The 57671-nt window shown below is 62.5% G+C and carries 46 protein-coding genes and 4 tRNA genes (2 of these 50 only partly in view); 37 read left to right on the top strand and 13 right to left on the bottom strand.

What is annotated here, in order from left to right; translation table 11 throughout:
• A protein-coding gene (locus BMZ70_RS04640; protein ID WP_092270542.1) for an ATP-dependent helicase crosses the window boundary here: on the bottom strand, positions 1-1988 show its 5' portion. Its footprint begins 187 nt before the window's first position; the window shows 1988 of its 2175 coding nt (coding positions 1-1988); it begins with the start codon at positions 1986-1988; the stop codon falls past the left edge of the window.
• Positions 1989-1991: 3 nt separating this feature from the next.
• On the bottom strand, positions 1992-3122 hold the full coding sequence (locus tag BMZ70_RS04645; RefSeq protein WP_092270545.1) for a LacI family DNA-binding transcriptional regulator: 1131 nt from the start codon (positions 3120-3122) through the stop codon (positions 1992-1994).
• Positions 3123-3322: 200 nt separating this feature from the next.
• On the opposite strand from BMZ70_RS04645, the gene BMZ70_RS04650 reads away from it, so the two are divergent.
• The 3 genes from BMZ70_RS04650 to BMZ70_RS04660 all read left to right on the top strand — a co-directional run bounded on the left by BMZ70_RS04650 (position 3323) and on the right by BMZ70_RS04660 (position 6518).
• Positions 3323-4573 (top strand): Hsp70 family protein, encoded by a 1251-nt coding sequence (locus BMZ70_RS04650; RefSeq protein WP_092270548.1) that lies wholly within the window; start codon positions 3323-3325, stop codon positions 4571-4573.
• Positions 4574-4576: 3 nt separating this feature from the next.
• Complete coding sequence (locus BMZ70_RS04655) at positions 4577-5197, top strand: 3'-5' exonuclease (protein WP_092270551.1); 621 nt, start codon at positions 4577-4579, stop codon at positions 5195-5197.
• A 103-nt stretch (positions 5198-5300) separates the two neighbouring features.
• A complete protein-coding gene (locus tag BMZ70_RS04660; RefSeq protein WP_092270554.1) occupies positions 5301-6518 on the top strand; it encodes a tetratricopeptide repeat protein in 1218 nt (405 codons plus the stop codon).
• On the opposite strand, the gene BMZ70_RS04665 is transcribed toward BMZ70_RS04660, so the two are convergent.
• Positions 6519-8264: a GGDEF domain-containing protein gene (locus BMZ70_RS04665; RefSeq protein WP_092277562.1), complete on the bottom strand. Its 1746-nt coding sequence runs from the start codon at positions 8262-8264 to the stop codon at positions 6519-6521.
• A gap of 179 nt (positions 8265-8443) precedes the next feature.
• Here BMZ70_RS04665 and BMZ70_RS04670 point away from each other — a divergent pair, with 179 nt between their 5' ends.
• The 8 genes from BMZ70_RS04670 (at position 8444) to BMZ70_RS04705 (ending at position 20118) form a co-directional block, all read left to right on the top strand.
• Positions 8444-9076 (top strand): methylamine utilization protein, encoded by a 633-nt coding sequence (locus tag BMZ70_RS04670; protein ID WP_092270556.1) that lies wholly within the window; start codon positions 8444-8446, stop codon positions 9074-9076.
• A 16-nt stretch (positions 9077-9092) separates the two neighbouring features.
• Positions 9093-11516, top strand: coding sequence for a putative bifunctional diguanylate cyclase/phosphodiesterase (locus tag BMZ70_RS04675; RefSeq protein WP_092270559.1), 2424 nt, complete (start codon positions 9093-9095; stop codon positions 11514-11516).
• A gap of 95 nt (positions 11517-11611) precedes the next feature.
• The gene (locus BMZ70_RS04680) at positions 11612-13774 is read left to right on the top strand and encodes a prolyl oligopeptidase family serine peptidase (protein ID WP_092270562.1); all 2163 of its coding nucleotides are present in this window, start codon (positions 11612-11614) and stop codon (positions 13772-13774) included.
• Complete coding sequence (locus BMZ70_RS04685; RefSeq protein ID WP_092270565.1) at positions 13771-16254, top strand: zinc-dependent metalloprotease; 2484 nt, start codon at positions 13771-13773, stop codon at positions 16252-16254. The genes BMZ70_RS04680 and BMZ70_RS04685 overlap by 4 nt, the downstream gene beginning before the upstream one ends.
• 157 nt (positions 16255-16411) lie before the next feature.
• Positions 16412-17614 carry an ammonium transporter gene (locus BMZ70_RS04690; protein WP_092270568.1) on the top strand — a complete coding sequence of 401 codons (1203 nt, stop codon included), beginning with the start codon at positions 16412-16414 and terminating at the stop codon, positions 17612-17614.
• 144 nt (positions 17615-17758) lie between these two features.
• Entirely contained in the window at positions 17759-18481 is a 723-nt protein-coding gene (locus BMZ70_RS04695; RefSeq protein ID WP_229205293.1) for a PEP-CTERM sorting domain-containing protein, read from the top strand.
• Between the two features lie 174 nt (positions 18482-18655).
• Positions 18656-19402 carry a hypothetical protein gene (locus BMZ70_RS04700; protein ID WP_130300910.1) on the top strand — a complete coding sequence of 249 codons (747 nt, stop codon included), beginning with the start codon at positions 18656-18658 and terminating at the stop codon, positions 19400-19402.
• On the top strand, positions 19399-20118 hold the full coding sequence (locus tag BMZ70_RS04705) for a PEP-CTERM sorting domain-containing protein (RefSeq protein WP_092270574.1): 720 nt from the start codon (positions 19399-19401) through the stop codon (positions 20116-20118). Before BMZ70_RS04700 ends, BMZ70_RS04705 begins: the two co-directional genes overlap by 4 nt.
• Here the strand turns inward: BMZ70_RS04705 and BMZ70_RS04710 are convergent.
• A complete protein-coding gene (locus BMZ70_RS04710; protein WP_092270577.1) occupies positions 20115-20690 on the bottom strand; it encodes a helix-turn-helix domain-containing protein in 576 nt (191 codons plus the stop codon). The two genes, BMZ70_RS04705 and BMZ70_RS04710, sit on opposite strands and share 4 nt — an antisense overlap.
• Positions 20691-20803: 113 nt before the next feature.
• Between BMZ70_RS04710 and kbl the strand changes: the two genes are divergently transcribed.
• The 6 genes from kbl to moaD all read left to right on the top strand — a co-directional run bounded on the left by kbl (position 20804) and on the right by moaD (position 27481).
• Entirely contained in the window at positions 20804-22006 is a 1203-nt protein-coding gene (gene kbl / locus BMZ70_RS04715; RefSeq protein WP_092270580.1) for a glycine C-acetyltransferase, read from the top strand.
• Positions 22007-22025: 19 nt separating this feature from the next.
• The gene (locus tag BMZ70_RS04720) at positions 22026-22994 is read left to right on the top strand and encodes an NAD-dependent epimerase/dehydratase family protein (protein ID WP_092270583.1); all 969 of its coding nucleotides are present in this window, start codon (positions 22026-22028) and stop codon (positions 22992-22994) included.
• Entirely contained in the window at positions 22994-24373 is a 1380-nt protein-coding gene (locus BMZ70_RS04725) for an L-serine ammonia-lyase (RefSeq protein WP_092270586.1), read from the top strand. The genes BMZ70_RS04720 and BMZ70_RS04725 overlap by 1 nt, the downstream gene beginning before the upstream one ends.
• Positions 24374-24531: 158 nt before the next feature.
• A complete protein-coding gene (gene thrC, locus BMZ70_RS04730) occupies positions 24532-26010 on the top strand; it encodes a threonine synthase (RefSeq protein WP_092270589.1) in 1479 nt (492 codons plus the stop codon).
• Entirely contained in the window at positions 26010-27227 is a 1218-nt protein-coding gene (gene glp / locus BMZ70_RS04735) for a molybdopterin molybdotransferase MoeA (RefSeq protein ID WP_092270592.1), read from the top strand. Before thrC ends, glp begins: the two co-directional genes overlap by 1 nt.
• The gene (gene moaD / locus BMZ70_RS04740; RefSeq protein ID WP_092270595.1) at positions 27227-27481 is read left to right on the top strand and encodes a molybdopterin converting factor subunit 1; all 255 of its coding nucleotides are present in this window, start codon (positions 27227-27229) and stop codon (positions 27479-27481) included. Before glp ends, moaD begins: the two co-directional genes overlap by 1 nt.
• Here the strand turns inward: moaD and BMZ70_RS04745 are convergent, their stop codons facing one another.
• Positions 27482-27727 carry a hypothetical protein gene (locus BMZ70_RS04745; RefSeq protein ID WP_092270598.1) on the bottom strand — a complete coding sequence of 82 codons (246 nt, stop codon included), beginning with the start codon at positions 27725-27727 and terminating at the stop codon, positions 27482-27484.
• A 33-nt stretch (positions 27728-27760) separates the two neighbouring features.
• Here BMZ70_RS04745 and BMZ70_RS04750 point away from each other — a divergent pair, with 33 nt between their 5' ends.
• Positions 27761-28993 (top strand): TIGR03862 family flavoprotein, encoded by a 1233-nt coding sequence (locus BMZ70_RS04750; protein WP_092270601.1) that lies wholly within the window; start codon positions 27761-27763, stop codon positions 28991-28993.
• Between the two features lies 1 nt (position 28994).
• Here the strand turns inward: BMZ70_RS04750 and BMZ70_RS04755 are convergent, their stop codons facing one another.
• The 4 genes from BMZ70_RS04755 to hpnD form a co-directional block, all read right to left on the bottom strand.
• Positions 28995-29804: a head GIN domain-containing protein gene (locus BMZ70_RS04755; RefSeq protein WP_229205294.1), complete on the bottom strand. Its 810-nt coding sequence runs from the start codon at positions 29802-29804 to the stop codon at positions 28995-28997.
• 7 nt (positions 29805-29811) lie between these two features.
• Complete coding sequence (locus BMZ70_RS04760) at positions 29812-30606, bottom strand: DUF1700 domain-containing protein (RefSeq protein WP_092270607.1); 795 nt, start codon at positions 30604-30606, stop codon at positions 29812-29814.
• 121 nt (positions 30607-30727) lie between these two features.
• A complete protein-coding gene (gene hpnE / locus BMZ70_RS04765; RefSeq protein WP_373922465.1) occupies positions 30728-32155 on the bottom strand; it encodes a hydroxysqualene dehydroxylase HpnE in 1428 nt (475 codons plus the stop codon).
• On the bottom strand, positions 32148-32981 hold the full coding sequence (gene hpnD / locus BMZ70_RS04770) for a presqualene diphosphate synthase HpnD (RefSeq protein ID WP_092270610.1): 834 nt from the start codon (positions 32979-32981) through the stop codon (positions 32148-32150). Before hpnD ends, hpnE begins: the two co-directional genes overlap by 8 nt.
• A 71-nt stretch (positions 32982-33052) precedes the next feature.
• Here hpnD and BMZ70_RS04775 point away from each other — a divergent pair, with 71 nt between their 5' ends.
• On the top strand, positions 33053-33463 hold the full coding sequence (locus BMZ70_RS04775) for a VOC family protein (protein WP_229205295.1): 411 nt from the start codon (positions 33053-33055) through the stop codon (positions 33461-33463).
• 132 nt (positions 33464-33595) lie between these two features.
• Complete coding sequence (locus tag BMZ70_RS04780; protein WP_092270616.1) at positions 33596-33916, top strand: hypothetical protein; 321 nt, start codon at positions 33596-33598, stop codon at positions 33914-33916.
• A 23-nt stretch (positions 33917-33939) separates the two neighbouring features.
• Here BMZ70_RS04780 and hpnC read toward each other — a convergent pair whose 3' ends face one another.
• Positions 33940-34782, bottom strand: a complete 843-nt coding sequence (hpnC, locus tag BMZ70_RS04785) for a squalene synthase HpnC (protein WP_092270619.1) — start codon at positions 34780-34782, stop codon at positions 33940-33942.
• Between the two features lie 177 nt (positions 34783-34959).
• Between hpnC and BMZ70_RS04790 the strand changes: the two genes are divergently transcribed.
• The 13 genes from BMZ70_RS04790 (at position 34960) to BMZ70_RS04850 (ending at position 49335) form a co-directional block, all read left to right on the top strand.
• Positions 34960-36042, top strand: coding sequence for an efflux RND transporter periplasmic adaptor subunit (locus BMZ70_RS04790; RefSeq protein WP_229205296.1), 1083 nt, complete (start codon positions 34960-34962; stop codon positions 36040-36042).
• Positions 36039-39128: an efflux RND transporter permease subunit gene (locus tag BMZ70_RS04795; RefSeq protein ID WP_092270622.1), complete on the top strand. Its 3090-nt coding sequence runs from the start codon at positions 36039-36041 to the stop codon at positions 39126-39128. Before BMZ70_RS04790 ends, BMZ70_RS04795 begins: the two co-directional genes overlap by 4 nt.
• Positions 39129-39299: 171 nt before the next feature.
• Positions 39300-39386: transfer RNA gene (locus BMZ70_RS04800), tRNA-Leu, on the top strand.
• 34 nt (positions 39387-39420) lie between these two features.
• Positions 39421-40761, top strand: coding sequence for a trigger factor (tig, locus tag BMZ70_RS04805; RefSeq protein ID WP_092270625.1), 1341 nt, complete (start codon positions 39421-39423; stop codon positions 40759-40761).
• A gap of 157 nt (positions 40762-40918) precedes the next feature.
• Positions 40919-41536, top strand: coding sequence for an ATP-dependent Clp endopeptidase proteolytic subunit ClpP (gene clpP, locus BMZ70_RS04810; RefSeq protein ID WP_371866049.1), 618 nt, complete (start codon positions 40919-40921; stop codon positions 41534-41536).
• A 150-nt stretch (positions 41537-41686) separates the two neighbouring features.
• Positions 41687-42955 (top strand): ATP-dependent Clp protease ATP-binding subunit ClpX, encoded by a 1269-nt coding sequence (clpX, locus tag BMZ70_RS04815; RefSeq protein ID WP_092270631.1) that lies wholly within the window; start codon positions 41687-41689, stop codon positions 42953-42955.
• A 283-nt stretch (positions 42956-43238) separates the two neighbouring features.
• Entirely contained in the window at positions 43239-45650 is a 2412-nt protein-coding gene (gene lon, locus BMZ70_RS04820) for an endopeptidase La (protein WP_092270634.1), read from the top strand.
• A 182-nt stretch (positions 45651-45832) separates the two neighbouring features.
• Entirely contained in the window at positions 45833-46105 is a 273-nt protein-coding gene (locus BMZ70_RS04825; RefSeq protein ID WP_092270637.1) for an HU family DNA-binding protein, read from the top strand.
• A gap of 61 nt (positions 46106-46166) precedes the next feature.
• A tRNA-Val gene (locus BMZ70_RS04830) sits at positions 46167-46242 on the top strand.
• Between the two features lie 58 nt (positions 46243-46300).
• Positions 46301-46377 (top strand) — tRNA-Asp (locus BMZ70_RS04835).
• Positions 46378-46416: 39 nt separating this feature from the next.
• A tRNA-Asp gene (locus BMZ70_RS04840) sits at positions 46417-46493 on the top strand.
• Between the two features lie 192 nt (positions 46494-46685).
• Positions 46686-47285 carry an FxDxF family PEP-CTERM protein gene (locus tag BMZ70_RS04845; RefSeq protein WP_207231523.1) on the top strand — a complete coding sequence of 200 codons (600 nt, stop codon included), beginning with the start codon at positions 46686-46688 and terminating at the stop codon, positions 47283-47285.
• Between the two features lie 136 nt (positions 47286-47421).
• Entirely contained in the window at positions 47422-49335 is a 1914-nt protein-coding gene (locus BMZ70_RS04850) for a SurA N-terminal domain-containing protein (protein WP_092270639.1), read from the top strand.
• Positions 49336-49378: 43 nt separating this feature from the next.
• On the opposite strand, the gene mnmH is transcribed toward BMZ70_RS04850, so the two are convergent.
• On the bottom strand, positions 49379-50434 hold the full coding sequence (mnmH, locus tag BMZ70_RS04855; protein WP_092270642.1) for a tRNA 2-selenouridine(34) synthase MnmH: 1056 nt from the start codon (positions 50432-50434) through the stop codon (positions 49379-49381).
• Positions 50431-51060, bottom strand: a complete 630-nt coding sequence (locus BMZ70_RS04860) for an arylesterase (RefSeq protein WP_373922510.1) — start codon at positions 51058-51060, stop codon at positions 50431-50433. Before BMZ70_RS04860 ends, mnmH begins: the two co-directional genes overlap by 4 nt.
• A gap of 40 nt (positions 51061-51100) precedes the next feature.
• On the opposite strand from BMZ70_RS04860, the gene BMZ70_RS04865 reads away from it, so the two are divergent.
• A complete protein-coding gene (locus tag BMZ70_RS04865) occupies positions 51101-51820 on the top strand; it encodes an ABC transporter ATP-binding protein (protein ID WP_092270648.1) in 720 nt (239 codons plus the stop codon).
• A gap of 86 nt (positions 51821-51906) precedes the next feature.
• Here the strand turns inward: BMZ70_RS04865 and BMZ70_RS04870 are convergent, their stop codons facing one another.
• Positions 51907-53412: an NAD(P)H-hydrate dehydratase gene (locus BMZ70_RS04870; RefSeq protein ID WP_092270651.1), complete on the bottom strand. Its 1506-nt coding sequence runs from the start codon at positions 53410-53412 to the stop codon at positions 51907-51909.
• Positions 53413-53508: 96 nt separating this feature from the next.
• Here BMZ70_RS04870 and BMZ70_RS04875 point away from each other — a divergent pair, with 96 nt between their 5' ends.
• The 3 genes in view from BMZ70_RS04875 to BMZ70_RS04885 are tightly spaced (at most 36 nt apart) and all read left to right on the top strand, a layout consistent with a single transcriptional unit that may run on beyond the window.
• A complete protein-coding gene (locus BMZ70_RS04875) occupies positions 53509-57105 on the top strand; it encodes a hydantoinase B/oxoprolinase family protein (RefSeq protein WP_092270654.1) in 3597 nt (1198 codons plus the stop codon).
• A 36-nt stretch (positions 57106-57141) separates the two neighbouring features.
• A complete protein-coding gene (locus tag BMZ70_RS04880; protein WP_092270657.1) occupies positions 57142-57354 on the top strand; it encodes a helix-turn-helix domain-containing protein in 213 nt (70 codons plus the stop codon).
• 14 nt (positions 57355-57368) lie between these two features.
• Positions 57369-57671 carry the 5' portion of a Clp protease N-terminal domain-containing protein gene (locus BMZ70_RS04885; protein WP_092270660.1) on the top strand. It continues 282 nt past the right edge of the window, so 303 of the gene's 585 nt are visible here — the first part of the coding sequence; it begins with the start codon at positions 57369-57371; the stop codon falls past the right edge of the window.

The following is a 57671-nucleotide window of genomic DNA, read 5'->3' on the forward strand; positions in this document are numbered from 1 at the left end:
TCGGCGGCTGCTGAAGATTTAGGCAAACGCAGCTGCGCGATGAAGCTGCTGCGCTGGGCCGTGTCGGATGGCGAGAGCAGCGTCAGGCGCGCGCGGGCGCGGGTGGCGGCCACGTAGAACAGGTTTTCCTCCTCGCGCTTGGGCTGCAGGGGATGAGGAAATTCGCCATCTTGCAGGAAAGGCAAAATCACGTGGTCGAATTCCTTGCCCTTGGCATTGGCCGCGCATTCGATCAGCACCGACTTGCGGTCGCGCTTGCGGCGCACAAAAGCCTCGCGCGCGTTCAGCGCATTCCAGAATTCGCGCAGGCTCTGGCCGGAACTGGCTGCTGCCGCCAGCAGGCTGGCGATCGATTTGTTGATGACGCTGGCGTCGTAGGCGCGCACGAAGATGCGGCGCGCGGTGGTGGCCAGTTGCACCCGTTCGCACAATTCGCTCAGTACGGTGGCGGCCGGGGTGGCCGGATCGACGTCGGACAGCCAGGCCAGTGCGCTGATGACGGCGCGCTTGGTGGCCACGCTGGCGACGTCGCGGTAGCTCGGCTCGACGCCGTCGCGGCGCTCGTCTTCAATCATGAACAGCTCGCCCAGCAAGTCCGGGCTTTTCACGATTTGCTGTTTGAAGTTGTCCATGCTGTGCGCCGAGAACTTCATTTCGCTGAACGCCACCAGCGCGTCGACGATGGCGGTGCGCACCTGATCGGACTTGACGGCGGCGAAGTCCTTCAGCGCGATCGCCAGCAAGCCGCGCAGGAACAGGATTTCATCGCGCTGCAAATAGCCGGCCATTGGCGGCGTGCGGTAATCGATATCGGCCTCGATCAGCGCGTTCTCGATTTCCATCGACTGATGGCGGTCGCGGATCAGGATGGCGCAGCCGTCGATATCGTAGCCGTCGGCCTTCCATTCGCGCACCGCCGCCACCACGCGCAGGGCGCATTCGGCGGCGCTGGTGTAGTGGGCCTGGCGGATTTCGGTGCGCAGCGGCAGGCTGGATTCCACCTGCTTTTGCTTGAACTCGGCCATCGCGTAGGCCAGGTGCGGGCCGTGGCGCCAGGTCTGCGTCAACGGGTAGCGCTGCAGCTTGGGATAGCGCTCGGCAAAGCGGCGGTTCAGGTACTCGTCGCTGGCGCCCAGCTTGGCGTGGATCACCTGATCCTTGTCGCCGGCGCCGACGAAGTAGCACTGCGGCCGGTCGATCAGCGCGTCGAGGATGCGGAAGGCGGCCTCGTTCAGGTCGTGCAGCTCGTCGCACAGCACCAGCCGGTAGTCGGGGAACTGCTCGGCCAGCCGGCCGCCGCCGTGCAGGTTGCAGGCCAGGTCGTAGGTGGCGTCGAACGGACCACGGAACACCGCGCCGGCGCCGCCGTCCAGCCGCATGCGCTCGTACTCGAGGGTGGTCAGGTAATCGGTCAGCGGCACGCCCAGCACTTCGGCCGCTTCTTCCGGGCCCATGAACTCGACATCGGAATCCAGCGCCATCGTGGCTTTCAGATTCAACTGGACGTCGAGGAACTGGCTCAGCGCCAGGCTATGCGTGTGCAGTTCCAGCCCGTCGACGCTGCCGGCGTAGCGTTCGCCGGCGTAGTCCATCGCTTGCAGCGCGTAGTTCTTGAGCGCGCGCGCTTCGTGGCACTGGCGTACGTTGTCGCCATCGGTCAGGTCCAGCATCCATGCTGAAAAATCTTCGAAGCTGAGTACCGCGATGCGCTCCACCGTCGCCCGCGCCACGCCGACTTCCAGCAGCCGGCGGCGCAGCACTTCACGCGCTTCCGGCGTGAAGGTCAGGGCCAGGATCTGTTCCGGTCCGAGGCCGCGCGTTAGCGCTTCGCCGATGCGCAGCGCCAGCGTGGTGGTCTTGGCCGCGCCGGCGTTGGCGTCGACCAGCACGACCTTGTTCTGAGCCAGCTGGATGGCGGTCTGTTCAGCGGTCGGGATCAGGCCTTGCGGCGTAAAGCGGGGAGAATTGGTCGGAGTAGGCTGGTTCATCCGCTACATTATAGCGACCGGCAGCGGCAAGCCGGTAGCGGCGCGCGCCGGCCTCGGATTTGCGCCGGCCGGCGTCAGGCGTGCGGTGGCGCCTTCGATGAACTGCGCGCTGAACACGCGCTTTTCCACCTCGGTATCGTGCTGCGTCATGCGCGCGCACAGCAGGTCGGCGGCGGCGGCCGCCATTTTCGGCATCGGCTGGCGCAGCGTGGTCAGGTTGTAGCTGACCCAGTTGGATGGCTCCACGGCGTCAAAGCCGGCCACCGACAGCTGGCCCGGCACGTCGATGCCCAGCTCGTGGCGCGCGCTGTCGAGGCAGCCGATCGCCATCACGTCGCTGCCGCAGATGATTGCATCCGGCACGCCGCCCAGCTCGGCGATGATGGCCTTCAGGCCGAGCGCGCCGCTGCGGTAATCGTACTGACCCGGCACCACCACTGGTGCGGGCAGGCCCAGCTCGGCGATGCGTTCGCAGGCGCCGCGCCGGCGTTCGTAGGCTACGCTCAGGCTTTCATCGCCGGCGATGATGCCGAACTGGCGATGGCCTGCCGCCGCCAGCCGCGACACCAGCAAGCGGCCGGTTTCCAGATGGTCGCAGGTGACGGTGTTGACCGAATGGTCGCGCAGCATGCGGTTGAACAGCACCAGCGGCATGCGGCGGCGGTCGAATTCGGCGATATGTTCGGGCGACAGGCGGGCGGCCGCGATCACGCCGTCGACCTGGTATTGCCAGACGTCGGCCAGCACGCGGTCGACTTCGGCCTCGTGCTGCAGCGTGAACAACAGCACGCGCTTGCCGCGCGCATTGAATTGCTGGCTGACTTCGGCCAGCAACTCCGGGTAGTACAGATTGGCCTGGTTGGTGATGATCAGCGCCACCATATTGGAGCGGCGCGTGATCAGGCTGCGGGCGGCGGCGTTGGGAATGTAGTCGAGCAGGGCGGCGGCCTGCATCACTGCCGCATGCTTGTCCTTGGAAACGCTGGCGCCCGGTTTGAAGCAGCGCGATACGGCCGATTGCGACACCCCGGCCAGCTGTGCCACGTCGTACGACGTCACGCGGCGATTTTCGCTGGCGATGGCGGCTTTCAGCTCGCTCGCGCATTGCTCAACTGACAGCTTGGTTTTGGTCATCGTCTCGGGTCGCAGCCGTGGGCTTGCATTCTTTTCAGGTAATCCAGAATAATAAAAAACTTACTCATTGGCAACAAATATCGCCTTTCTGGAAAGAAATAATGCTCAGTCTGTGGCAACTATGCAATTCTTCCTAATTCTTCCTGTAAGCGGGCATTTTCTGATAAAATCCCGCCCCTTGATTTGAAGGAAGGGGCAAGATGGCCATTGCTTGCGGCGTCGATTTTGGAACATCCAACTCCACCGTTGGCTGGGTGCGTCCCGGCCACCCGGTGATGCTGGGACTGGAGGATGGCAAGGCAACCTTGCCGTCGGTAGTCTTCTTCAACGCGGATGACGACGAAGTCACCTACGGCCGTGCCGCCCTGGGTGAATACCTGGCCGGCTACGAAGGCCGCCTGATGCGCTCCATGAAAAGCCTGCTCGGCACCAGCCTGATCGACGGCCAGACCGAGGTCGGCGGCCGCGCGCTGCCGTTCCGCATGCTGCTGGCCCAGTTCATTGGCGAACTGAAGCGCCGTGCCGAACGTGCCGCCGGCCGTGAATTCACCTCGGCCGTGTTCGGCCGCCCGGTCTACTTCATCGACGACAGCAAGGAAAACGACCAGCTGGCGCAAGACACGCTGGGCGAAGTGGCCCGCTCGGTCGGCTTCAAGGACATCGCCTTCCAGTTCGAGCCGATTGCGGCCGCGTTCGACTACGAGTCGCAAATCGACCGCGAAGAGCTGGTGCTGATCGCCGACATCGGCGGCGGCACCTCGGACTTCTCGCTGGTGCGCCTGTCGCCCGAACGGGCAAAGAAAGCCGAGCGGCGCGACGATATCCTGGCCAACGGCGGCGTCCACATCGGCGGCACCGACTTCGATAAATACCTGAGCCTGTCGTCCATCATGCCGCTGCTCGGTTACGGCAGCCGCCTGCGCAACAACAGCGAAGTACCGTCGAGCTACTTCTTCAACCTGGCCACCTGGCACACCATCAACCAAGTCTACACCAAGAAAATGTGGACCCAGCTGTCCGACCTGATCCGCGATTCGGCCGAGCAGGAAAAACTGCACCGCCTGCAGCGCCTGATCGACGAGCGCGCCGGCCACTGGCTGGCGATGAAGGCGGAAGAGGGCAAGATCGCACTGTCGTCTGCCGCGCAAGTGCAGCTGGAGCTGGACCGCCTGGCGCCGCCGGTGGTGCTGGACCTGAACCGCGACCAGTTCGATGGCGCCATCGACCATCTGGTGGGCTCGGTGGAAAGCACCGTCACCAATCTGTTGCGCGACGCCGGCGTCAAAGCCGAAGACGTGGACACGGTATTCTTCACCGGCGGTTCCAGCGGCGTGCTCAAGCTGCGCGAGCGCATCGGCGCGCTGGTGCCGTCGGCGCGCAAGGTCGAGGGCGATCTGTTTGGCAGCATCGGCGCCGGCCTGGCGCTGGATGCCGTGCGCAAGTTCGGATAAGCCATGCTTGATCAAGCGATAGTCATGCTCGACTTTGAGACCACCGGCCTGTCGCCGGCGATGGGCGACCGCATCACCGAAGTGGCGGCGCTGCGCATCGTCGGCGGCGAGATCGTCGACCGTTACGTATCGCTGGTGAATTGCGGCGTGCGCATCCCGTCCTTCATCACCGGCCTGACCGGCATTACGCAAGCGATGGTGGACAGCGCGCCGCCGGTGCATGAAGTGGTGCCGCAACTGCTGGATTTTATCGGTAGCGACCCGCTGTCGGCCCACAACGCCAGCTTCGACGAGAAATTCCTGCGCGCCGAGGCCGAACAGCTGGACCTGGCGCCGCGCCACGCCTCGCTGGTGTGCTCGCTCAAGCTGTCGCGCCGCGTGTTCCCTGAACTGAGCAGCTACAAGCTGGGCGACCTGTCGCGTTCGCTCGGCATCCGCTTCGGCAGCGCGGCCCACCGCGCCGAGGCCGACGCCGAAGTAGCCGCGCAAGTGCTGATCCACATCGGCCGCCACCTGCGTTCCAGCTACGGCATCGCCCAGGTCGACACCGATTTGCTGGTGTCGGTCAACCAGCTGGCTGCCGCCAAGGTGCCGCAATTCCTCAAAAAGCGGTCCGGGCAATAAGCGATAATATTTTATTAAGACGCGTTTGAGCGCGCGCAAACCCTCGCGGGGAGCGCGTTTTACACTTTGATCAAGTTTGTTAAACGTTGGTCAGAGGTGTATCGTGAAAAAACCATGCACGGCGCAGCAGGCGCACAGCAATTATCTCTGGTTTCTGGAGTCCGCCGAGCGCGGCAATCCCTACGCCCAGTTCAATCTGGGCCGCATGTTCAAGAACGGCGACGGCGTCGCCCGCGACGAGGCGCTGGCCTTTTACTGGATGGGCAAGTCGGCCCGCCAAGGCATCGCCTACGCCCAGAACCTGCTCGGCGCCATGTACTACTACGGACGCGGCGTCGAGCCCGATGACGAGCTGGCGGCGCACTGGTTCCGGCTCGCCGCGCGGCAGGGCGAGGCCTCGGCCCAGCAAAATCTTGGACAGATGTACCGCAAGGGACGCGGGCTGGTGCACAGCGATGCGCTGGCGTTCGGCTGGTTTTGCCGCGCCGCCGAGGAAGGCCTGGCCAGCGCCCAGACCCTGCTTGGCGAATGCTACGCCGAAGGCCGTGGCGTGGCACGCAACTATCCCCTGGCGCTGGCGTGGTATCGCAAGGCCGCACTGCAAAACGATCGTCACGCCCAGCTGCGCCTGGGCCTGATGTACAAGCATGGCTGCGGCGTGGCGCGCAACGAGGTGCAGGCGGTGGCGTGGTTCCGGCTGGCGGCGATACAGGACTTGCCGGCGGCCCAGCGGCTGGTGGGCGTGGCCTTTGCCGAAGGGCTGGGCGTGCCGGGCGACGCCTGCCGGGCGGTCTCGTGGACGCTGCGCGCCGCCGAGCAGGACGATGTCGACGCCCAGTTCAACCTTGCGCTGATGCTGGCGCAGGGCCGGGGCGCCGAGCGCGACGAGGAACTGGCGCTGATCTGGTATCACCGCGCCGCCGAGGCCGGCCACATGCTGGCGCAGTACAACCTTGGCGCCATGTACGGGCGCAGCCGGGGTTCCGATCTCGACCAGCGCCGCGCGCTGGAATGGTATCGCCGCGCGGCCGAGCAGGGCGCTGCCAGCGCCCAATTCAATCTGGCGGTGATGTACGCCAGCGGCTGCGGCACCAGCCGCAACGATGAACTGGCCGCCGCCTGGTATCGCAGTGCTGCCGAGCAGGGCGATGCCGGCGCGCAGAACAATCTGGGTGCGATGTATGCCAGCGGCGTTGGCGTCGAGCGCGACGATGCGCAGGCGATGGCCTGGTACGCCAAGGCGGCCGGGCAGGGCCACGCGCTGGCGCAGGTCAACCTGGACGCCATGCAGAGCGCCGGGCGCGGCCGGCAGGACGCCTGATCAGGGCTGGCGGCGGTCGAGGAACAGGCTGTTACCGAAGATTTTCTTGGCCTGCTTCTTCGATTCCGCCGCCGCCGTGGCGATCTGGTGATGGGTGTGGTACTGCTGCGGCTCCACCCGGATCGCCCCGATCGACAGGCTCATCATCGAGTAAAACACTTTCTTGCCCTGGCGGTCTTCGCTGAGGTAGCCGCCGCGCTCGCGGTCTTCGGTGCTGTAGAACTCCAGTACCTTGCGGCTGAAGGCGTCCAGCACCTCCTGGCAGCGCCGCTCCCAGTCTTCGCTCTGGAACAGCACCATGAAATCATCGCCGCCGATGTGGCCGACAAAATCGCGGTCCGGATCGCAGAAGCTGCTGAGCAGGTTGCCGGTCAGCTGGATCACGTCATCGCCGCGCCGGTAGCCATAGACATCGTTGAACGGCTTGAAATGGTCGAGGTCGAAATAGCAGACCCAGAAGCGGGTGCCGCTTTCCAGCAAACGGTCGATGTGCTCGGTGATCGGCACATTGCCCGGCAACTGGGTCAGCGGATTGGCGTAGCGCGCCGCGTTGATCTGCATCTGGGTGATCTCGCGCATCAGGTCGTGGCCGGTGCCCATGCCGAGGTAACGTCCCTGGTCGGTGATGATGAAACCGTTGAACAGGTGGTGGGCGTCGGCCTGCGCCATGCGGAAGCTCAGCTCCTGCAGGCTGGTGGCGCGGTCGGCGATCAGCGGTTTCTGGTCCATGAACTGGCGGCACGACTTGCGCCCGTACAGTTCGCGCTCGTAAGGCCGGGCGAAGTGCTCGATCATGACAAAGCGGCTGATCAGGCCCAGCGGCACGCCCTCATCCACCACCGGAATGATCAGCAAGTCCGGATTGCGCTGGAAAATCTCGTACACCTCGTTGTTGTTCATGCTGGACGGCACCGCCTGCACCTCGTGCAGCAGCTTGCAGATGGTGACTTGCTTGTCGGCCCCGCGCTGCGGGTACACCGCCACGCCGTTGCGCGCCAGCGTCTTGACCACTTCGGCCGGCGCGGTGCGGGCCGGCGTCGGATGCGGCCGGCCCAGGTGGTAGCCCTGGCCCAGCGCCACGCCGACGTCGCGCAGCACCAGCAGTTCGGGCTGGGTCTCGATGCCCTCGGCGATCACGCGGGTGTTGGACTTTTCGGCGATCTCCTGGATCGAACGCACAAATTGCAGCTTGACCGGGTCGTGGTTGATGCCCTGGATGAAGTGCATGTCGATCTTGACGAACTCCGGCCGCAGTTCCGACCACAGGCGCAGGCTGGAGAAGCCCTCGCCGAGGTCGTCGATGGCGATCTGGAAGCCCATTTTCCGATAGTGCAGCACCGCCTCGCGCATCAGCTCGTAATCGTAGGTCGGCTGGTTTTCGGTCAGCTCGATAATCACGCGCTCCGGGTTGATGCCGATCTGGTGGATCACTTCCAGCGTTTCGCCGTGGCGGGCGTCGCGCTGCAGCAGGCTTTCCGGGCTGACGTTGAGGAACAGCTTGCCCGGCAGGTCGAGCTCGGCAAAGCGCTCCAGCACCACCTTGCGGCACAGGTGTTCGACCTGCACCGTCAGGCCGTTGGCGCGCGCCGCCTTGAACAGATTCATCGGCGAATGCAGCGGGCTGTCCGACGGTCCGCGGATCAATCCTTCGTAGGCGATGATTTCGCCGCTCTGCATGTGTACAATCGGCTGGAACAGCGCACTGAGCTGGCGGCGCGCCAGGATGTCGACTAAATGGGCGCGCAACACGGCCTCCTCATCGTCTTCGCGAGGTTTCAGGTAAGTGACTGTGGCGCCGGCGGCCAGTTTGAGGGCGGAATTCACGAGCGGTCGTAGGCTAAAGATCGGTTTAACTGTACGATCTTAGTGGACATTTATGACGACATGATGAATTATGGAAACGTATTGTTCAGGACAGGAATGTTATGCAACGTTTGACCCGTCGTGCCGTCTTCTGTTTAACCTTGCTGAGCGCCGTTCGCGCCGGCGCCACCGGTATTGCGGTGCAAGTGCAGGATGCCACCGGCAAGGTCTTGCCGGACACGGTCATTTATGTCGAGCCGGAGGGTGGCGCGCCCGCGCCCAAGACACCGGCCGGCACCCAGATCGAGCAGAAAGGCCTGAAATTCATGCCGCTGGTGAGCGTGGTGCAAGTTGGCGCCACCATCACGTTCCCGAACAACGACAAGGTCCGGCACCACATTTATTCGTTCTCGCCGGCCCATAAATTCGACCAGAAACTGTATTCCGGCCAGGCGGCGACGCCACAAGTGTTCGATAAAGCGGGTACGGTTGTCCTTGGTTGTAATATTCATGACAAAATGATCGCCTACGTCAAAGTGGTCGACACGCCGTATTTCGCCAAGACCGACGGCGCCGGCGCGGCGCGCATCGAGCTGCCGGCGGCCGGCAAGTACGTGGTCAAAGCCTGGCACTACAACACGCTGGGCGGCGCCACGCTGGAGCAGACTTTGACGGTGAAGGCGGGGGCGGAATTGAGCACCGCCGTGTTTAAATTGCCGATGAAGCCAGTGGTGGTGGACGATGCCTCTCTTTGACCGGTTCACGCAGAACATGCGCTTTCGTAGCCTCGAAAGCCGCATTGTCACGCTGTTCCTGGTCCTGATCGTGGCGGTGCAAGTGATCGGCCTGTTTGTGATCCAGCAGGGTATCGACAGCAACGCGCGCACCGCCATCAGTGCGGAATTGAACAACGGCGTCAAAGTGTTCCGCCGCCTGCTTGAGCAGAATGCGCAAAGCCTGCGCTTCGGCGCGCGCCTGCTGGCGCGTGACACCGCCTTCGTCGCCGCCATCGGCAACAATGATGAGAGCGACCGCGCCACCATCGAATCGGCGCTGGCCAACAGCGGGCGCCGCATCAAGGCCTCGCTGTCGATGCTGATCGGCGATGACCGCAAGATCAGCGCCACCACCAATCCCAAACAGGCGGCCGGGCTGGAAAAAATGGCGCTGTCCATGCTGGATGCGGCCGAAGCGGCCGATGGCGCCATCGGCATCGCCATCGTCGACCACCGGCCGTTCCAGATCGTCGCCATGCCGATCAAGGCGCCGATCACCATCGGCTGGATCGTGATGACCTTCCCGATCGATCGTCAACTGGCCAGCGACATGCGCGAGGTGACTTCGCTGCATACCTCGGTGCTGACGCGCGACGCCAGCGGCAAGTGGCTGCCGGTGGGCTCGACCTTTGTCGGGCCGTCGGCGCAAGTAGTGGTCGACCAGCTGCAAGGCTTGCGCGCAATGCCCACCGGCCCGTTCGACATGACGGTGGAAACCGCCCAATACAGCGCGCGCTTGACCCCCATCGGCGAGGACAACGGCCAGATCGCCAGCGTGCTGCTGGCGCGCTCGATCGACGAAGCGACGGCGGAATACCGCAAGCTCGAACGCTGGCTGATCGGCCTGACGCTGGGCGGCATCTTTGCCTCGGCGCTGGCCATCGTGTTTACCGCCAAGCGCATCGCCCAGCCGATCAGCCAACTGGCGGTGACCGCCAAGCGGTTGGAGGAGGGCGATTACAAAGTGACCATCGACAGCACGCGCGAGGATGAAATCGGCCAGCTGGCGCACGCCTTCGACGCCATGCGCGAGGGGATCGCCAAGCGCGAACAGGAAATCCGCCGGCTGGCGTACTGGGACACGCTGACCAACCTGCCAAACCGCGCGCAATTCGTGCTGCTGCTGAACGACGCACTGTACGAGGCGCGCCGCCGCGAGGAAGCCGTATTCGTGCTGATGATGGACCTGGACCGCTTCAAGCACGTCAACGACGTGATGGGCCACAGCTTCGGCGACGCCTTGCTGCGCCAGGTGGCGGGCCGCCTGCAGCTGCTGCTGGCGAACCGGCGCCAGTCCTCGGCGCAGGTGGCGCGTTTGGGCGGCGACGAATTCGCCGTGCTGCTGCCGGCCGCCGACATCGACGCCGCGCAGCGGATGGCGGCCGAGATCCTGGCGGCGCTGGAAACGCCGCTGTCGCTGGAAGACCAGATGGTGGACATCGGCGCGGGCCTCGGCATCGCCGGCTATCCGGAGCACGCCGATGACGGCGAAACCTTATTGAGCATGGCCGAAGTGGCGATGTACACCGCCAAGCAGCGCAACGACGGCGCCGTGGTGTACGACGCGGCGATGGACAAGGGCAGCGCCAAGAGCCTGTCGCTGCTCACGGAGCTGCGCAACGCCATCGAGCGCAACGAGTTCCGCCTGCACGTCCAGCCCAAGATCTCGCTGCAAACCGGGCGCGTGGTCGGCATGGAATCGCTGGTGCGATGGGTGCATCCGGAGCGCGGCAATGTGTTCCCCGACGAGTTCATTCCGTTCGCCGAGCAGACCGGCTTTATCCGCGTGCTGACGCGCTGGGTGATGGAGAAGTCGGCCGAGTTGTGCCGCGAGCTGGCCAGCAAGGGCCATCATCTGAAAGTGTCGGTCAACCTGTCGACGCGCGATTTGCTGGACCAGGACTTGCCGGCCAAGTTTGCCGACCTGCTGGCGCGCCACAAGCTGACGCCGGGCTCCTTCTGCCTGGAGATCACCGAGAGCGCCATCATGGACGATCCGGTGCGCGCGCAGAACACCCTGGAACGACTGAGTTCTATGGGCCTGGACCTGTCGATCGACGATTTCGGCACCGGCTACTCCTCGCTGGCCTACCTCAAGCGCCTGCCGGTGAATGAGCTGAAGATCGACAAATCCTTCGTGCTGAATATGGAGAAGGACGAAGGCGACACCAAAATCGTGCGCTCGACCATCGACCTTGGCCACAACATGGGCTTGCGCGTGGTGGCGGAGGGGATCGAGAGCGAGGCGGTATGGCGGCTGCTGGCGGAACTGGGCTGCGACCAGGGGCAGGGCTACTTCATGAGCCGTCCTATCCCCGGCGATCAGTTGATCCCGTGGCTGGAAAAATGGCGCGCGCCGATCGCCATCGGCGCGGAGACAGAGCCGCTGCCGCTGGTGGATGTCAGCTACGCCAAATAAAAATCGTTTATGATTTTCAGCTAACGTGTCATATTTGCTAAGCTTCACGTTATGATCTGTGTTCCTGATGAACCTTACATGGATACGGATCATATATGCAACGACGTGCACTTCTGGCTTCCCTCCTGATCGCCCAGGCCGCAGTTTCGGCCCAAACCTGCCCGGCGCCGGGCGCCAATCTGAACTACCCGGTGACGCGCACCGTGGACCAGCAGGATAACTACCACGGCACCGTCATCGCCGATCCGTATCGCTGGCTGGAAGACGCCAACAGCGAAGACACCAAGAACTGGGTGGTGGCGCAGAACCAGCTGACCCAAAGCTATTTGTCGCAGATCCCGAACCGCGAAGCGATCAAGGCGCGCCTGACCAAGTTGTGGAACTTCGAGCGCTTCAGCGTGCCGTTCAAGGAAGGCGGCCGCTATTTCTACAGCCGTAACGACGGCCTGCAAAATCAATCGGTGCTGTACACCATGAAGACGCTGGCCGATGTGCCACGCCTGCTGCTCGATCCGAACACGCTGGCCGCCGACGGCACCGTGGCGCTGGCCGGCCTGGCCGTCAGCCCGAACGGCAAGTACCTGGCCTACAGCACCGCCGCCTCGGGCTCGGACTGGAACGAGATCAAGGTGCGCGATATTGAAAGCGGCAAGGACGTTGAAGACCACATCAAGTGGGTCAAGTTCTCGCGCACCGCGTGGCTGCAAGACGGCTCCGGCTTCTTCTACAGCCGCTACGACGAGCCGAAGGAAGCCACCAAGCTGGCCGACGTGAACTACTTCCAGAAGCTGTACTTCCACAAACTGGGCACGCCGCAAAGCGCGGACGTGCTGGTGTACGACCGCCCGGATCACAAGGACTGGGGCTTCAGCGCCGAGGTCACGGAAGATGGCCGCTTCCTGATCATCAATGCCTCGCAAGGCACGGAGAACAAGAACCGCGTGTTCTACAAGGACCTGACCAGGAAGGACGCCAAAGTGGTCGGCCTGCTGGAAGAATTCGACGCGGCCTATGATTTCATCGGCAACGACGGCCCGGTATTCCTGTTCCGCACCGAGCGCAATGCGCCGCGCGGCCGCATCGTCAGCATCGACACCCGCAAGCCGGGTGTGCTGAACTGGAAGCAGATCGTCCCGGAGAGCAGCAACACGATGGTGTCGGCGTCGCTGGTCAACAACCAGTTGATCGTCGATTACCTGAGCGACGCGCATAGCCTGGTCAAGGTCTACGACCTGAAAGGCAAGGCGTTGCACGATATCGAACTGCCGGGCCTCGGCACCGCCGGCGGCTTCAGCGGCAAGCGTTCGGACAGCGAAACTTTCTACGCCTTCACCGGCTTCACCAACCCGACCACCATCTATCGCTACGACCTGAAAGCCAACAAGAGCAGCGTGTATCGCCAGCCTAAAGTGGACTTCGACCCGACCGCCTTTGAAACCCGCCAGGAGTTCTTCACCTCGCGCGACGGCACCAAGGTGCCGATGTTTATCGTCTCGAAAAAAGGCCTGAAGCTGGACGGCAGCAATCCGACTTATTTGTACGGCTACGGCGGTTTCAATGTGTCGCTGACGCCGAGCTTCTCGGTGGCTAATCTGGCCTGGCTGGAAATGGGCGGCGTCTACGTGATGGCCAACCTGCGCGGCGGCGGCGAGTACGGCGAATCGTGGCACGCTGCCGGCACCAAGCTGCAAAAGCAGAATGTGTTCGATGACTTCATCGGCGCGGCCGAATGGCTGGTGGCGCACAAGGTGACCTCGCCGGCCAAGCTGTCGATCGGCGGCGGCAGCAATGGCGGCCTGCTGGTCGGTGCTGCCATGACCCAGCGTCCCGACCTGTTCGCGGCGGCGATTCCGCAAGTGGGCGTGATGGACATGCTGCGCTTCCATAAATTCACCATCGGCTGGGCGTGGACTTCGGACTACGGTTCGTCCGACAATCCGGAGGAATTCAAGGCCCTGGTCAAATACTCGCCGCTGCATAACCTGAAGAAGGGCGCCTGCTATCCGGCCACCATGATCACCACCGCCGATCACGATGATCGCGTGGTGCCGGCCCACAGCTTTAAATTCGCCGCCACCGCGCAGGCCGACCAGGCGCCGGGCGGTGCACCGATCCTGATCCGCATCGACAGCAAGGCGGGCCACGGCGCGGGCAAGCCGACCACCAAGCAAATCGAGGAGGTGGCTGACCGCTGGGGCTTCCTGAGCCGCGCGCTGCAGATGGATGGCGGCGTCGCCACGCAAGCGGGCCAGCAATGATGCGGGCGCCGGGCGCAGCGCCGCTGCTGCTTGCCTTGTTGATGAGCGGCGCCGCACCGGTGGCGCTTGCCGCCGACGCTGCGCCGGCCGTCAAGACCATTGCCGACGTGACGCGCGGCCTGCAATCGCAGCCGGGCTTCATCGATGTCTGGCGCGACACCGACAAGGGCAGGGTGCTGCTCTCGGTCGGCGCGCTGGAACAGTCCTTCCTGCTGGCCAGCTCCTTGCCGTACGCGCTGGGCTCCAACGACGTGGGACTGGACCGCGCGCAGAACGGCGAGATGCGCATGGTGCACTTCGAAAAGCACGGCGCCAAGCTGTTCCTCGTGCAGGAAAACACCAACTACGTCGCCAACTCGGCGGACAAGGACGAACGCGCCGCCGTGCGCGAATCATTTGCCAATTCGGTGGTGTGGTCGGGCGAGATTATCGCCAGCGACAAGGATCGCCATCTGGTGGACTTCTCCAGCTTTCTGCTGGCCGACCGTCACGGCATCGCCGCGCGGCTGGCCGATGCGAAGCAGGGCGCATACGCGGTCGACCTGTCGCGCAGCGCCGTGCTGGCGGCGGACGCGAAATCCTTCCCGGACAACGTGGAGCTGGAGGCCATGCTGACCTTCGCCGGTCCGGGCCAGGCGGAATACGTGCGCCAGGTCGGCGCCGATCCGGCCAGCCTGTCGATGCGCCAGCGTATCAGCATGGTGCGCCTGCCTGCTTTCAATGCCAACGCAAGCGATGCGTGGCGTCCGCGCACCTACCACCCATACTCGGGCGGCTTCGACGCCAGCTACTTCGATTTCGCCACGCCGCTCGCCAGCAGCATAGCCGTGGCCTGGCAAGTGCGCCACAAGCTGGAAAAGACCGATCCATCGGCCGCCGTCAGCCCGGTGAAAAAGCCGATCGTTTACTACGTCGACCGTGGCGCGCCGGAGCCGGTGCGCTCGGCGCTGATCGAAGGCGCATCATGGTGGGCCAGCGCGTTCGAGAAGGCCGGCTTCAAGGACGCCTACCGCGTTGAACTGCTGCCGGAAGGCGTGGACGCGCAGGACATACGCTATAACGTCATCACCTGGGTGCACCGCGCCACGCGCGGCTGGTCCTACGGTAACGCGCTGGCCGATCCACGCACCGGCCAGATCCTGCGCGGCGCCGTCACGCTGGGATCGCAGCGCGTGCGGCAGGACATCCTGATCGCCGAAGCGCTGCTCGCGCCTTACGGCAAAAGCAGCAAGGCCGAGAAGCATAAACTGGCCGAGCAAATGGCGCTGGCCCGTCTGCGTCAGTTGTCGGCGCACGAAGTCGGCCACACGCTGGGCTTCGCGCACAACTTCGCCGCCAGCCGCATGGGCAATGGCTCGGTGATGGATTACCCGCACCCGATCCTCAAGCTGAACGCGCAGGGCGAGGTTGACCTGTCCAACGCTTACGGCGTGGGCGTCGGCGCCTGGGACGATTACATCGTCAAATACATCTACGGCGAATTTGGCGCCAGCGAGCAGGAACAGGCCGCGCTGGCCAAGCTGCGCGCGGACGCGCGCGCGGCCGGCATGCTGTATTCGAGCGACCAGGACGACCGCACGCCGGGCGCCAGCCATCCGGACGGTCTGTTGTGGGACTTCGGCCCGGATACGCTGAAAACCTGGGATCAACTGGGCGCTGTGCGCCAGCGCGCACTGCAAACCTTCTCGCCGGACGTGCTGCCGGATGCGCGCCAGGCCGGCGAGCTGGAAGCGCGGCTGGTGCCGGTCTACCTGCTGCAGCGCTATCAGGGCGAAGCCGTGGCGCGCCTGATCGGCGGCGGCGATTTCGAGTACACCAGCGCCGGCGACATCAAGGCGGGCATCAGCAAAGCCGGCATCAAGGCCACGCCGGCCGAGGTGCAGCGCCAGGCGCTGAACCGCCTGACCGACAGCCTGCGCGCCGAGTACCTGGCGCTGCCGGCCAATGTGTTGGATATCCTGACGCCGCCAACCGCCGGCTATGGCCGCACCCGCGAATACTTCGCCACCAGCATGGGCTCCGTGTTCGACGCGCTCTCGATCGCCGAAGCGGGCGCAGGGCAGACGGCCGGCTTCCTGCTGGACGCCGAGAGGATCAACCGCGTGGCATGGCAGCACGCGCGTGACGCCAAACAGCCGGGCGTGCCGGAAGTGCTCGGCCAGGTGCTGCAAAAAACCTGGAAGCGCGACGCCGTTCCGGCCTCCGTCATCGGCGGCGAGGCGGTACAGCTGGCCTCCAACTGGGTGGTTGCCGACAGCCTGTTGCGATTGCTCGACGGCGGCAAGCTGCATCCGCAAGTGGCGGCCGAAGTACGGCAGTCGGCGCGCGAGCTGGCGCAGTGGCTGCAAAAGAATCCGGGCAAGAGCGTGACAGCCGACAGCCGCAAGCAGGCGGCCGAGATGATCGCGGCCTACTTGGCTGATCCGCGCACCGTCAAGTTGCGTGCCGCGCCCGTGGTACCGCCGGGCGCACCAATTTAGCGCATCCATTTGGTGCATCGGCGCGGCGCGCGCTCCGATGCACCAACATGAAACTACATTAAAATCAGCAACTTAAGATTTTGCACCAAAGTGGCACACAAATTGCTTTTCACGTTAGTACTTTATTTGGTGTGCTTTATTTTGGGGAGTGATTTTGATGTCTGGATTCAAAGACGGTGCAGACGCGCTGTTTATCTTGCTCGGTGCCATCATGATTTTGGCGATGCACGCGGGTTTTGCCTTCCTTGAACTGGGCACGGTTCGCAAGAAGAACCAGGTCAATGCGCTGGTCAAGATCCTGGTGGATTTCTGTGTATCGACCATCGCCTACTTCTTCGTCGGCTACAGCATTGCCTACGGCGTCAACTTCTTCTCCTCGGCCGACGTGCTGGCCGCCAAGAACGGCTACGAGCTGGTCAAGTTCTTCTTCCTGCTGACCTTTGCTGCCGCCATCCCGGCGATCATTTCGGGCGGCATCGCCGAACGCGCGCGCTTCCACCCGCAGACGGCGGCGACGGCGCTGCTGGTCGGCCTGGTGTATCCATTCTTTGAGGGCATCGTCTGGAACCACCGTTTCGGCGTGCAGGAATGGCTGCTGCAAACCTTCGGCGCCGAGTTCCACGACTTCGCCGGTTCGGTGGTGGTGCACGCGGTCGGCGGCTGGATCGCGCTGCCGGCGGTGCTGCTGCTGGGCGCGCGCCGTGGCCGCTACATGAAAAACGGCGGCGTCGCGGCGCATCCGCCATCGTCGATTCCGTTCCTGGCGCTGGGCGCCTGGATCCTGATGGTGGGCTGGTTCGGCTTCAACGTCATGAGCGCGCAGGCGCTGGACAAGATGAATGGGCTGGTGGCGGTCAACTCGCTGATGGCGATGGTGGGCGGCACGCTGGTCGCCACCTCGCTTGGCAAGAACGACCCGGGCTTTGTCCATAACGGCCCGCTGGCCGGCCTGGTGGCCGTGTGCGCCGGTTCGGACGTGATGCATCCTCTGGGCGCACTGGTCACCGGCGGCATCGCCGGCGCCATTTTCGTGTGGATGTTCACGCTGGCGCAGAACAAATGGAAAATCGACGATGTGCTGGGCGTCTGGCCACTGCATGGCCTGTGCGGCGCGTGGGGCGGCATCGCGGCCGGGATTTTTGGCCTGAAAGCCCTGGGCGGCGCAGGCGGCGTGGCACTGGCTTCGCAACTGCTTGGCACCATCCTGGGCGTGGCGATTGCGGCGGCTGGCGGCACGCTGGTCTACGGCCTGCTGAAGAAATTCGTCGGCCTGCGCCTCGATCCGGAAGAAGAATTCCAGGGCGCGGATCTCTCCATCCACCGCATTACCTCCACGCCGGAGCGCGAGTCCAACTGGTAACGGTGCGATGGATAACAGGAAAAGTGTTTCAATGTGTTGATTTATATTGACATCTTATCAAAAGGAAATGATACTTAACGCAGACTTATAAAAACAAAAATATTTAAGAACAAGTATTGTTGACAGCATTGAAAAGGTAATCACATGAACAAATTTCTTCGCGCGCCACTGGCGCTGGCCATTGCAGCTGGCTTGATGTCCACCGCCCAGGCAACCAACTATGTGTCGGTTGAGGGCGCCGGTGTGACGTTCTACTATGATGCCGATTTCTGGGGCCAGGACAGCGCTTCGGTCACGGGAAATTCGATTTCGTTCGACCTCGATCCAAGCTATTCGCTGACCGCCAAGGTCGCATCGAACAAGCCTTCGGGCACCAGCGTGCAGACGTATGCCGAGAATGCTTCGGCAGCGGTGGTGGCGGTGGCGCACAATGGCTGGGCGTTGAGCTCGGCAGTTGGGTTCAACCTGCAGGGCAGCTACAGCGGCATCAACGGTGGCTCCAAGCTGAACGCTTCCGGTAGCGGCGACCTGTACGCTGGTTCGTTTTCGGGCGGCTCGTTCAGCGCTGGTTCCTACCTGAACTCGTATGGCGTTGAGTTCAGCCGCAATGGCGGAACGCCGGCGTCCGGTTCGGTGAACGAGGCGCAAACCATCTTCAACGACGGCGTTAAATACAGTGCGCTGGGCCTGGATGCATTCTTGTACACCAATGCCTACCAGGGCGGTCCTGGCACTGTGTCGCTCAACACGACCAGCGCCCGCTACGATTTCTCGGTATCCGCAGTACCTGAACCAACAACCTACGGCATGCTGCTGGTCGGTCTGGGCGTCATGGCCGGTGTCGCACGCCGCAAACGCCAGGCTTAATCCGGCCGCCGCTTCGGTGGCAAAAAAGCGCAGGGAGCGAGAGCCCCTGCGTTTTTTTTTGTGTAAAAAAATCCACACATTCCCATGCTGTCATAGCGCACGATAGGCGCAGGCGAGTTTGCGACGGCGTGCTGTTTTTTTTATCATGTTGTCTCCTGCGTGAAGGGGGGCGACATGAAAATTCTGTCCTGCAAACGGGCGGCCGCGTGCGCGATGCTGGCGGCTTGCGCCAGCCAGGCATGCGCTTTGAATCTGGTGCACATCAGCGGCAGCCAGACCGATTTCTATTACGACGCCGACTTCTGGGGCGCGGGTGCCGGCAGTGTCAGCGGCAATACACTCAGCCTGCTTGCGCCGCCGCAGTACTACAGCCAGGTGAGCGTCGCTACCGATAGCGGCTTTCGGACAGAAACCTATTCGGACAATGGCTACAGCCTGGTGGTGGCGGTCGCGAAAAACGGCAACGCCCTGACCGGGCAGTTGACCACGACCGTGTACGGCGATTTTAGTCTCAGTCCGCAAGATAGCGCCTCTATCGTGCGTGCCGATGGCGCCATCTACAAGGCGGCTTACAGCGGCGGCGTGGCTACACGTGAAGGCTATATCGGCTACTTCGCCACGCAGGCGATGCAAACCTCGTCCGGCCATGTGCCCACCACCGGCATGTTCGTCGCCGCTGCCGCCGCTGAGCTGAATGCCCCGCCATACGAATACCAAGCCTTGCTGTTGGACGGCGCACTGTACCTGAGCGCCACGGAGACCGGCCCCGGCACCACGTCCACCCGGCTGACCAGCGTCAGCTATGGCTTTGCCGCCAAGGCGGTGCCCGAACCCGATCAGTATGTGCTGTTCCTGCTGGGAGCAGTTGTGTTGCTGTCCGCGCGCTATCGCCGCGATAAATTTACAGGGGAGAAAAAATGAAGCTACGCCATTTGCTGCATGCTGCAGCCTTGTTGTTGAGCGCCGTCGGCGGCGCGGTCCAGGCGGCGAACTACCAGATGCTGCCGGGCCAGAATGTCGACTTTTACTACGATACGGACTATTGGGGCGCGAACACCGCCACGGTCAGCGGCAATTCCATCTTCTTCGACGTGTCCGGCTACGACGCATCTGCCACCAGTTTCGGCAGCCGCAACCGCACTGAGTATGTGCATGAGTCGTCCGGCGCCGGCATTATCGTGGTGGCGCGCGATGAATTTCTGCTGGCACCGGTGTTACGGGCCACTTCGCTGGGCGACTACACGCTGGCCGCCAATGGCAGCCACGTGGAGCTCAACCTGGCCGGCAGCTTGTCCACCGGCACGTTCAATGGCAGCGTCTATACGCCCACCATCTCCTACTTAGGCAACTATTTCTCGGGGGCGTTTAAGGAATCGACCGGCCTCGCCGAGAGCGGCACCTTTGGCAAATCGGACTTTGCCTACAACAATGGTTCGGGCGAGCGGACCATTCTCGGGGTCGAAGTCAGCCTGACGGCGCTGGCCTCGCAAACGGGAGTGGGCACCACCAGCGCGCAGCTGAATACCGCGCGCTACGATTTTTACATCGAGAATCTGGTGGTGCCGGAGCCGCAGGTCTACGCCATGCTGCTGGCCGGACTGGGACTGATCGGACTGCGAGCCCGACGCCGCGCCTAGCGGTGGATCACTACCAGCAGCGCCTTCGCTTCCGTTTTGCCAACATTGCGGATGATGTGCTGCTGGTCGCCGGGGTAGCGCGCGGTGCTGCCCAGTTTGACCTTTTTCTTGTCGTTGCCGACTTCCACTTCCACCGAGCCGTGTAACAGCGTCAGGTGTTCCTGCGCGCCGGGATCGTGCCCTTGCGAGGCCAGTTCGCCCCCCGGCGACAGCGTCAATTCATACCACTCATATTTGCTCGCCAGTTCCAGCGGCCCGAGGATGCGCAGCACATAGCCTGCGTGCAGGCCGGGCAGGGTGGGCGTCTCGTGCGCGTCGATCACGCGGATGGTTTCCACCTCGCGTTCCGCCGTCGCCAGCAGTTCGCCGATCTGCACCCCCAGCGCGTTGGCCAGCCGCCAGGTGATGGCGATGGTCGGATTGGCTTTCTCCCTTTCGATTTGGGATAACATGGACTTGGAGACGCCGGCAATGCGCGACAAATCCTCCAGGGTCAGGCCACGGGCCAGGCGCAGGCGCTGCAGGGCGGCGCCAACTTCTGGTGGCGCATTGTTTGGAACGGGTGTTTTCATTGTTTGAGTTGCGGAGTTCACTGGATCGCTTTAAAATTCAATATATCGAATTTGATTTCGAAATAATGAATTTCGCATAAGACCGTGAAATCGTATCACATACAAGGACCATCATGAGCAGCCAAAAAGACACTTTCTACAGCGGCCTTCAGCAAAACCTGGATCAACTGCGCGAGCAGGGCCTGTACAAGCCTGAACGCGTGCTGGCTTCGCGCCAGGGCTCGGAAGTGGTGGGCGATGATGGCCGCACCCTGATCAATATGTGCGCCAACAACTACCTCGGCCTGTCCGGCCAGGAGTGGGTGGCGCAGGCGTCCATCGACGCCACCGAAAAATTCGGCTATGGCCTGTCGTCGGTACGCTTCATCTGCGGCACGCAGACGGTGCACAAGCAGCTGGAGCAGGCGATCTCCAAATTCCTCGGCACCGAGGACACCATCCTGTACGCAGCCGCCTTCGACGCCAACGGCGGCGTGTTCGAACCGCTGTTCGACGAGAACGACGCCATCATCTCCGATGCGCTGAACCACGCTTCCATCATCGACGGCATCCGCCTGTGCAAGGCCGCGCGCTTCCGCTACGCCCACAACGACATGGCCGATCTGGAAAAGCAGCTGCAGGCAGCCGCCGACAAGCGCCACAAGATCATCGTCACCGACGGCGTGTTCTCGATGGACGGCACCATTGCGCAGTTGGACAAGATCGTGGAGCTGGCCGACAAATACGGCGCGCTGATCATGATCGACGAATGCCACGCCTCCGGCTTCATGGGCAAGACCGGCCGTGGCACGCACGAGCACCACAACGTGGTCGGCAAGATCGACATCATCACCGGCACGCTGGGCAAGGCCCTGGGCGGCGCGATGGGCGGCTTCACCTCAGGCCGCAAGGAAGTGATCGAGATGCTGCGCCAGAAGTCGCGTCCTTACCTGTTCTCGAACACGCTGGCGCCATCGATTGCCGGCGCTTCGCTGGCGGTGCTCGAACGCCTGTCCTCGTCGACCGAATTGCGTGATCGCCTGCACGAAAACACCGCTTACTTCCGCAAGGAGATCGAGCGCATCGGCTTCACCATCAAGCCGGGCACGCACCCTGTCGTTCCTGTGATGCTGTTCGACGCGCCGGTGGCGCAGAAGTTCGCGGCCCGGATGTATGAACTGGGCGTGCTGCTGAGCGGCTTCTTCTACCCGGTGGTGCCGATGGGCCAGGCCCGCGTGCGCGTCCAATTGTCCGCCGCGCACACCCGCGAGCAGCTGGACACCGTATTGAAAGCATTCGAGCAGGCCGGTCACGAGCTGGGCCTGCTCAAAAAATAACACGTCAGGACACAATCAAATGACTCAGCAAAAAATCCTCGTCATCGGCGCCAATGGCCAGATCGGCAGCGAACTGGTGGAAGCACTGGCCGCGCAGCACGGCGCGCAAAACGTCATCGCCAGCGATGTCAGCCCCACGAACCTGTACAAGGCGGCGCGCTACACCACGCTCAACGTGCTGGATAAGCAGGCCCTGTGCGACCTGATTACCAGCGAAGGCGTCACGCAGGTGTATCAGCTGGCGGCCATGCTGTCGGCCACCGGCGAAGCCGCGCCTTTGAAGGCATGGACCCTGAACATGGATGGCCTGCTGAATATCCTTGAAGTAGCGCGCGAGCGCGGCGCCATCGGCAAGCCGCTGAAGGTGTTCTGGCCGTCGTCGATCGCCGCCTTCGGCCCGAACACGCCTGCCGTCGACACGCCGCAGCTGACCGTGATGGACCCAACCACCATCTACGGCATCAGCAAGCTGGCCGGCGAGCGCCTGTGTGAGTACTACTTCCTGAAATACGGTGTGGACGTGCGCTCGATCCGCTACCCAGGCATCATCAGCTTCAAGTCGCCACCGGGCGGCGGCACCACCGATTACGCGATTGCCATCTTCCACTCGGCGCTGCGCGGCGAGCGTTATGAATGCTTCCTCGGCCCGCAAACCACGCTGCCGATGATTTACATGCCGGACGCCATCCGCGCCACCGTCGAGTTGATGGATGCGCCGGCGGAACAGGTCAAGATCCGTTCCTCGTACAACGTGGCCGGCGTGTCGTTCAACCCGGAGCAACTGGCCGAAGCCATTACCCGCAAGGTCCCGGACTTCAAGATCGCCTACAAGCCGGATAGCCGCCAGGCCATCGCCGACACCTGGCCGCAAAGCCTGGGCGATGCCGCCGCTACCGCCGACTGGGGCTGGAAAGCGCGCATCGGCGTGGAAGAAATGGTCGCCGACATGCTGGCCAATATCGATGTCAACCTCGGGAAGGCCGCCTGATGGACATGAGCGTATTCGATCTGTTCAAGATCGGCATTGGACCTTCGAGCTCCCACACCGTGGGGCCGATGGTGGCTGCGCGCCGCTTCTTGCTGGATAACGCTCCCCTTGAGGATGTGGCCGAGGTCAAGGCTGAGCTGTATGGCTCGCTGGCCCTGACTGGCGTCGGCCACGCCACCGACAAAGCCGTGCTGCTTGGCCTGATGGGCGAAACGCCGCAGGACGTGGTGCCTACCGCCGTCGACCAGCAGCTGGCCGACGCCGAAGCGGCCGGCCAACTGAAACTGCTCGGTGCGCACGCCGTGCCGTTCAAGCGCGCCACGCATCTGGTGTTTCACATGTCCGAATCGCTGCCGGAGCACCCGAACGGCATGCGCTTCACGCTGACCCGCAGGAATGGCTCCACCGTTTCCAAGGTTTACTACTCGGTGGGCGGCGGTTTTATCCGCGAGGAGGGCGAGGAGGCCACAGCCGCCGCCGCCACGGTGTCCGTGCCTTACCCGTTCGGCACGATGGACGAACTGCTGGCGCACGGCGTGCGCAGCGGCCTGACCATCCCGCAAATGCTGCGTGCGAACGAGCACGCGCGCATCAGCGACGATGTGCTGGATGCAGGCATCGACAAGATCTGGCATGTCATGCGCGACTGCATCGCGCACGGCCTCGAAACGCCGGGCCAGCTGCCGGGCGGCTTGAACGTCAAGCGCCGCGCCGCCAGCTTATGGACACAGGCGCAAGCCAATGCCACCAATCCGAATAGCCTGCCGCACGACGCGCTGCATCAGGTCAGCCTGTATGCGATGGCGGTCAACGAAGAAAACGCCGCCGGCGGCCGCGTGGTCACGGCGCCGACCAACGGCGCGGCCGGCATCATCCCGGCGGTGCTGCGCTACTACGCGGAAGACTGCAAGCCGAGCGACCCGGTCACCGGCGTGCGCAATTTCCTGCTGACGGCTGCGGCAATCGGCATGCTGTGCAAGCGCAATGCGTCGATCTCCGGCGCCGAAATCGGCTGCCAGGGCGAAGTCGGCGTAGCTTGCGCGATGGCCGCTGCCGGTTTGGTGGCGGCGCTGGGCGGCAGCAATGGCCAGATCGAGAACGCAGCCGAAATCGGCATCGAACACCATCTGGGCATGACTTGCGACCCTATCGGCGGCCTGGTGCAGATCCCGTGCATCGAGCGTAACGGCATGGGTGCGGTGAAGGCGATCACCGCTGCATCGCTGGCGTTAAAAGGCGACGGCACCCACTTCGTCAGCCTCGATGAAGTGATCGAAACCATGCGCCAGACCGGCGCCGACATGCAGGCCAAGTACAAGGAAACCTCGCTCGGCGGCCTGGCGATTCACGTCATCACGGTCAATCACGCTGCTTGCTAAACAGTTGGCGGCGGCCGGCGGCGCCGCCACCAGTTCCCGCGTACTCCAGCGCTCATGACCATAAAACAACGTGAATTCCACCGGAATTCGCGAGGGGCACTATAATAGCCGCTCGCCTTTGTACCGTCCTGCAGCTCAACTGGAATTCTTTCTCATTTATGCAATACGTGTCTACTCGCGCCGCGTCGTCGGCCGCCGCCTCGTCTTCCCAACAATTTTCGGACATTCTGCTGGGCGGCCTCGCCGCTGACGGCGGCCTGTTCCTGCCGACCACCTATCCACAGGTGACCGGCGCTGAGCTGGACGCATGGCGCCAGCTGTCCTACGCCGACCTGGCGTTCGAAATCCTGAAGAAGTTCGCGACCGATATTCCGGAAGCCGACCTGCGCGCGCTGACCGCCAAGACCTACACCAAGGAAGTCTACAAAAACGCCCGCAAAGGCGAGAAAGCCAGCCAGATTACGCCGCTGCGCGTGCTGGAAGAGGGCGAGAACGGCACCAAACTGGTATTGCAAGCGCTGTCCAACGGCCCGACCCTGGCCTTCAAGGACATGGCCATGCAGTTGCTGGGTAACCTGTTTGAATACGCGCTGGCCAAGCAGAACGCGGAACTGAACATCTTCGGCGCCACGTCGGGCGACACCGGCAGCGCCGCCGAATACGCGATGCGCGGCAAGAAGGGCATCCGTGTCTTCATGCTGTCGCCGCACAAGAAAATGAGCGCGTTCCAGACCGCGCAGATGTTCTCGCTGCAGGATCCGAATATCTACAACATCGCCATCGAAGGCGTGTTCGATGACGCGCAGGACATGGTCAAAGCGGTGTCGAACGACCTCGGATTCAAGAATAAGCAGAAGATCGGCACCGTCAATTCGATCAACTGGGCGCGCGTTGTGGCGCAGGTGGTGTACTACTTCCGTGGCTACCTGTCGGCCACCACCTCCAACGACCAGAAGGTGTCGTTCACCGTCCCATCGGGTAACTTCGGTAACATCTGCGCCGGCCACATCGCCCGCATGATGGGCCTCCCGATTGACAAACTGGTGGCAGCCACCAACGAAAACGACGTGCTGGATGAATTCTTCCGCACCGGCGTGTACCGCGTGCGCAAGTCGGCCGAGACTTACCACACCAGCAGCCCGTCGATGGACATCTCCAAGGCGTCCAACTTTGAGCGCTTCGTGTACGAACTGGTAGGCCGCGACGGCGACCGCACCCGCGCGCTGTTCCACAAAGTGGAAACCCACGGCGGCTTCGACCTGTCGGGCAAACCGGGCAGCGACGGCGACGAGTTCAAACTGGTGGCCAACTACGGCTTCAAGTCGGGCAAGTCGACCCACGACGATCGCGTCAACACCATCCGCGACGTGGCCGACGATTACGGCATCGTGATCGACACCCACACCGCCGACGGCATCAAGGTGGCGAAAGAGAACCTGGAACCTGGCGTGACCATGATCGTGCTGGAAACCGCGCTGGCGGCCAAGTTCAACGAAACCATCCTGGAAGCGCTGGGCGAGGATGCCGAGCGTCCGGAAGGCTTCGAGAACATCGAAGACCTGCCTCAGAAGTTCGTCGTCATGAAACCTGATGTCGCTGCCATGAAGGCGTACATCGCGGCCAACACGGGGCTGTAATGAGCGAGCCGCGCAAGCCGATGCTGTCCGTCGCCGATGCGCTGGCGTTCATGCTGGACGCTGCGCGTCCGGTGGCGGACGCCGAGGTGATTCCGACGCTGTCAGCCAATGGCCGCGTGCTGGCAACGGCGCAGGTCTCCGGCATGAACGTGCCGGGCGCGGACAATACCCAGATGGACGGCTACGCGGTACGCGCGGCCGACTGCGCCAGCGGCAGCGCGGCGCTGAAAGTATCGCAACGCATCCCGGCCGGCCATGTGCCGCAGCCTTTGCAGCCAGGGACCGCCGCGCGCATCTTCACCGGCGCCATGATCCCGGAAGGCGCTGATGCTGTCGTCATGCAGGAGCAGTGCGAGCTGGCCGGCGATGTCGTCACCATCAAGCATGCGCCTAAATCCGGTGAATGGGTGCGCCGCGCGGGTGAGGACATCACCGACGGCAGCGTGGTCCTGCAGGCGGGCGTGCGCCTGCGCAGCCAGGAGCTGGGGCTGGCGGCATCGGTCGGCTTGGCCGAACTGCCGGTCAAGCGCAAGCTGCGTGTCGCCGTGTTCTTCACCGGCGATGAGCTGACCATGCCGGGCGAGCCTCTGGCGCCGGGCGCCATCTACAACTCCAACCGCTTCACGCTGCGTGCGCTGCTGGAAAACCTCGGCTGCGAGATCAGCGATTTCGGCATTGTGCCGGATACGCTGGCTGCTACCCGCTCGGTGCTGCGCGAATCGGCGCAGGGCCACGATCTGATTATCACCTCGGGCGGCGTCTCGGTCGGCGAAGAGGATCACATCAAGCCGGCGGTGGAAGCCGAGGGTAAGCTGAATATGTGGCAGATCGCGGTCAAGCCGGGCAAGCCGCTGGCGTTCGGCGAAGTGCAGCAGGCTTTCTTCATCGGGCTGCCGGGTAATCCGGTATCCAGCTTCGTGACCTTCCTGCTGTTTGTGCGGCCATTTATCCTGCGCCTGCAAGGCGTGGCAGGTCCGATCGCGCCGCGCGCCTACAGCATGCGCGCCGATTTCAACTGGCCCAAAGCCGACAAGCGCAATGAATTCCTGCGCGCCCGCATCAACGACAACGGCGGCCTTGAACTGTTCCGCAACCAGGGCTCGGGTGTGCTGACTTCCACCGTGTGGGGCGATGGCGTGATCGACAATCCGCCGGGCCAGGTCATCACCTCCGGCGACATGGTTCGATTCATTCCGTTTAACGAGTTATTGTACTGATGGCTGTTACCGTAAAATTTTTTGCCAGCGTGCGCGAAGCGGTTGGCGTTTCGTCGGAGTCGCTGGCCTTGCCGGACGGCGTGGCCACGGTCGGCGCACTGCGCGACCATCTGGCTGCGCGTGGCGACAGCTGGCGGCAGGCGCTGGGCCATCCGGCGCTGCGCATGGCGTACAATCAGGTGATGTGCGGCGCCGAGACCGCGCTGGCCGATGGCGCCGAGGTGGCGTTCTTCCCGCCGGTGACCGGCGGCTGATTACTTCCCGGCGTGCTTGTCCTTGTATGCCTGGGCGACCCCTTCGCAGGCCGCGCAGGCCATCGCATTGCGGAAGCGGCGCCACGCGACGTAGGTGAAGATGCCGGCGGCGATCAGTGCCCATGCTGCGGCGCTGAGATAGTCTTCTTTGGCGGTCGTGCCCTTGAACCATTCCACGGCGGCCAGTATCACGAACAGCGGCACGGCTGCCTGCAGATAGCGTTTAATCCAGAATAGCGCACCCATTTGTCTCTCCTTTGTTTTTGATTTGGACCTCACATGCAGTCTAGTTTGACACCTTTTCGCGTCGCCGTCATCGGCGGCGGTCCCGCCGGTTTGATGGCAGCGCAGACGCTGGCGCAGGGCGGGGTGCAGGTGGAGGTCTACGATGCGATGGCGTCGGTCGGCCGCAAGTTCCTGCTGGCCGGGCGCAGCGGCATGAACATCACGCATGACGAGGCATATGCGGATTTCGTCACGCGCTATGGCGCCAGCGCCGAAGCGTTGCGGCCCATGCTGGATGCCTTCGGCCCGCAGGCGGTGCGCGACTGGGTGCACGGCCTGGGTCTCGAAACCTTTGTCGGCACCTCGGGCCGCGTATTCCCGACTGATATGAAGGCTGCGCCGCTGCTGCGCGCGTGGGTGCATCGCTTGCGCGAGAGCGGCGTGCAGTTTCATATGCGTCACCGCTGGCTGGGCTGGCAGGATGACGCCTTGCGTTTCAAGACCGAAGAGGGCGAGCGGCTGGTGCACGCCGACGCAGCCATTCTGGCGCTGGGCGGTGCAAGCTGGGCGCGTCTTGGTTCGGACGGCGCGTGGATGCCGCTGCTGGCGGAACGTGGCGTCGAGGTGGCGCCGCTGGTCCCGGCCAACTGCGGCTTCGATGTGAACTGGAGCGAGTATTTCAGCAGTCGCCATGCGGGCGAGCCGTTGATGACGGTGGCTGTCATCGCGCGCGATGCGCAGGGCAAGGAGATGCGCAAGCAGGGACAGTTTGTGGTGACGCAAGGCGGCATCGAGGGCAGCCTGATTTACGCCTTGTCCGCCGCACTGCGCGACCAGATCGCGGTGGAGGGCAGCACCACCATCTGGCTGGATCTGATGCCGGATTGGAGCGAGCAGCGCGTGGCAGACGAAGTTTCGCGGCCGCGCGGTGCGCGTTCCATGTCCACGCATTTGCAAAGCCGGCTTGGCATCAAGGGCGTGAAGGCAGGCCTGCTGCGCGAGTGTTTGAGCAAGGAGCAGTTTGCCAACGAGGCGCAGCTCGCGCAGGCCATCAAGCGCCTGCCGGTGCGGCTGGAACGCGCGCGGCCTATCGATGAAGCGATCAGCAGCGCCGGCGGCGTGAAGTGGTCGGCGCTGGAGGGAACCATGCTGAAGGCCGCGCCAGGCGTGTTCGTGGCCGGCGAGATGGTCGACTGGGAAGCGCCAACCGGCGGCTATCTGCTGACCGGCTGCTTCGCCGGCGGCGTGGCCGCAGCGCGCGATGCGCTGGCGTGGCGAGGCCGCTGACTCACTCCCAGGTAACTTCGCCCGAGCCAGTGCGGTGGATGTTGCGCAGGTCAGGATTACCCAGGACGCGGATATCACCGCTGCCGCGCAAGGTCAGGTCGGCCGACTGCTTGGCGAAAATGTGGCTGGTGCCCGAGCCTTTCAGGTTCACCGTCACCTTGTCCGACGCCAGATGGCGCGCATTCAAATCGCCGGATCCGGTCAGCTCCGCGTTCAGGGTCTTGCAACTGCCGGAGGCGCTGATCTGGCCTGAGCCCACCAGCTCCAGCTCCACATTCTCGCTGCTGCCGGCGTTGATATTCATATTGCCGCTGCCATGTGCGCCGGCCGTCAGGTCACGATAGCGGCCAACAAAATTCACGTTGCCCGAGCCGTGCAGCTGTAACTCCAGCCGTTCGCCGTTAAAGCCGGACACCTTGGTATCGCCGCTGCTGTGCACCACCAGTTCTTCCAGCGACGGCAGCACCAGCTCTACCTGCAAGCGGTGGCGCGGGTTGAGCAGCATGCCCTTGGTGCCGATGTGCAGGTCGCGCCCATCCTGGATGGTTTCGATATTCGCCAGCGAGCGCTGTTCGCCGCGCACTTTGAGCGAGGCGGTCTGGCCCTGAATCAGCATCAGGTCGATCGGGCCGCTCAGGTCCACCACCGTGGCCATCGCGTCGATCTTGCGCGTCTCAGTGCCGAGCGAGCGGCCAGCCACGCTGGTCGGGCTGCTGCTGCCGTAGGCCTTCAACATGCTGTAGGTGACCCCGATCAGCACAAACGCCAGTACCAGCAGGCCGGCTCCAATTTTCATCAATGCGCGCATCATGTTTTCCTCAACGTCCGCGCAGCAGCGACATATTCATCGCTGCATAACGCTTCAGGCCTATCACGGTGTAGCGGGTCAGTACGATGCTGACCAGGCACAGGCCGATGCCGCCCAATATCAGGCCGAAGCCGATCAGCGACTGCGTGGTGCGTGCGCCGCTGTCAAAATCGGTGGTGATGTGGACATCGCCGGTGGCCACCGCCTCGGCGCGGTTCAGCAGCTTGCCGCTGCGGCTCAGGCCTTCGTCGTCGGTTGATGGCGACCCGGCGTCGTCCTTGTTGACCTGCACGCCCATGCTGTTGATCGAGACGCGCCAGCCCTGCGCCTCTTCCTCGTCTTCCGGCGAGTCGAAATGGGAGTTGGTGAATTCCATCAGGTGGTGCAGCGGACCTTCCAGCGCCAGTTCGTTCTGGCCCGACAGGCCGCTGGCGGTCAGCGCCACGCCGCCGATGTAGAAGCCGAAGGCCGCGATATAGATCGCACCCAGCAGGCTGGCGTAGACCATCGCCGGGATCACCATGAACAGGTTGAAGATCGCCAGGCCGATAAACGACACCATCACGCGCGCCAGGTTGACCGGGGTTTTCTTTTGCTCGAAGGCGCTCAGGTGGGCGTTGGCGCGCAGGGTCATGGCGATCTTGCGCGGCTCGTCGAGCTCCTTGTAGACCTCGGCCTCGCTCTGGCCGGCCACCAGGCCGTCGATGAAGCGCTGCTCGTAGTAAGCCAGGGTCTTGGCCACTGTTTCCGGTGGCAGACCCTGCATGGCCTGCTTGAGCGCGTCGAGGTATTGCTGCTTGGTCATGATATCAAATCCACAATGTTGCGTGCTTTTTGCCGATGGTGCAACTGTACCCAAGCCGCTGTCCAGACGCCACCGGCGTGTGACAGGCTGCAGAAAACGCGGAACAGGCGACAAAAAAGGGCTACTGGGCGGCGCTCCCCGTCAGTAACCGGGCGGCGTTGGCGCCGCTGCGGACTGCCATTTCCAGCGTGGCCGGGTAGTCGCCGGCGGTGTAGTCGCCGGCCAAAAACAGTCCCGGCATGCCGGTGGCGTTGTCTGGACGGCTCAGTCCGGGCGTGCTGGCGTAGGTGGCGCGTTTCTCCGTGATGACCTTGAACCATTCCGGGCGGCCCAGCTCCGGGCGCTGGAAGACGACGGCCAACTGCACGGCGACCGCTTCGGCCAGCAATTCCTGCGGCTGGGCGGCGGCCGGGCCGGAGGCGCTGATGACCACGGCCAGCAGACCGGCCTGCGCCGCATCCAGCTGGCCGCGGTCGAACACGAATTGGCCATACTGATGGCTGTAAGCATCGTCCTGCAGCGCGTAGAACGGCAGGTCCAGCCTGGTGCCGGCATCGTATTGCAGGTAGACGGTGGTGATAGCTTCCGGTGTGAAGGCGGTCAGCTGATGGCACAGGTTGGCCGTGTCGGCATCGGGGAGGTCGTGCAGCAAAGCGGCAGCCTGGGCGGCGCCGGTAGCCAGCACCACGCCGCCGAAATAGGTGCTCCAGGTGCCGCCGACGGCCGCGCCGCTGATATCGAGCTGCCACAGGCGGCCTTCGATCGAACGCAACGCCTGCACCTTGGCGCCGCAGCGCGTCGTGCCGCCATGCGCTTCCACGTAGCGGGCGGCGGCTTCCGGGAATAAGGCGCTCAGGTCGGCGCGCGGCAGCAGCATGTCGGATGCGCTGCGCCTGGCGCCCAGGCTGTCACGCAGCACGTTGAGAAAGATCTGGGCCGAGGCGCGTTCCGGCGGCGTGTTCAGCGCGGCCAGGCACAGCGGGCGCCACATGAGCTGGATCAGGCGCGGCGTCTGGTCGAAACGCTCCAGCAGTTCGCTGACGCTGCAATCGGTATTCAGTTGCCAGCCCATCCAGCGCGCGGTGGTGGAGAAGCGGGCGAGACTGAGTTTGTCTTCGCGCTGCAAGCCCTTGGCGCGCAGCAGGGCAGCGGCCACGTGCAGCGGCGCCGGCAGCGGCAGCGATGGCGCCACGAAATCCATGCCGCCGGTGTCGGGCGGATAGCGCATCTGCAGCGGCAGCTTGAGCACGGCTTGCTTGTGGTCGATGCCGGTCAGCTGCATCAGGCGCAGGGTTTCGCTGTAGGCGCCAAGCAGGATGTGCTGGCCGTTGTCGAGCTGTTTGCGGTCGGTTTCGATGCGGCGTGCGCGGCCGCCGAGAGCGCGGGCCGCTTCCAGTAAAGTGACTTTGTAGCCGGCGCGCGCCAGTTCGACGGCGGCGGCGCAACCGGCCCAGCCGGCGCCGATGACGGCGATCGAGCGCGCCACCACGCCGCTATCCGCCTGGCCGCGCTTGTCGGCGGCGGTGCCGGCGATTTGCTGGTCAGCCACGGATATAAGTCTTCCAGGCCAGCCAGAGTTTGCGGATCGGCGTCAGCGAAATGCGCTGGTTCAGCACGTGATAGCCGTCGGCCTGCACTTCGGTCAGCACGGTGCGGTAGATGGCAGCCATCATCAGGCCGGGACGCTGGGCGCGGCGGTCTTCCTTTGGTAGCAAGGCAAAGGCGTCGTCGTAGGCTTGCTGGGCGCGAGCGGCCTGGAACGCCATCAGCTGTTCAAACTTCTCGCTGTGCTTGCTGTTGAGGATTTCGGCGGCGGTCACGTTGAACTGTTGCAGCTCGTTGATCGGCAGGTAGATGCGGCCCTTGCGCGCATCTTCGCCGACGTCGCGGATGATGTTGGTCAGCTGGAAGGCAAGGCCCAGTTTTTCCGCGAACTGCAGGGTCTGCGGATTGGTCACGCCGAAGATGCTGGCCGACAGGATGCCTACCGCGCTGGCCACGTGCCAGCAGTATTTGTTGAGCGCGGCGTAGTCGAGGTAGCGGGTCTGGTTGAGGTCCATCTCCATGCCGTCGATGATGGCTTGCAGGTGCTCTTCCTTCAGGTTGTACGGCGCAATGTGCGGCTGCAGCGCCTGCGTGACCGGGTGGGTCTGCTGGCCGGCGTACATACTGCTGATTTCCTTGCGCCACCATGCCAGCTTGATGCGGGCGATCGATTCGTCGGTGCATTCGTCGACGGTGTCGTCCACTTCGCGGCAGAACGCATACAGGGCGGTAATGGCGCGGCGACGCTCCGGCGGCAGGAACAGGAAGCTGTAGTAAAAACTGGAGCCGCTTTGTGCGGTCTTTTGCTGGCAGTAGTCGTCGGGGGACATGAATAAAAAAGCAAGGACTGTTCGAAGCCGCTATTCTATAGGAATGAGTTGATTAAATGGCGGAGGTCTATGTGATTTGTATTCGGGAAATCGATCATATTGTGCTGCGGGTGGTGGATCTGGACGCCATGCTGGGGTTTTATTGCGGCGCGCTGGGCTGCCCGGTGGAGAAGCGGCAGGATGAGATCGGGCTGGTGCAGCTGCGCGCCGGCAGTTCGCTGATCGACCTGGTGCCGCTGGACGGCAATCTGGGGCGCATGGGCGGCGCCGCGCCGGGCAGGGAGGGGCGCAATATGGATCACTTCTGCCTCAGGGTGGAGCCGTTCGATGCCGCCGCCATCAGCGACCACCTGGCCGCGCATGGCGTGGAAGCGGGTGCGGTCGAGTCGCGCTACGGCGCCGAGGGCGAGGGGCCGTCGATCTATGTGACCGACCCGGAAGGCAACGTGGTGGAGCTGAAAGGACCGCCTTCTGCAACTTAGGATGATTTAGGGATACAATATGTTACCTTTTCGGGAGAATCTATTCGTATGAAATCGCAGATCGTTGCATCCTTGCTCATCATTCCAGTGCTTGCTGGATGCGAGGGCTCGTCTGCGGAAGATACGGCTCCCATGAAAACGGCCACCTACTACACCCAGCATCTGGCGGAAGCGCATGAGGTCGCCGGCCGTTGCAAGCTGCTCGACGAGCAGAAGCAGCGCACGCTGAGCGCAGGCGATTATCAGGAATGGCAGATTTCGAATGAGGGCGTGAATTGCCAGACGGCGTTGTCGGTATCGGAAGCGGCCTCGCTGCGTGAATTCGTGCTGAAGCAGTCCAAACCGCAAGCACCGGCTGCTGCGCCGAAGGCCGTGCCACCGTCATCCTCCGCGCCGACGCCACAAGAGCGCGAACAGAAAGTCATTTCCGCTCAGACTCTCGCTCCTGTCTGATTGGTCTGAATCCGGCAGATGGATCAAGCCGTTCGGAGTGTGGCTGCCAGGCGCTTTTTCATGCGCACGGCGGCCCAGAAGATGGCGATCCAGTCGCGCCTGACCAGCTTGGGGCGATGCAAGAAGACGTCATACTCCACCGCTTCGATCGCATCCAGAATGCGTAGGCCGCCTTGCACCACCAAGCGAAGTTCAAAGCCGATCCGCCCCGGCAGGCGCAAAGCCAGCGGCGCACCGCTCAGCAGCAGCTTGCGCGCGCGGTCCACTTCAAACCGCATCAACGAACGCCAGCGCGGACGCGCGCTCGCATGGTCCAGCGCCGCCGGCGAAATCGCGTAGCGGTTCAGGTCTTCCAGCGGAATGTAGATGCGTTCCTTGTGCAAATCGATCGCCACATCCTGCAGGAAGTTAATCAGCTGCAGCGCCGTGCAGATGGCGTCCGAATCGCGCACATTGTCTTCATCCGCCGCGCCGTACAGGTGCAGCATCATGTAGCCGACTGGATTGGCCGAGCGCGCGCAGTAGTCGAGCAAATCGTCGTAGGTCTGGTAGCGCGACACCAGCACATCCTGCTTGAAGGCCGACAGCAAATCGTACAGCGGCTTGACCGGCATCTCATATTCCCGCACCACCTGCACCAGCCGTTCAAACATCGGCTGGTGATCGGTCGCGCCTTGCTCGATGCGGGCCAGTGCCGTCTCGTAGCCATTCAGCGCCGCCAGGCGTTCTTCCGGCGCCGCGTCGCCCTCATCGGCGAGGTCGTCGGCGCTGCGGGCGAAGGCGTAGATGGCTTCCACCGCCGGGCGCAAGCGCTTGGGCAGCAAAATCGAGGCAACAGGGAAGTTTTCGTAGTGATCGACCGGCATAAACGGGAAAAACGGCGGGTGCCGGTGTGAGATTGGTTTCCAGCGCGTAATGGTAGTGCTATCTTGAAATGAGAGCAAGTATTCATGCTTAAAATTAATGACGCAGAAGTCATTTGCAAAGGGCATTGTTCAGCTTATAATTAATAAATAACCTGTCAGTCATTAAAGGAATCCGACGTGTCTACTCTCAAGAATGTGCTGGTTGCCGCTTCGGCACTGGCGTTGCTGGGCGCTTGCTCGAAGCAGGCCGAGAAAACCGAAGATATCCGCCCGGTGCGCGCCATCTCGCTGGTCAGCAGCGACGTGGATGTGAATGCCGAGTTTTCCGGCGAAGTGAAGGCGCGGGTAGAGTCGCGCCTCGGCTTCCGCGTGGGCGGCAAGATCGTCAGCCGCAAGGTGGATGCGGGCTCGCTGGTCAAGAAGGGCCAGGTGCTGATGCAGCTTGATCCACAGGATCTGCAGCTGTCGCAGGCGCAGGCGCTGGCCAATCTGCGTGCCGCCGAGACCAACCGCGACCTGGCCAAGGCCGAGCTGCAGCGCTATCAGGAACTGCGCAGCAAGAGCTTCGTCAGCCAGGCCGTGCTGGACGCCAAGGAATCCACTTACAAAGCCGCGCAAGCCAATGTGGATGCGGCCCAGGCCGGGTATCGCGGCCAGTCCAACCAGGCCGGCTATGCCTCGCTGCTGGCGGACGTCGATGGCGTGGTGACCGCAGTCAACGCTGAGATCGGCCAGGTGGTGGCGGCCGGTACGCCGGTGGTGAACGTGGCCAAGTCGGGCGAGAAGGAAATCGTGATCGGCATCCCGGAAGACAAGGTCGACAGCCTGCGCCGCGTGCCGGACGTGCAGGTGCGCCTGTGGGCCGATCCGAAGAACCACGTACTCGGCAAGATCCGCGAAATTTCGCCGGTGGCCGATCCGTCCACCCGTACCTACACCGTCAAAGTCTCGATTCCGGACTCGCTGGCCGAGGCCAAGCTGGGCATGACCGCCGTGGTGCAGTTCGCCTCCAAGACGCCGACGCCGCAAATCAAGGTGCCGCTGACCGCGCTGTTCTATGAGAAGAAAGCCACTTCGGTGTGGATCGTGGAGCAGGGCGCCGTCAAGCTGGTGCCGGTGACTATCGGCGGCGTGGCTGGCAACGATATCGTGCTGGCGGCCGGCGTTAAGGCCGGTCAGACCGTGGTAACGGCTGGCGTCAACCTGCTCAAGCCGGGCCAGAGGGTCAAGATCCTCGGCAATGACGGGGTCGCCAAATGAAGGAAGGATTCAACCTCTCACGCTGGGCGCTGGAGCACATCCCGCTGACCCGTTACCTGATCGCGGTGCTGCTGATAGGCGGCGCGCTCAGCTATTCCAATCTCGGGCAGGACGAAGATCCGCCGTTCACCTTCCGTGCGATGGTGGTGCGCGCCAACTGGCCGGGCGCGACCTCGCTGCAGATGGCCGAGCAGGTCACCGACAAGCTGGAGAAAAAGCTGCAGGAAACGCCGGATATCGACGAGATTTCCAGCTATTCCAAGCCGGGCGAAACCACCATCATCCTCAAGCTGCGCGAATCAGCGCCGCCCAAGGAAGTGGCGCAGTCGTGGTATCAGGTGCGCAAGAAGATCGGTGATATCCGTGGCACGCTGCCTTCCGGCGTGCAGGGGCCGTTCTTCAATGACGAGTTCGGCGATACCTATGGCTCCATCTTCGCGCTGTCCGGCGACGGCTTTACCTATGCCGAGATGAAGGACTATGCCGACTTCGTGCGCCAGCAGCTGCTGGGCGTGCCGCTGGTGTCCAAGGTCGAGCTGTTCGGGGTGCAGGACGAGAAGATCAACATCGAGTTCTCGCACAAGAAGTTTGCCCAGTTGGGCATTCCGTTTGAGGCCATCGTCAACCAGATCGCCACGCAAAACTCGGTGGAGGCCACTGGTGTGCTGGTGACGCCGACCGACAACCTGCAAGTTCGCGTGACCGGGGCGCTGAAGACCGTCAAGGATCTGGAAGAACTGGAACTGCGCGCCAACGGCACCACCTTCCGCCTCGGCGACTTCGCCACCATCAAACGCCAGTATCAGGACCCGCCGGGCAACAAGATGCGCTTTAATGGCAAAGAGGTCATCGGCCTCGGTGTGTCGATGGAGAAGGGCGGCAACATCATCCAGCTCGGCAAGCACATGGAGAAAACCGTGCGCGAGATGAAGGCCAAGCTGCCGGTCGGTATTGAGCTGGAGCGCGTGTCCGACCAGCCTGAGGCGGTGAAAGCCTCGGTGGGCGAGTTCGTGCACACGCTGATCGAAGCGGTGCTGATCGTGCTGGCGGTGAGTTTCGTCGCGCTGGGCCTGCACAGCAAGCCCAAGCTGCGTCTGGACGTGCGCCCCGGCCTGGTGGTGGCGCTGAGCATTCCGCTGGTGCTGTCGGTGACGTTCCTGTTCATGCGCATGCTGGACATCGACCTGCACAAGATCTCGCTGGGTGCGCTGATCATTGCGCTGGGCCTGCTGGTCGACGACGCCATCATCGCCGTTGAAATGATGGTGCGCAAAATGGAAGAGGGCATGTCGCGCTTCGACGCCGCCACCTTCGCCTATAAGTCGACTGCCATTCCGATGCTGACCGGCACGCTGATCACCGTGGCGGGCTTCCTGCCGATCGGTTTGGCCAAGTCGGCGGCGGGCGAGTACACATTCTCGCTGTTCTCGGTGAACGCACTGGCGCTGGTGATTTCGTGGGTGGTGGCGGTGACCTTCACGCCTTACCTCGGCTACGTCCTGCTGAAAGTGAAACCGCATGCCGATGGCGGCGGCGAACATGAATTGTTCGACACGCCGGGCTTCCGCAAGTTCCGCGCACTGGTCAACTGGTGTGTCGAATTCCGCTGGATCACCATCGGCGCCACGCTGGCGGTGTTCGCGCTGGGCGTGTACGGCTTCAAGTTCATCGAGAAGCAGTTCTTCCCGGATTCCAGCCGCCCCGAGCTGATGGTTGAGATGTGGACGCCGGAAGGCACGACCTTTGCCGCCAACGAGGCGCAGGTGAAAAAATTTGAAGCTTTCATCCGCCAGCAGGAAGGCGTGGTCAGCGTGACCAGCTATGTGGGCACCGGCTCGCCGCGCTTCTATCTGCCGCTGGACCAGATCTTCCCGCAGACGAACGTGTCGCAAATCGTGGTGCTGCCGAGGGATCTGCACGCCCGTGCGGCCTTGCGCGACAAGATTGTGGGCGTGTTCAAGCACGACTTCCCGGAAGTGCGCGGCCGCGTCAAGCTGCTGCCGAACGGGCCGCCGGTGCCGTACCCGGTGCAGTTCCGCGTCACCGGCGGGGAAGTAGACAAGGTGCGCGCGATCGCCGACCAGGTGAAAGACATCATGCGCGCCAACCCGAACACCATCGGCGTCAATGACAACTGGAATGAGTCGATCAAGGTGCTGCGTCTCGACCTCGATCAGGACAAGATGCGCGCGCTGGGCGTGACCTCGCAGACCGTGATGCGCGCAGCGAACACGATTTTGTCGGGCACCGCCATTGGCCAGTTCCGCGAAGGCATCAAGCTGATCGATATCCAGATCCGCCAGCCGATTGAGGAGCGCAACACCATCGCCGTGCTGAACGACACCAACATCCCGACCGCCAGCGGCAAATCGGTGCCGATCAGCCAACTGGCCCGCGCGCACTTCGTGTGGGAGCCGGGCGTAGTGTGGCGGGAAGGGCGCGACTGGGCGATCACCGTGCAGTCGGACGTGGCCGACAATATCCAGGGCCCGACCGTGTCCGGCCAGATCGAGCCACAACTGAAGGCGCTGCGCGACGCGCTGCCGGCTGGCTATGCCATTACGGTGAAGGGCGCAGCTTCGGACAGCGGTGCGGCGGAAGCGTCGATTGCGGCCAACCTGCCGCTGGCGATCTTCCTGATCTTCACGCTGCTGATGCTGCAGCTGCACAGCTTCTCGCGCTCGCTGCTGGTGTTCCTGACCGGCCCGCTGGGCGTGGCTGGTGCGGCGATGGCGCTGCTGGTGCTGGGTCGTCCGCTGGGCTTCGTGGCCAACCTGGGCATCATCGCGCTGTTCGGCATGATCATTCGTAACTCGGTGATCCTGGTCGACCAGATCGAGCAGGACATCAAGGCCGGCCACGATGCCTGGACCGCCATTGTCGAATCGGCGGTGCGGCGCTGCCGTCCGATCATCCTGACGGCCGCTGCTGCCGCGCTGGCAATGATCCCATTGTCTCGCTCCGTGTTCTGGGGACCGATGGCAGTGGCCATCATGGGGGGTTTAATTCTCGCCACGGCGCTGACTTTGCTGTTCCTGCCAGCGCTTTACGCAGCCTGGTTTAGAGTGAAAAAGCCTCTTAAATAGGCAAAAAACGGCAAAAAACAGCGGAATGTTGGCTACATGGTAAAAATCGTCACCATTCCGCTAAAAACCCGTTAGAATATCGCGTTGAAGTTGAAAGCTCCTGCTATAAAAGCAGGAAGAGGGCGACCGTTTTCACTTATGGGTCGCCCTTTGCTTTTGTGCAAACATGCCGCGAGGATGGCGAAATTGGTAGACGCACCAGGTTTAGGTCCTGACGCCAGCAATGGTGTGGGGGTTCGAGTCCCCCTCCTCGCACCAACTGTATTTCTTATTTTTTGGACGATTTTTTAACATGGCAACTGCAGTCGAAACCTTGGGCAAACTCGAACGTCGTATCACGATCTCCTTCCCGCTGACCGAAGTCCGCGCTGAAGTTGAGAAGCGCCTGAAAGTGCAAGCCAAAACGGCTAAGGCACCAGGCTTCCGTCCGGGCAAAGTTCCTCTGAAAATGGTCGCAGCACAATACGGTTATCAAATCGAAACCGAAGTGCTGAATGATAAAGTTGGCCGCGCTTTCAACGACGCCGCAAACGAAGCCCAACTGCGCGTTGCTGGCTACCCGAACATCGAACCGAAGCAAGAGTCGCCAGCTGGCGTCCTGACCTTCGACGCGACCTTCGAAGTCTACCCGGAAGTACAGATCGGCGATCTGACCACCGTGGAAATCGAAACCGTCAAAGCCGAAGTCAGCGACGCTGAAATCGACAAGACCATCGAAATCCTGCGCAAACAGCGCGTGCACTTCCACACCAAAGGCGAAGCCGGTGAACACGGCGACGGCGGCGAAGCCATCGCTGCCAACGGCGACCGCGTGACCGTGGACTTCGTCGGCTCGATCGACGGCGTGGAATTCCCAGGCGGTAAAGCCGAAGGCTACCCGTTCGTGCTGGGCGAAGGCCGCATGCTGCCAGAATTCGAAGCCGCTACCGTCGGCCTGAAAGTGGGCGAGTCGAAGACCTTCCCGCTGTCGTTCCCAGAGGACTACCACGGTAAAGACGTGGCCGGCAAAACCGCCTCGTTCACCATCACCCTGCAAAAGCTGGAGTGGGCCCACCTGCCGGAAGTTGACGCAGAATTCGCCAAATCGCTGGGCGTGGCCGATGGCGACGTCGCTAAAATGCGCGAAGACATCAAAGTCAACCTGGAGCGTGAAGTCGCCGGCCGCGTGAAAGCACGCAACAAAGAAGCCGTGATGGAAACCCTGGTGAAAACCGCCACCCTGGAAGTGCCAAAATCGCTGATCGCTCAGGACACCGAGCGCCTGGCTGAAATGACCCGCCAGGACATGGCCCAGCGCGGCATGAACGTCAAGGACGTGCCATTCCCACCAGAACTGTTCGCGGAAAAAGCCGAGCGTCGCGTACGCCTGGGCCTGATCCTGTCGCAACTGGTTGGCGAAAACAACCTGCAAGCCCAGCCAGAGCAAGTCAAAGCACAAATCGAAGACTTCGCACAAAGCTACGAAGATCCACGCGAAGTGCTGAAGTACTACTACAGCGACCGTCGTCGTCTGGCTGAAGTCGAAGCCCTTGTATTGGAAGAAAACGTCGTCAACTACGTCCTGGGCCTGTCGAAGACTTCGTCCAAGGTTATCGCCTTTGACGAGCTGATGGGAAGCAACGCACAAGCGTAATTCAGTTAGGTTAGAATCAAGACGGCGCCATCGCCGTCATCCCGGCGAAGGCCGGGATCCAAGTTGGGTACGCTCAAATTGGGTCCCGGCCTTCGCCGGGACGACGATGGTGGTCCGTTTCTTAACCGCTGCTTCACAAGGAAATAGAATGACTGGTATGAACCGAAATCCGGCGTTGGACACCGAAATGCTCGGCCTGGTGCCGATGGTGGTGGAACAAAGCGGTCGCGGCGAGCGCTCTTACGATATCTACTCGCGTCTGCTCAAGGAACGTATTATCTTCATGGTCGGTCCGGTCAACGACCAAATGGCCAATCTGGTGGTCGCCCAGCTGCTGTTCCTGGAAAGCGAAAACCCAGACAAGGACATCTCGCTGTACATCAACTCCCCTGGCGGCTCGGTCTCGGCCGGGCTGGCGATCTACGATACCATGCAGTTCATCAAGCCTGACGTATCGACCCTGTGCACCGGCATCGCCGCCTCGATGGGCGCGTTCCTGCTGGCCGCAGGCGCCAAGGGCAAGCGCTTCTCGCTGCCGAACTCGCGCATCATGATTCACCAGCCTTCGGGCGGCTCGCAAGGCATGGCGTCGGATATCGAAATCCAGGCCAAGGAAATCCTGTACCTGCGCCATCGCCTGAACTCGATCATGGCGGAACGCAGCGGCCAAACCGTGGAACAGATCGCCAAAGACACCGATCGTGACCGTTTCATGTCGGCCGAAGAAGCGGTAGAGTACGGTTTGATCGACAAAATGTTGACCAACCGGGCTTGATGCAAGCTTTGCAGCATAGCTAGAAAAAACGCTCGGGCGATTAATCGTTCGGGCGTTTCGTTTTTATTTCGGGTAGCATGTGAAGGCAGGCGAAGTTTCCGCGTCGCACTGCACTGATTACTTGCTTCCTGTAACCAAAGAAAACTGCCCATGTCAGACAAAAAATCCTCCAGCGGCGAAAAACTTCTGTACTGCTCGTTCTGCGGCAAAAGCCAGCACGAGGTGAAGAAACTCATCGCCGGCCCATCGGTCTTCATCTGCGATGAGTGCATTGACCTGTGCAACGACATCATTCGCGATGAAACCTCGGCCATCGAGTCGGTGACGGGCGCCAAGTCGGACCTGCCGACTCCTCATGAAATCAAGGACTTGCTGGACCAGTACGTGATCGGCCAGCAGACTGCCAAGCGCATCCTGTCGGTGGCGGTGTACAACCACTACAAGCGCCTCAAGCACCTGGGCAAGAAAGACGACGTCGAACTGGCCAAGTCCAACATCCTGCTGGTCGGTCCTACCGGTTCGGGCAAGACCCTGCTGGCCCAGACCCTGGCGCGCATGCTGAACGTACCGTTCGTGATCGCCGACGCCACCACGCTGACCGAAGCCGGCTACGTGGGCGAGGACGTTGAGAATATCATCCAAAAACTGTTGCAAAGTTGCAACTACGATGTCGACAAGGCCCAGCGCGGCATCGTCTACATCGACGAGATCGACAAGATCTCGCGCAAGTCGGACAACCCATCGATTACCCGCGACGTGTCGGGCGAGGGCGTGCAGCAGGCGCTGCTGAAACTGATCGAGGGCACGATGGCGTCGGTGCCGCCACAAGGCGGCCGCAAGCATCCTAACCAGGACTTCGTGCAGATCGACACCACCAACATCATGTTCATTTGCGGCGGCGCGTTCGACGGCCTGGCCAAGGTGATCGAGAACCGTTCGGAGAAATCCGGCATCGGTTTCGGCGCTTCGGTGAAGAGCAAGTCCGAGCGCAACGTCAGTGAAGTGCTGATGGAAGCGGAGCCGGAAGATCTGATCAAGTTCGGCCTGATCCCTGAACTGGTGGGCCGTCTGCCGGTGGTGGCCACCCTGGCCGAGTTGACCGAAGAAGCGCTGATCCAGATCCTGGTCGAGCCGAAGAATGCGCTGATCAAGCAGTATTCCAAGCTGCTGGAAATGGAAGGCGCGGAACTGGAAATCCGTCCGGCCGCACTGCACGCGATCGCCAAGAAGGCGCTGGCGCGCAAGACCGGCGCCCGTGGCCTGCGTTCGATCCTGGAACATGCGCTGCTCGATACCATGTATGAGCTGCCAAATGAAACCAACGTCACCAAAGTGGTTATTGATGAGAATACCATCACCAGTGGCGCTAAACCTTTGTTGATTTATCAGGAGCAGGCCAAAGCCTCCGGTGAGAATTAAATAACTTGTGCACACTTGCCCCGCTCAGCAGCAAAATTCATTTCGCATCCGTGGGGCAAGGCGGTACAATAAAAATCAATAAAAGAATTCAGGCTTCATTCGGAAAGCCACTCGTGACGCCCCCGTCGCGCGTGGCTTTTTTATTTGATGAATCTTTTAGAGTAGGACGCGGGCTTTCTTCGAAAAACATTCTTTTTATAAGGGAATTATTTCTTGTAGTTCGGTCTTGTGATTTGGCAAAACAGCGCCCACATCATAATCACGCTTTCACATAAGGTACGCCATGACAACTTCCAAATTAACTGAGCAAACTCAACTGCCGTTATTGCCGCTGCGGGACGTCGTCGTATTTCCGCATATGGTGATACCGCTGTTCGTAGGGCGCCCAAAATCGATCAAGGCGCTGGAAGCCGCTATGGAGCAAGGCAAGAGCATCATGCTTGCCGCCCAAAAAGCCGCTGCCAAGGACGAACCTTCTGCTTCCGATATCTATGAAATTGGTTGCGTGGCCAATATTCTGCAAATGCTGAAACTGCCGGACGGTACCGTGAAGGTGCTGGTCGAAGGCGCTCAGCGCGCGCGCATCAACAAAATCACCGATACGCCGACGCACTTCGTGGCCGATTTGACGCCGCTCGATTCCGAGCTGGGCGACGATTCGGAAATCGAAGCGATGCGCCGTGCGATCGTTCAGCAGTTCGACCAGTACGTCAAGCTGAACAAGAAAATCCCGCCTGAGATCCTGGCTTCGCTGTCGGGCATCGACGATGCCGGCCGTCTGGCCGACACCGTTGCGGCGCACCTGCCGCTCAAGCTTGAGCAGAAGCAGGTCATCCTCGAGATCTTCTCGGTCGCCAAGCGCCTGGAGCACCTGCTGGGCCAGCTCGAAGGCGAGCTGGACATTCTGCAGGTCGAGAAGCGCATCCGTGGCCGCGTCAAGCGCCAGATGGAGAAGTCGCAGCGCGAGTACTACCTGAACGAACAGGTCAAGGCCATCCAGAAAGAACTGGGCGAGGGCGAAGACGGCGCCGACCTGGACGAGCTGGAGAAGAAGGTCGCGCTGGCCAAGATGCCGAAAGAGGCGCTGGACAAGGCGACCGCCGAGCTGAAAAAACTCAAGCTGATGTCGCCGATGTCGGCCGAAGCCACCGTGGTGCGTAACTACATCGACACCCTGGTCAGCCTGCCGTGGAAGAAAAAATCCAAGGTCAACAACGACCTGTCCAACGCCGAGAAGGTGCTGGAAGGCGATCACTACGGCCTGGAAAAAGTCAAAGAACGCATCCTGGAATACCTCGCGGTGCAACAGCGCGTCGACAAGCTGAAAGCGCCGATCCTGTGCTTCGTTGGTCCTCCGGGCGTGGGTAAAACCTCGCTGGGCCAGTCGATCGCTCGCGCCACGAACCGCAAGTTCGTGCGCATGGCGCTCGGCGGCGTGCGTGACGAGGCCGAGATTCGCGGTCACCGCCGTACCTACATCGGCTCGATGCCGGGCAAGGTGCTGCAATCGCTGGCGAAAGTCGGCGTGCGCAACCCGCTGTTCCTGTTGGACGAGATCGACAAGATGGGCGCGGACTTCCGTGGCGATCCATCGTCGGCGTTGCTGGAGGTGCTGGATCCTGAACAGAACCACACCTTCTCGGACCACTACATCGAAGTCGACTTCGACCTGTCGGACGTAATGTTCGTGGCGACCTCGAACTCGTACAACATCCCGCCGGCGCTGCTGGACCGGATGGAAGTGATCCGCCTGTCGGGTTACACCGAGGACGAGAAAACCAGCATCGCCCAGCGCTACCTGCTGCCGAAACAGGTCAAGAACAATGGCCTGAAAGAGGACGAGATCTCGATCAGTGAAGCGACCGTGCGCGACATCGTGCGCTACTACACCCGTGAGGCCGGCGTGCGTTCGCTGGAGCGCGAAGTGTCGAAGATCTGCCGCAAGGTGGTGAAGATGCTGCTGCTGAAGAAGTCGGACAAGAAAGTGACCATCACGCCGAAAAACCTGGACAAGTTCCTGGGCGTGCGCCGCTACGACTTCGGCGTGGCCGAGAAAGAAAACCAGATCGGCCAGGTGGTCGGCCTGGCATGGACCGAAGTGGGCGGCGATCTGTTGACCATCGAAGCCGTGCAAATGCCGGGCAAGGGCGGAGTGATCCGCACCGGCACCTTGGGCGACGTGATGAAAGAGTCGATTGAAGCAGCCCGCACCGTGGTGCGCAGCCGCGCCAATCGCCTCGGCATCAAGAACGAAGTGTTTGAAAAGAGCGACATCCACATCCACGTGCCGGAAGGCGCGACGCCGAAAGACGGTCCGTCCGCCGGCGCTGCGATGACGGTGGCGATGGTGTCGGTGTTCACCGGCATCCCGGTGCGCGCCGATGTGGCGATGACCGGCGAGATTACGCTGCGCGGCGAAGTATTGCCAATCGGCGGCTTGAAGGAAAAACTGCTGGCGGCCCAGCGCGGTGGCATCAAGACCGTGCTGATCCCAGAGCAGAACGTCAAGGATCTGGCCGACATTCCGGACAACGTCAAAAACAAACTGGAAATCGTGCCAGTGCGTTGGATCGACAAAGTGCTGGAAATCGCGCTGGAACGCCAGCCAGAACCGCTGACGGAAACTGCGCCGGTGGAAGCCGTGGCAGCTGCCGCCACCAAACCAGATGGCCAGGGCGACGTGGTAAAACACTAACTGTTTTATCTGTCGAGCCATAAAAACGGGCGCTTTAATAGCGCCCGTTTTTTATTTTTACTTATTTTTCTATTGTGCAGCCTTGACACGATAGTGGGCTGGCTTGTTTAATACGGCCTGAATTTTTTGAGTTCCCTTTATTTTATCGGGAACAGATATAACCTTAGTCACGGGGAATTGCTTTGAATAAGACTGAATTGATCGACCATATCGCCACCACCGCTGATATTTCGAAAGCGGCTGCTGCCCGCGCACTGGACGCTGTGATCGACGGCGTAACCACCAGCCTGCAGAAAAACGACAGCGTGACCCTGGTCGGCTTTGGCACCTTCTCCGTGAGCGAACGCGCTGCCCGCACCGGCCGCAATCCGCGCACCAAAGAAGAGATCACCATTGAAGCAGCTAAAGTTCCTAAATTTAAAGCTGGTAAAGCTTTGAAAGATGCTGTAAACTAACGGACTTCGGTGAGCAGCAGCGGCAAAGAAACACATAACTGCGTTGCTCACTAAGGCAAATGGGCGGTTAGCTCAGTTGGTAGAGCGGAGCCCTTACAAGGCTTAGGTCGGGAGTTCGAGCCTCTCACCGCCCACCAAAAAACATTTGCCAGAAGTTAAGTTTTAAAGTAATATGTAGCACCTTGATATTCAGCTGGAGCGGTAGTTCAGTTGGTTAGAATACCGGCCTGTCACGCCGGGGGTCGCGGGTTCGAGCCCCGTCCGCTCCGCCAACAAATATCAAGCTTAGTAGTACGACGTAATACCGTTTAGGAGCGGTAGTTCAGTTGGTTAGAATACCGGCCTGTCACGCCGGGGGTCGCGGGTTCGAGCCCCGTCCGCTCCGCCAGAATATGAAAGCCTGCAGCTTGAAAAAGCCGCAGGCTTTTTTCTTTTCTATCCCGATATTCAAATAAATATCGCGTACGGCAACATTCATTACTTTCCCTCGCGCGATTAAGAAATATGATCGTGGCAAAGTCCAACTTGGTGCTAAAATGCAAATCAAGTTGTTCTCATATAAACAAAAAAGAGGGATACCATGTTCGCAAAAAAACTCGCCATCGCCGCAGCCCTGCTGACTGCCAGCAGCGTCCACGCAGCCACCATCTTCGCCGATAACTTCGATTCCAATACCGACGCATTGAACGCCAGCAGCTTCGCCAACGGCTGGACCGTGAGCGACGGTACTGTGGACATCATTGGCCCGACCGGCGGCTGGGACCTGATTCCTGGCAATGGCTACTACATCGACCTGGATGGCTCGACCGGCAAGGCTGGTTTGTTCTCCAATTCGATCGCCGTGAGCGCAGGCCAGACCTATATCCTGAGCTTTTCGCTGGCCGGTAATCAGCGCGCCAGCTACGGCACCGGCGGTGACAGCGTGACCGTCAACTTCGGCACCAACAGCCAGGTGATTGGCCGTACTGAAACCGTTGGTTTCCAGACTTTCTCGCTGAGCTACACCGCGCTGGCAGACGGCAATGCCGTCTTCAGCTTCCGCAATGCTGGCGGCGATAATATTGGCGCGCTGCTGGACAACGTGAGCGTCGCCGCCGTGCCGGAACCGACCACTTACGCCATGCTGCTGGCTGGCCTGGGCCTGGTGGGCGCTGCTGCGCGCCGCCGCCGCAACGGCTGATCTGCAACATAGCCGTTTTGCCAAGGATACCCTTGCTATAGAGGGGTGTGCACTGTAAAATCCGGCAACCGGAATTGGCGAACGCGAGTTCGCCTTTTTTGTATGTGCAAGCCCCATCAATCCGAATTGGCAGACCATGTTTGAATTTATTCGTACCCATCAACGTTTGATGCAAATCCTGCTGGCGATCGTCATCGTGCCATCGTTTGCATTTGTCGGTATCGGCAGTTACAAGAGCTTTGGCGACGACGCCGGCACCATCGCCAAGATCGATGGCAAGCCGCTGACCCAGCAGGAATTCGATAATGCCGTGCGCAATCGTCTGGACGAGTATCGCCAGCGTATGGGCGCACAGTTCGACCAAAAGGTGTTTGACACCCCTGAGTTCAAGCAGAACATCCTCGACCAGTTGATCGCCCAGCGCGCGATCGCCGCCGAAGTGATCCACGCTAACCTGAACGTGAGCGACGCCCAGCTGCAAAAAGCCATCGTCGACATGTTCGGCGGCCCGGCCAACTTCAATATGGACACCTACAAGCAGGTGCTGGCCGCCCAAGGCCTGCGCCCGGTCGACAACGACGCCCGCATGCGCCGCGAACTGGCGCTGCAGCAGCTGGCCACCGCCATCGAAGGCACGGGCTTCGCGCCGCGCTCGGTAGCGAAGTCGCTGTCGGACATCGCCGCGCAGGAACGCGAAGTGCAGGAACTGGTGCTGCCGGTGGTCGATTTCGTGCCGCAGGTGAAAATCACCGACGAGATGGTCAAGGCCTTCTACGAGAAAAACGCCAAGCAGTTCGAAGTGCCTGAGCAGGCCAAGATCGAATACGTGGTGTTCAACAACGACGCCGTGATGAGCCAGGTCAGCGTAAGCGACACCGAAGTGTCGGACTACTACGCCAAGAACACCGCGCAATTCACCACGCCGGAAACCCGCCGCGCCAGCCACATCCTGGTCGCCGTGAAGAAAGGCGCCAGCGCTGCTGATACCGCCGCTGCCAAGGCCAAGGCCGAAGCCATCCTGGCCGAAGTGCGCAAAGCGCCGGCCGACTTCGCCAAAATCGCCAAAGCCAAATCGGAAGATCCGGGCTCGGCAGAGCAGGGCGGCGATCTGGGCGTGGTAGAGAAAGGCCTGTTCGTGCCATCGGTGGAAGGCGCGATCAACAAGCTGAAGCAAGGTGAGATCAGCGATCTGGTGCAGTCGGAATTCGGCTTCCACATCGTCACCGTGACCGAACTGAAAGCCGCCGTGGCCAAGCCGTTCGACGCAGTCAAAGGCGACGTGGCCGACCTGCTGAAAAAGCAGAAGGCATCGAAGAAGTACTCGGAAATGGCCGAAGCCTTCACCAACACCGTGTACGAGCAAGCGGACAGCCTGAAGCCAGTGGCTGACAAGCTGGGCCTGAAGATCGAAACCGCCGCCAACGTATCGCGCAATCCATCGCCAGCGGCTGGTGCTGCGCCGTACAACAACGCCAAGTTCCTGGCCGCGCTGTTCTCGAACGATTCGATCAGCAACAAGCGCAACACCGAAGCAGTGGAAACCGCACCGAGCACCCTGGTGGCCGGCCGTATCGTTGAATTCAAGCCTGCGACCAAGCGTCCGCTGGCGGAAGTCGACGCCGCCATCCGCCAGCGCGTAACGATGGAAGAAGCCGCCAAGCTGGCCGCCAAGGCTGGCGAAGAGAAACTGGCTGCCTTCAAGAAGTCGGGCGAAGCCAACGGTTTCGGCGCTGCCAAGCTGGTCTCGCGCTCCAAGCCTGAAGGCATCAACGGCCTGGCCATGCAAGCTGTTATGAAAGCCGACACCACCAAGCTGCCAGCTTACGTGGGTGTGGACGTGCCAGGCATGGGCTACGGCCTGTACCGCATCGGCAAAGTGCAGCAGCCTGCCCAGCAAGACGAAGCGCAGCGCAAGCAGGAAGCTGAGCAGATCGGTAACCTGATCGCCCAGCAAGAGATGGCGCAGTACGTCGAGCTGCTGAAGCAAAAAGCCAAAGTGAAAGTGCTGAAGCCGATCGCATCGGCCACCACCGTCACCGAAGTGAAGTAAGAACGTACAAAATTAAAAAGGGCCGCTTGATGCGGCCCTTTTTTTATTGTGCTGTGAGTTGCCGCGCGGCCGCGGCGAATGAGGCATCGTCGATATCGGCCAGTTCCAGCGGCACGGCTTGCGCGTACTTGCTGAAGTTGCGGTCGATCGAACGCAGGTAGGCGGGGTCGTAGTGCTGTTGCAGCAACTGTTCCACCAACTGCTGCATCTGGCCTGCTTGCGACATGGCTTGCCAGCTGGCGATCTTCTCCTTGCCATGCAACTGTGTCAGGTGTTCGAGCTGGCCGTTGAGCGATTCCGGGCTGGCGAGGAAATGCGTGTAGTCCGCCATCAGCAGCCGCACGCGGTTCGGCAGCGACAGCGTCATGGCGATGCAGTCCGAGGCGCGCATGGTGTCCATCAGCGCGGCCGGCACGCGCAGGTTGCCGACCTTTTTGCTCTCCGCCTCCACAAACACCGGGCGCGCCGGATCGAAGCGGCGCAGCACATTCCAGATCTGCGTTTCAAACGCCTTCTGGCTCGGTTGCGGCTGCGACGGCAGATGGCCCAGCACCGAGCCGCGATGCGCGGCCAGTTTTTCCAGGTCAAGCACTTGCGCGCCTTGCGCAGCCAGCACTTCCAGCAGGCGGCTCTTGCCGCTGCCAGTGGTGCCGCAAATCACCTTGAACTGCAATTCGGGCGCGTGTTCCAGTGCTGTATTGACCTCTTGCCGGAACGCTTTGTAGCCGCCTTCGAGCTGCACCACCGGCCAGCCGATCTTGGCCAGGATATGGGCCATCGAACCACTTCGGTTGCCGCCGCGCCAGCAGTAAATCAGCGGCCGCCATTCACGCGGCTTATCGATCCACAGTGCTTCGATATGTTCAGCGATGTTCTTGGCAACCAGCGCCGCGCCCAGCTTCTTGGCCTCGAAGGAGCCAACTTGCTTGTACATGGTGCCGACGCGGATGCGCTGCTCGTCGTCCAGCACCGGCGCGTTGATGGCGCCGGGCAGGTGGTCGAGCGCATACTCGCAGGGACTGCGGGCGTCGATGATGGCATCGAAGGTGTCGAGTTGCGACAGCACCTGCTCGATGCTCAGTATTTCTGGATACTTCATTTGGCCTTGATGGTTTTTTGCAGGGTGGGCCAGATATTGGCAAGAATAATCGGGTGTGCTTCAGCCAGCGGGTGCAGGCGGTCCGGCTGGAACAGCTGCGGCTTGTCGGCCACGCCGTCCAGCATGAACGGCACCAGCGGCGCCTTGATGTCCTTGCTCAGCGTGCCGTACATGGCGAAGAATTTGTCGGCGTAGTCGCGGCCATAGTTGGGCGGCATGCGCATGCCGATCAGCATCACCTTGGCGTCGGACTTGGCGGCCGCCTCGCTCATGGCGCGCAGATTGGTCTGGGCCGCAGCCACCGGCAGGCCGCGCAGGCCGTCGTTGGCGCCAAGTTCGATCACCACCAGGTCGGGCTTGTGCTTGGCCAGCAGGGCGGGCAGGCGCGAGCGGCCGCCGCTGGTGGTCTCGCCGCTGACGCTGGCATTGACCACCACCGCATCGATGTTGTTCTGCTTGAGTTTTTGCTCGGCCAGCGCGACCCAGCCGGTGCCGCGTGCCAAACCGTACTCGGCCGATAAACTATCTCCGAGCACAAGCACCGTTTTTGGTGCAGAATAGGCGCTCGCCGCTGCCGATAACAAGAGCAGGGCGGCCAGGGATTTTCCAGATAAACGTTTAAACATATTCAGCATGCCCGATTTTCCTAATGCGTCTACACAATTCATGCCGGACGGTCCGGCTGCGTCGTCTTCTTCGGCACCGGTGCCGGCGTCTTCCGTCCATCCGGCCATCGCCGTCAGCGGCCTGGCCAAGCGGGTGGCCGATGCCAGCGGCGAACTGACCATTTTGCACGAGGTGGATTTTACCGTGCAAAAGGCCGAGACGCTGGCAATCGTTGGCGCCTCCGGCTCCGGCAAGTCGACTTTGCTGGGCCTGCTGGCGGGCCTGGACACGCCGAGCGCCGGCAAGGTGGTGCTGGATGGCGTAGACATTTATGCACTGGATGAAGACGGCCGGGCCGCGCTGCGCAAGGAAAAGCTGGGCTTTGTGTTCCAGTCCTTTCAGTTGCTGGCGCATTTGACGGCGCTGGAAAACGTCATGCTGCCGCTGGAATTGGCCGGCGTGGCCGGTGCGCGCGAGCGGGCCGAGGCCATGTTGTCGCGCGTCGGCCTGTCCAGCCGCCTGAAGCACTATCCGAAATACCTGTCGGGTGGCGAGCAGCAGCGCGTGGCGCTGGCGCGCGCCTTCGTGACCGAGCCGCCGCTGCTGTTTGCCGACGAACCGACCGGCAGCCTGGATGCCGCCACTGGCGAAGCGGTGATCCAGCTAATGTTCGATCTGAACCGCCAGCACGGCTCCACGCTGGTGCTGGTGACGCACGACCAGGCAATGGCGGCCCGCTGCCGCCGCACCATCACCATCGCTGCGGGACGTCTGGTCTGAGCCGCGTCGTTCCGGCGCAGGCCGGAACCTAATGGGGGTATGCGGATACGCTCAACTTGGATTCCGGCCTGCGCCGGAATGACGTGCTAGCGGCCGTGGTGCTGGACCATGCGGTTTAGCGCCACACGAATGGCTGGGATCAGCTCGCCAGCGGTGAGGCCAATCGGGCCCACGCCTTCGGTCACCAGCACGTCGGCGGCCATGCCGTGCAGCCAGACTGCCGCCAAGGCGGCTTCCCACTGCGGCCAGCCTTGCGCCAGCAGCGCGCCGCACAGGCCGGCCAGCACATCGCCGGTGCCGGCGGTCGCCAAGGCTGGATTGCCGGTGGTGTTGATCACCGCATCGCCGCTTGGCGCGGCAATCACTGTCCCTGAACCTTTCAATACCACCACCGCATGCAGCCGCGACGCCAGCTCGCGCGCAGCCGCCAGCCGGTCCGCTTGCACGGCGGCGATGCTGGTGCCCAGCAAGCGTGCCGCTTCCAGCGGATGCGGTGTCAGCACCACGGCGGCGGGGCGGTGCGCCAGGGCGGTTTGCAGCGCGGTGTCGCCAGCCAACAAGTTGAGCGCGTCGGCATCGGCCAGCAGCGCACTGCCGCAGCCGACCGCCCGGGCCAGCAAATCATGCGCAGCACGCGTCGTGCCCAGTCCGGGGCCGACCACCAGCGTAGCGAGGCTGAGGTCAAAGTCGGCGGCCAGACGGCACATCAGTTCCGGCTGGCCCGGATCGCTTGCCAACGCCTCCTCCGCAAACAAGGCGTAGACGCGGCCGGCGCCACTGTTGAGCGCCGCCCGTGCCGCCAGGATCGGCGCGCCGCTCATGCCGCGCGCGCCGCCGACCACCGCCACGTTGCCGTAGCTGCCTTTGTGCGTGTTATGCCGCCGCGCCCGTAAATGACGCGAGAAGAATTTGACGTCGTTCAGGTGCAACCGGGTCGGCGCGTAATGGGCCGGATCGATGTCCAGCCGCGCCACGTCGACCAGTCCGGCGTAATCGCGGCCGTCGCAGGTGTGCAGGCCCGGCTTGTTGCCGATGAAGGTGATGGTGTGGGTGGCATGGATGGCGATGCCGTCCGGACCCACCACGGCGCCGCTGTCGGCATCGAGCCCGCTCGGCACGTCCAGCGCCAGCACCGGGCAGCGCAGCTGGTTGACGATCTCCACCAGCTCGCGGAAAGCGCCATCCAGCGACCGTTTCAGGCCGATGCCGAACAGGCCGTCCACTACCAGGCTCCAGTCGGTGCCGGCGATGTCGGCGTCGTCCCATTCGCGGAAACGGGCATCGCTGAGTTTTGCGCGCTGCAGCGCAGCGTCGCGCTCGGGCGACGCTGCGCCCCGCGGCGCGAAGTGGATCAGCGTGACTTGCGCCCCGGTGTAGGAAATGTGCGCCGCCGCCTCCAGCGCGTCGCCGCCGTTGTCGCCCGGCCCGGCCAGCACCAGCACGCGCGCGTGCGCGGTCGAGAATGGCAGCTTGTCGAGTGCCGCGTTGGCACTGGCTTGCCCGGCACGCTGCATCAGCGCGCCAGGTGGCAGCACAGCGGCTGCGGCGCGCTCGATGGCGCGGATTTCAGCAACGGAGTAGAGGGGATTCATGGTGCCATTTTAGCATCTAAATTTCTATCAAGGCCGCTGGTGTGCGGCGGCCGGGGCGCACTACAATAGATGATTCACAGCTTAACGAGGCAAGGCATGGATTGGCAATTCTGGATCGACCGCGGCGGCACGTTTACCGACATTGTGGCACGCGCGCCCGATGGCCGGCTACGCACGCTCAAGCTGCTGTCCGAGAATCCGGAACACTACGCCGACGCGGCCATTGCCGGCATCCGCCAGCTGATGGGCGTGGCCAAGGGCAAGCCAATTCCGGTGGCGCAGATCGGCGCGGTAAAGATGGGCACCACGGTGGCCACCAACGCGCTGCTGGAGCGCAAGGGCGAGCCGACTGCGCTGGCTATCACGCGCGGCTTCCGCGACGCGCTGCGCATCGCTTACCAGAACCGTCCGCGCCTGTTCGACCGCCACATCGTGCTGCCGGAGCTGTTGTACAGCCATGTGATCGAAATCGACGAGCGGGTCGGCGCGCATGGCGATACTATTTCGCCGCTCGACCTTACCGCTGCCCGCGCCGGGTTGGCGCAGGCCTATGACATGGGCTTGCGCTCGCTGGCGGTGGTGTTCATGCACGGCTACCGCTACCACGCGCACGAAACCAAAGTGGCCGACCTGGCGCGCGAGATGGGCTTTACGCAAGTGTCGGTGTCGCACGAAATCAGCCCGATGATGAAGCTGGTGGCGCGCGGCGATACCACGGTGGTCGATGCCTATCTGTCGCCGATCCTGCGCCGGTATGTCGATCAGGTGGCGCAGGAGCTGCCCGGCGTGAACCTGCAATTCATGCAGTCCAACGGCGGCCTGACCGACGCCCGCGCGTTCCAGGGCAAGGATTCGATCCTGAGCGGACCGGCCGGCGGCATCGTCGGCATGGTGCGCGCCTCAAAGTTGGCGGGCTTCGACAAGGTGATCGGCTTTGACATGGGCGGCACCTCGACCGATGTGTCGCACTACTCGGGCGAATTCGAGCGCGTGTTCGAAACGCAGGTCGCCGGTGTGCGCATGCGTGCGCCCATGATGAGCATCCACACGGTGGCGGCGGGCGGCGGCTCGATCCTGCATTTCGACGGCAGCCGCTATCGCGTCGGCCCTGACAGCGCGGGCGCCAATCCGGGACCGGCCAGCTATCGCCGTGGCGGCCCGCTGGCCGTCACCGACTGTAATGTCATGCTAGGCAAAATCCAGCCCGCGCATTTCCCGCAGCTGTTCGGCGCTGATGGCAAGCAGCCACTCGACGCCGCCGCTGTGCGCCAGCGCTTCGCCGACATGGCCGCCGGCATCGCGGCTGCCACCGGGGAAGAGACTGCACCGGAGCAGGTGGCGGAGGGCTTCCTCGATATCGCGGTCGGCAATATGGCCAATGCCATCAAGCAGATCTCGGTGCAGCGCGGCCACGACGTGACCGAATACACGCTGACCAGCTTCGGCGGCGCGGGCGGGCAGCACGCCTGCCTGGTGGCCGACGCGCTGGGCATGAAGACGGTGTTCGTGCATTCGCTGGCGGGCGTGATGTCGGCCTACGGCATGGGCCTGGCCGACCAGACCGCGATGCGCGAAGCGGCGGTCGAATTGCGCTTGAGTGAAGATGCGCACGCCGATCTGGCGGCACGCCTGCACGCGCTGGGCCGCCAGGCGCGCGCCGATCTGCATCATCAGCAGGTGGAGGATGAGCGCATCTCGCTGATCAGCCGCGTGCACTTGCGTTACGAGGGTACGGATACCGCGCTGATTGTGCTGTTCGATACAGTGGAGAGCATGCAGCAGCAGTTCGAAGCCGCCTACCGCAAACGCTATTCCTTCCTGATGCCGGCGCGCGCGCTGATCGTGGAGGCAGTGTCTGTGGAAGCGGTCGGCAAGTCCGACGCGCCGTCCGAAGCGGTGGAGCCGGCGCCGCGCCGCGTGTCCGGCCTGATGCCGCACGCGGTGGTGCCGATGTACACCGGCGGCCAGTGGCGGCAGACCAATTTGTACCAGCGCTCGGCCACGCGCATCGGCGATATCGTCAAAGGCCCGGCCATCATCGCCGAAGCCAATGCGACCACCATCGTGGAAACCGGCTGGCAGGCGGAGGTCACGCTGCATGATCATCTGGTGCTGCGCCGCGTGGCCGCGCTGCCGGAGCGACGCGCCATCGGCACCACGGCCGATCCGGTGATGCTGGAGATCTTCAACAACCTGTTCATGTCGATCGCCGAGCAAATGGGGCTGCGGTTGCAGAACACGGCGTACTCGGTCAACATCAAGGAGCGACTGGACTTCAGCTGCGCCATTTTCGACGCCGACGGCAACCTGATCGCCAATGCGCCGCACATGCCGGTGCATCTGGGCTCGATGGGCGAGAGCATCAAGACGGTGATGCGCGAGAACGCCGGCCGTATGCGCGCCGGCGATGTGTTCATGCTCAACGACCCGTACAACGGCGGCACCCACTTGCCGGATGTGACGGTGATTACGCCGGTGTTCGACGAGACCGGCGCACGCATCCTGTTCTACGTCGGCTCGCGCGGCCACCACGCGGATATCGGCGGCACCACGCCGGGTTCCATGCCGCCGGATTCGCGCGTGATCGAGGAAGAGGGCGTGTTAATCAATAACTTCAAGCTGGTCGACGGCGGGCGCATGTTGGAAGACGAGACGCGCGCGCTGCTGGCCGGCGCGCAGTACCCGGCCCGCAATCCGGACCAGAATCTGGCCGACCTGCGCGCGCAAATCGCCGCCAACCAGAAAGGCGTCGAAGAGCTGCACCGGATGGTGGCGCATTTCGGCCTCGACGTGGTGCAGGCTTACATGGATCACGTGCAGGATAATGCGGAGGAAGCGGTGCGCCGTGTGATCAGCGCCTTGAAGGACGGCGCGTTCACGCTGCCGCTCGATAACGGCGCGCAGATTCAGGTCGCGGTTCGCGTCGATCAGGCTTCGCGCAGTGCGGAGATTGATTTTACCGGCACCTCGGCGCAGCTCGACAACAACTTCAATGCGCCGTCGGCGGTGTGCATGGCGGCGGTGCTGTACGTGTTCCGCACGCTGGTGAATGACGAGATTCCGTTGAACGCCGGCTGCCTCAAGCCCTTGAAGGTGCTGATCCCGCAAGGCTCGATGCTGAATCCGCGCTATCCGGCGTCGGTCGTGTCGGGCAATGTGGAGACCTCGACCTGCATCACCAATGCGCTCTACGGCGCTCTGGGTGTGATGGCGGCCGCGCAGGGCACCATGAATAATTTCACCTTCGGGAATGCCAAGTACCAGTATTACGAAACCATCAGCGGCGGTTCCGGCGCGGGCGATGGCTTTGATGGCACGAGCGTGGTGCAAACCAATATGACCAACTCGCGTCTCACCGATCCGGAGATTCTGGAATTCCGTTTCCCGGTACGGCTGGACAGCTACGAAATCCGTGCCGACAGCGGCGGGGCGGGGCGCTGGCATGGCGGTAACGGCGGCGTGCGCAAGGTGCGCTTCCTGGAATCGATGACGGCGGCGATCCTGTCCAATAACCGCATCCACGCGCCGTTCGGCATGGCCGGTGGCGAGCCCGGTGCGCTGGGCCGGAACAGCGTGCAGCGCGCCGATGGCAGCATCGAGATGCTGGGCCATATTGGCAAGACCGACATGCAGCCGGGCGATGTCTTCATCATCGAGACGCCGGGCGGCGGCGGCTACGGTTCGTCAATTTAAGTTGACGGTGCGATGATTGTCAACTAAAGTTGACGCATGACTGATCTCCATCACTTGAAGATTCCGGACGAGCCGGGCGACGCGATAGCGGCCGCCCTGGCTTTGCGCGAGCTGGCCGACCAGATCGAGCGCAAGGCGGTCCGGCAGGCGCTGGCAGACGGCTGGACCTGGGCCCAGATCGCCGAAGCACTCGGTGTGAGCAAGCAAGCCGCCCACAAAAAGCACGCAGCGAATCTGGCGCGCGGCTGACCGGAGGAATAATCATGTTTGCAAAACTGAGGCAGCGCTGGCAGGACACGCGGACCATCATGAAGTTGTCGCTGGATGCTGAAAAGCGCGCTTTGCAGGAAGGGCAGCGGCATCCTGGTGCGGAGCACTATCTGCTGGCCGCTCTCGACCTGCCAGACGGCAGCGCACGCCGCGTCTTCGCGCGCCTCGGCGTCGATCCCGAAGCTTATCGCGCCGCCCTGGCCAACCGCCACGCCGCCGCCCTCAATACCATCGGCCTGCACCATGTCGCCCCCGCGCCGACCTCCAACACCGCCGGAGACGCGCGCGCTCCCGCT

The organism is Duganella sp. CF402, from assembly GCF_900109645.1.
In the GTDB taxonomy this organism is placed as follows: Bacteria; Pseudomonadota; Gammaproteobacteria; order Burkholderiales; family Burkholderiaceae_D; genus Rugamonas.

Coding starts and splice junctions, on each gene's coding strand:
- clpX (WP_092270631.1), top strand. CDS start 41,687: ATGTCAGACAAAAAATCCTCCAGCGGCGAAAAACTTCTGTACTGCTCG.
- BMZ70_RS04725 (WP_092270586.1), top strand. CDS start 22,994: ATGGACATGAGCGTATTCGATCTGTTCAAGATCGGCATTGGACCTTCG.
- hpnC (WP_092270619.1), bottom strand. CDS start 34,782: ATGCCGGTCGATCACTACGAAAACTTCCCTGTTGCCTCGATTTTGCTG.
- thrC (WP_092270589.1), top strand. CDS start 24,532: ATGCAATACGTGTCTACTCGCGCCGCGTCGTCGGCCGCCGCCTCGTCT.
- hpnD (WP_092270610.1), bottom strand. CDS start 32,981: ATGTCCCCCGACGACTACTGCCAGCAAAAGACCGCACAAAGCGGCTCC.
- BMZ70_RS04860 (WP_373922510.1), bottom strand. CDS start 51,060: ATGTTTAAACGTTTATCTGGAAAATCCCTGGCCGCCCTGCTCTTGTTA.
- BMZ70_RS04865 (WP_092270648.1), top strand. CDS start 51,101: ATGCCGGACGGTCCGGCTGCGTCGTCTTCTTCGGCACCGGTGCCGGCG.
- BMZ70_RS04870 (WP_092270651.1), bottom strand. CDS start 53,412: ATGAATCCCCTCTACTCCGTTGCTGAAATCCGCGCCATCGAGCGCGCC.
- BMZ70_RS04695 (WP_229205293.1), top strand. CDS start 17,759: ATGAACAAATTTCTTCGCGCGCCACTGGCGCTGGCCATTGCAGCTGGC.
- BMZ70_RS04780 (WP_092270616.1), top strand. CDS start 33,596: ATGAAAACGGCCACCTACTACACCCAGCATCTGGCGGAAGCGCATGAG.
- BMZ70_RS04760 (WP_092270607.1), bottom strand. CDS start 30,606: ATGACCAAGCAGCAATACCTCGACGCGCTCAAGCAGGCCATGCAGGGT.
- BMZ70_RS04685 (WP_092270565.1), top strand. CDS start 13,771: ATGATGCGGGCGCCGGGCGCAGCGCCGCTGCTGCTTGCCTTGTTGATG.
- BMZ70_RS04650 (WP_092270548.1), top strand. CDS start 3,323: ATGGCCATTGCTTGCGGCGTCGATTTTGGAACATCCAACTCCACCGTT.
- glp (WP_092270592.1), top strand. CDS start 26,010: ATGAGCGAGCCGCGCAAGCCGATGCTGTCCGTCGCCGATGCGCTGGCG.
- BMZ70_RS04880 (WP_092270657.1), top strand. CDS start 57,142: ATGACTGATCTCCATCACTTGAAGATTCCGGACGAGCCGGGCGACGCG.
- kbl (WP_092270580.1), top strand. CDS start 20,804: ATGAGCAGCCAAAAAGACACTTTCTACAGCGGCCTTCAGCAAAACCTG.
- BMZ70_RS04680 (WP_092270562.1), top strand. CDS start 11,612: ATGCAACGACGTGCACTTCTGGCTTCCCTCCTGATCGCCCAGGCCGCA.
- BMZ70_RS04700 (WP_130300910.1), top strand. CDS start 18,656: ATGAAAATTCTGTCCTGCAAACGGGCGGCCGCGTGCGCGATGCTGGCG.
- BMZ70_RS04850 (WP_092270639.1), top strand. CDS start 47,422: ATGTTTGAATTTATTCGTACCCATCAACGTTTGATGCAAATCCTGCTG.
- BMZ70_RS04720 (WP_092270583.1), top strand. CDS start 22,026: ATGACTCAGCAAAAAATCCTCGTCATCGGCGCCAATGGCCAGATCGGC.
- tig (WP_092270625.1), top strand. CDS start 39,421: ATGGCAACTGCAGTCGAAACCTTGGGCAAACTCGAACGTCGTATCACG.
- BMZ70_RS04750 (WP_092270601.1), top strand. CDS start 27,761: ATGCAGTCTAGTTTGACACCTTTTCGCGTCGCCGTCATCGGCGGCGGT.
- BMZ70_RS04710 (WP_092270577.1), bottom strand. CDS start 20,690: ATGAAAACACCCGTTCCAAACAATGCGCCACCAGAAGTTGGCGCCGCC.
- BMZ70_RS04755 (WP_229205294.1), bottom strand. CDS start 29,804: ATGATGCGCGCATTGATGAAAATTGGAGCCGGCCTGCTGGTACTGGCG.
- BMZ70_RS04795 (WP_092270622.1), top strand. CDS start 36,039: ATGAAGGAAGGATTCAACCTCTCACGCTGGGCGCTGGAGCACATCCCG.
- BMZ70_RS04645 (WP_092270545.1), bottom strand. CDS start 3,122: ATGACCAAAACCAAGCTGTCAGTTGAGCAATGCGCGAGCGAGCTGAAA.
- clpP (WP_371866049.1), top strand. CDS start 40,919: ATGAACCGAAATCCGGCGTTGGACACCGAAATGCTCGGCCTGGTGCCG.
- BMZ70_RS04690 (WP_092270568.1), top strand. CDS start 16,412: ATGTCTGGATTCAAAGACGGTGCAGACGCGCTGTTTATCTTGCTCGGT.
- BMZ70_RS04845 (WP_207231523.1), top strand. CDS start 46,686: ATGTTCGCAAAAAAACTCGCCATCGCCGCAGCCCTGCTGACTGCCAGC.
- BMZ70_RS04705 (WP_092270574.1), top strand. CDS start 19,399: ATGAAGCTACGCCATTTGCTGCATGCTGCAGCCTTGTTGTTGAGCGCC.
- BMZ70_RS04670 (WP_092270556.1), top strand. CDS start 8,444: ATGCAACGTTTGACCCGTCGTGCCGTCTTCTGTTTAACCTTGCTGAGC.
- BMZ70_RS04875 (WP_092270654.1), top strand. CDS start 53,509: ATGGATTGGCAATTCTGGATCGACCGCGGCGGCACGTTTACCGACATT.
- BMZ70_RS04655 (WP_092270551.1), top strand. CDS start 4,577: ATGCTTGATCAAGCGATAGTCATGCTCGACTTTGAGACCACCGGCCTG.
- BMZ70_RS04675 (WP_092270559.1), top strand. CDS start 9,093: ATGCGCTTTCGTAGCCTCGAAAGCCGCATTGTCACGCTGTTCCTGGTC.
- mnmH (WP_092270642.1), bottom strand. CDS start 50,434: ATGAAGTATCCAGAAATACTGAGCATCGAGCAGGTGCTGTCGCAACTC.
- BMZ70_RS04745 (WP_092270598.1), bottom strand. CDS start 27,727: ATGGGTGCGCTATTCTGGATTAAACGCTATCTGCAGGCAGCCGTGCCG.
- lon (WP_092270634.1), top strand. CDS start 43,239: ATGACAACTTCCAAATTAACTGAGCAAACTCAACTGCCGTTATTGCCG.
- moaD (WP_092270595.1), top strand. CDS start 27,227: ATGGCTGTTACCGTAAAATTTTTTGCCAGCGTGCGCGAAGCGGTTGGC.